Source organism: Clostridium septicum (assembly GCF_003606265.1).
GTDB lineage: Bacteria > Bacillota > Clostridia > Clostridiales > Clostridiaceae > Clostridium > Clostridium septicum.
The window spans coordinates 3,229,602-3,287,272 of record NZ_CP023671.1 but is presented as its reverse complement, the minus strand read 5'-3'; the positions used below and the strand labels follow the sequence as shown (position 1 = coordinate 3,287,272).

General features: G+C 27.0%; 64 protein-coding genes and 2 pseudogenes (2 of these 66 cut by a window edge). 5 read left to right on the top strand and 61 right to left on the bottom strand.

Annotated elements, in window-relative coordinates:
• The 9 genes from CP523_RS15190 to CP523_RS16095 all read right to left on the bottom strand — a co-directional run.
• A protein-coding gene (locus CP523_RS15190; RefSeq protein WP_083089640.1) for a D-alanyl-D-alanine carboxypeptidase family protein crosses the window boundary here: on the bottom strand, positions 1-255 show its start. The gene continues 999 nt to the left of window position 1, outside the view; only the first 255 of its 1,254 coding nucleotides appear in the window; its start codon is at positions 253-255; the stop codon falls past the left edge of the window.
• A 100-nt stretch (positions 256-355) separates the two neighbouring features.
• Positions 356-1,660, bottom strand: a complete 1,305-nt coding sequence (locus CP523_RS15185) for a pyrimidine-nucleoside phosphorylase (RefSeq protein WP_066679001.1) — start codon at positions 1,658-1,660, stop codon at positions 356-358.
• A gap of 44 nt (positions 1,661-1,704) precedes the next feature.
• Positions 1,705-2,871: a phosphopentomutase gene (locus CP523_RS15180; RefSeq protein ID WP_066679015.1), complete on the bottom strand. Its 1,167-nt coding sequence runs from the start codon at positions 2,869-2,871 to the stop codon at positions 1,705-1,707.
• A 46-nt stretch (positions 2,872-2,917) separates the two neighbouring features.
• The gene (locus CP523_RS15175) at positions 2,918-3,796 is read right to left on the bottom strand and encodes a tyrosine-type recombinase/integrase (RefSeq protein WP_066679003.1); all 879 of its coding nucleotides are present in this window, start codon (positions 3,794-3,796) and stop codon (positions 2,918-2,920) included.
• 69 nt (positions 3,797-3,865) lie between these two features.
• The gene (spoIIM, locus tag CP523_RS15170; RefSeq protein WP_066679005.1) at positions 3,866-4,501 is read right to left on the bottom strand and encodes a stage II sporulation protein M; all 636 of its coding nucleotides are present in this window, start codon (positions 4,499-4,501) and stop codon (positions 3,866-3,868) included.
• A gap of 157 nt (positions 4,502-4,658) precedes the next feature.
• Entirely contained in the window at positions 4,659-5,177 is a 519-nt protein-coding gene (locus CP523_RS15165) for an NUDIX domain-containing protein (protein WP_066679007.1), read from the bottom strand.
• Positions 5,178-5,188: 11 nt separating this feature from the next.
• Positions 5,189-5,626 (bottom strand): hypothetical protein, encoded by a 438-nt coding sequence (locus tag CP523_RS15160; RefSeq protein WP_066679009.1) that lies wholly within the window; start codon positions 5,624-5,626, stop codon positions 5,189-5,191.
• 802 nt (positions 5,627-6,428) lie between these two features.
• Positions 6,429-7,235 carry a sporulation transcription factor Spo0A gene (gene spo0A / locus CP523_RS15155; RefSeq protein WP_066679010.1) on the bottom strand — a complete coding sequence of 269 codons (807 nt, stop codon included), beginning with the start codon at positions 7,233-7,235 and terminating at the stop codon, positions 6,429-6,431.
• Between the two features lie 504 nt (positions 7,236-7,739).
• Positions 7,740-7,889: a hypothetical protein gene (locus tag CP523_RS16095; protein WP_162926005.1), complete on the bottom strand. Its 150-nt coding sequence runs from the start codon at positions 7,887-7,889 to the stop codon at positions 7,740-7,742.
• A 773-nt stretch (positions 7,890-8,662) separates the two neighbouring features.
• Between CP523_RS16095 and CP523_RS15150 the strand changes: the two are divergent.
• From CP523_RS15150 to CP523_RS15140, 3 genes and pseudogenes are all read left to right on the top strand, one after another.
• Positions 8,663-10,003 (top strand): annotated as a pseudogene (locus tag CP523_RS15150) (IS1182 family transposase); the annotation flags it as partial.
• Between the two features lie 263 nt (positions 10,004-10,266).
• On the top strand, positions 10,267-10,671 hold the full coding sequence (locus CP523_RS15145) for a hypothetical protein (protein WP_066676000.1): 405 nt from the start codon (positions 10,267-10,269) through the stop codon (positions 10,669-10,671).
• A 58-nt stretch (positions 10,672-10,729) separates the two neighbouring features.
• Positions 10,730-12,121 carry a DUF3502 domain-containing protein gene (locus CP523_RS15140; RefSeq protein WP_066676002.1) on the top strand — a complete coding sequence of 464 codons (1,392 nt, stop codon included), beginning with the start codon at positions 10,730-10,732 and terminating at the stop codon, positions 12,119-12,121.
• 290 nt (positions 12,122-12,411) lie between these two features.
• On the opposite strand, the gene spoIVB is transcribed toward CP523_RS15140, so the two are convergent.
• The 32 genes from spoIVB to CP523_RS14980 all read right to left on the bottom strand — a co-directional run bounded on the left by spoIVB (position 12,412) and on the right by CP523_RS14980 (position 37,007).
• On the bottom strand, positions 12,412-13,602 hold the full coding sequence (gene spoIVB, locus CP523_RS15135; RefSeq protein WP_066676004.1) for a SpoIVB peptidase: 1,191 nt from the start codon (positions 13,600-13,602) through the stop codon (positions 12,412-12,414).
• Between the two features lie 175 nt (positions 13,603-13,777).
• A complete protein-coding gene (gene recN, locus CP523_RS15130; RefSeq protein WP_066676005.1) occupies positions 13,778-15,478 on the bottom strand; it encodes a DNA repair protein RecN in 1,701 nt (566 codons plus the stop codon).
• A gap of 21 nt (positions 15,479-15,499) precedes the next feature.
• Positions 15,500-15,949: an arginine repressor gene (locus CP523_RS15125; RefSeq protein ID WP_066676006.1), complete on the bottom strand. Its 450-nt coding sequence runs from the start codon at positions 15,947-15,949 to the stop codon at positions 15,500-15,502.
• A 1-nt stretch (position 15,950) separates the two neighbouring features.
• The gene (locus CP523_RS15120) at positions 15,951-16,802 is read right to left on the bottom strand and encodes an NAD(+)/NADH kinase (RefSeq protein WP_066676010.1); all 852 of its coding nucleotides are present in this window, start codon (positions 16,800-16,802) and stop codon (positions 15,951-15,953) included.
• Between the two features lie 136 nt (positions 16,803-16,938).
• Positions 16,939-17,748: a TlyA family RNA methyltransferase gene (locus CP523_RS15115; RefSeq protein ID WP_066676012.1), complete on the bottom strand. Its 810-nt coding sequence runs from the start codon at positions 17,746-17,748 to the stop codon at positions 16,939-16,941.
• A 16-nt stretch (positions 17,749-17,764) separates the two neighbouring features.
• Complete coding sequence (gene dxs, locus CP523_RS15110; RefSeq protein WP_066676014.1) at positions 17,765-19,618, bottom strand: 1-deoxy-D-xylulose-5-phosphate synthase; 1,854 nt, start codon at positions 19,616-19,618, stop codon at positions 17,765-17,767.
• A gap of 21 nt (positions 19,619-19,639) precedes the next feature.
• Positions 19,640-20,509, bottom strand: coding sequence for a polyprenyl synthetase family protein (locus CP523_RS15105; protein ID WP_066676150.1), 870 nt, complete (start codon positions 20,507-20,509; stop codon positions 19,640-19,642).
• Positions 20,499-20,720, bottom strand: coding sequence for an exodeoxyribonuclease VII small subunit (gene xseB, locus CP523_RS15100; protein ID WP_066676015.1), 222 nt, complete (start codon positions 20,718-20,720; stop codon positions 20,499-20,501). Before xseB ends, CP523_RS15105 begins: the two co-directional genes overlap by 11 nt.
• A gap of 13 nt (positions 20,721-20,733) precedes the next feature.
• Entirely contained in the window at positions 20,734-21,933 is a 1,200-nt protein-coding gene (gene xseA / locus CP523_RS15095; protein WP_066676017.1) for an exodeoxyribonuclease VII large subunit, read from the bottom strand.
• On the bottom strand, positions 21,923-22,771 hold the full coding sequence (locus CP523_RS15090; protein WP_066676019.1) for a bifunctional methylenetetrahydrofolate dehydrogenase/methenyltetrahydrofolate cyclohydrolase: 849 nt from the start codon (positions 22,769-22,771) through the stop codon (positions 21,923-21,925). The genes xseA and CP523_RS15090 overlap by 11 nt, the downstream gene beginning before the upstream one ends.
• A gap of 30 nt (positions 22,772-22,801) precedes the next feature.
• Positions 22,802-23,206 carry a transcription antitermination factor NusB gene (gene nusB / locus CP523_RS15085; RefSeq protein WP_066676021.1) on the bottom strand — a complete coding sequence of 135 codons (405 nt, stop codon included), beginning with the start codon at positions 23,204-23,206 and terminating at the stop codon, positions 22,802-22,804.
• Between the two features lie 124 nt (positions 23,207-23,330).
• Positions 23,331-23,717: an Asp23/Gls24 family envelope stress response protein gene (locus CP523_RS15080; protein ID WP_066676023.1), complete on the bottom strand. Its 387-nt coding sequence runs from the start codon at positions 23,715-23,717 to the stop codon at positions 23,331-23,333.
• A gap of 89 nt (positions 23,718-23,806) precedes the next feature.
• Positions 23,807-24,370 carry a SpoIIIAH-like family protein gene (locus tag CP523_RS15075; RefSeq protein ID WP_066676025.1) on the bottom strand — a complete coding sequence of 188 codons (564 nt, stop codon included), beginning with the start codon at positions 24,368-24,370 and terminating at the stop codon, positions 23,807-23,809.
• Between the two features lie 38 nt (positions 24,371-24,408).
• The gene (gene spoIIIAG, locus CP523_RS15070; protein WP_066676027.1) at positions 24,409-25,017 is read right to left on the bottom strand and encodes a stage III sporulation protein AG; all 609 of its coding nucleotides are present in this window, start codon (positions 25,015-25,017) and stop codon (positions 24,409-24,411) included.
• Positions 25,018-25,027: 10 nt separating this feature from the next.
• Entirely contained in the window at positions 25,028-25,609 is a 582-nt protein-coding gene (gene spoIIIAF, locus CP523_RS15065; protein ID WP_066676028.1) for a stage III sporulation protein AF, read from the bottom strand.
• A 3-nt stretch (positions 25,610-25,612) separates the two neighbouring features.
• Positions 25,613-26,857 (bottom strand): stage III sporulation protein AE, encoded by a 1,245-nt coding sequence (spoIIIAE, locus tag CP523_RS15060; RefSeq protein ID WP_066676030.1) that lies wholly within the window; start codon positions 26,855-26,857, stop codon positions 25,613-25,615.
• 9 nt (positions 26,858-26,866) lie between these two features.
• A complete protein-coding gene (spoIIIAD, locus tag CP523_RS15055; protein WP_066676034.1) occupies positions 26,867-27,250 on the bottom strand; it encodes a stage III sporulation protein AD in 384 nt (127 codons plus the stop codon).
• A gap of 9 nt (positions 27,251-27,259) precedes the next feature.
• A complete protein-coding gene (gene spoIIIAC, locus CP523_RS15050) occupies positions 27,260-27,457 on the bottom strand; it encodes a stage III sporulation protein AC (RefSeq protein WP_066676036.1) in 198 nt (65 codons plus the stop codon).
• A 16-nt stretch (positions 27,458-27,473) separates the two neighbouring features.
• A complete protein-coding gene (gene spoIIIAB, locus CP523_RS15045) occupies positions 27,474-27,992 on the bottom strand; it encodes a stage III sporulation protein SpoIIIAB (RefSeq protein WP_066676038.1) in 519 nt (172 codons plus the stop codon).
• The gene (gene spoIIIAA, locus CP523_RS15040) at positions 27,980-28,903 is read right to left on the bottom strand and encodes a stage III sporulation protein AA (RefSeq protein ID WP_066676040.1); all 924 of its coding nucleotides are present in this window, start codon (positions 28,901-28,903) and stop codon (positions 27,980-27,982) included. Before spoIIIAA ends, spoIIIAB begins: the two co-directional genes overlap by 13 nt.
• Before the next feature lie 156 nt (positions 28,904-29,059).
• Entirely contained in the window at positions 29,060-29,422 is a 363-nt protein-coding gene (locus tag CP523_RS15035) for a CD1247 N-terminal domain-containing protein (RefSeq protein WP_066676042.1), read from the bottom strand.
• A 124-nt stretch (positions 29,423-29,546) separates the two neighbouring features.
• On the bottom strand, positions 29,547-30,104 hold the full coding sequence (efp, locus tag CP523_RS15030; RefSeq protein ID WP_021875815.1) for an elongation factor P: 558 nt from the start codon (positions 30,102-30,104) through the stop codon (positions 29,547-29,549).
• 163 nt (positions 30,105-30,267) lie between these two features.
• Positions 30,268-30,618 carry a hypothetical protein gene (locus CP523_RS15025; RefSeq protein WP_066676044.1) on the bottom strand — a complete coding sequence of 117 codons (351 nt, stop codon included), beginning with the start codon at positions 30,616-30,618 and terminating at the stop codon, positions 30,268-30,270.
• A 10-nt stretch (positions 30,619-30,628) separates the two neighbouring features.
• Complete coding sequence (locus CP523_RS15020; protein WP_066676046.1) at positions 30,629-31,021, bottom strand: hypothetical protein; 393 nt, start codon at positions 31,019-31,021, stop codon at positions 30,629-30,631.
• On the bottom strand, positions 30,972-31,646 hold the full coding sequence (locus tag CP523_RS15015) for a hypothetical protein (protein ID WP_066676048.1): 675 nt from the start codon (positions 31,644-31,646) through the stop codon (positions 30,972-30,974). The genes CP523_RS15020 and CP523_RS15015 overlap by 50 nt, the downstream gene beginning before the upstream one ends.
• 22 nt (positions 31,647-31,668) lie before the next feature.
• Positions 31,669-32,145, bottom strand: coding sequence for a hypothetical protein (locus CP523_RS15010; RefSeq protein ID WP_066676050.1), 477 nt, complete (start codon positions 32,143-32,145; stop codon positions 31,669-31,671).
• The gene (locus CP523_RS15005; RefSeq protein WP_066676052.1) at positions 32,136-32,639 is read right to left on the bottom strand and encodes a type II secretion system protein; all 504 of its coding nucleotides are present in this window, start codon (positions 32,637-32,639) and stop codon (positions 32,136-32,138) included. Before CP523_RS15005 ends, CP523_RS15010 begins: the two co-directional genes overlap by 10 nt.
• On the bottom strand, positions 32,596-33,048 hold the full coding sequence (locus CP523_RS15000; RefSeq protein ID WP_066676054.1) for a hypothetical protein: 453 nt from the start codon (positions 33,046-33,048) through the stop codon (positions 32,596-32,598). Before CP523_RS15000 ends, CP523_RS15005 begins: the two co-directional genes overlap by 44 nt.
• A gap of 11 nt (positions 33,049-33,059) precedes the next feature.
• On the bottom strand, positions 33,060-33,506 hold the full coding sequence (locus tag CP523_RS14995; RefSeq protein WP_066676056.1) for a type II secretion system protein: 447 nt from the start codon (positions 33,504-33,506) through the stop codon (positions 33,060-33,062).
• Complete coding sequence (locus CP523_RS14990) at positions 33,503-34,558, bottom strand: type II secretion system F family protein (RefSeq protein ID WP_066676058.1); 1,056 nt, start codon at positions 34,556-34,558, stop codon at positions 33,503-33,505. Before CP523_RS14990 ends, CP523_RS14995 begins: the two co-directional genes overlap by 4 nt.
• Entirely contained in the window at positions 34,527-35,918 is a 1,392-nt protein-coding gene (locus CP523_RS14985; protein WP_409334525.1) for a GspE/PulE family protein, read from the bottom strand. Before CP523_RS14985 ends, CP523_RS14990 begins: the two co-directional genes overlap by 32 nt.
• Before the next feature lie 105 nt (positions 35,919-36,023).
• Entirely contained in the window at positions 36,024-37,007 is a 984-nt protein-coding gene (locus CP523_RS14980) for a hypothetical protein (RefSeq protein WP_120141005.1), read from the bottom strand.
• A gap of 252 nt (positions 37,008-37,259) precedes the next feature.
• Between CP523_RS14980 and CP523_RS14975 the strand changes: the two genes are divergently transcribed.
• Positions 37,260-39,011 (top strand): Rqc2 family fibronectin-binding protein, encoded by a 1,752-nt coding sequence (locus tag CP523_RS14975; RefSeq protein ID WP_120141004.1) that lies wholly within the window; start codon positions 37,260-37,262, stop codon positions 39,009-39,011.
• 55 nt (positions 39,012-39,066) lie between these two features.
• Here the strand turns inward: CP523_RS14975 and CP523_RS14970 are convergent, their stop codons facing one another.
• From CP523_RS14970 to mraZ, 20 genes are all read right to left on the bottom strand, one after another.
• Positions 39,067-40,224 (bottom strand): THUMP domain-containing class I SAM-dependent RNA methyltransferase, encoded by a 1,158-nt coding sequence (locus CP523_RS14970; RefSeq protein WP_066676064.1) that lies wholly within the window; start codon positions 40,222-40,224, stop codon positions 39,067-39,069.
• Between the two features lie 23 nt (positions 40,225-40,247).
• Positions 40,248-40,787: a bifunctional pyr operon transcriptional regulator/uracil phosphoribosyltransferase PyrR gene (gene pyrR / locus CP523_RS14965; RefSeq protein WP_066676066.1), complete on the bottom strand. Its 540-nt coding sequence runs from the start codon at positions 40,785-40,787 to the stop codon at positions 40,248-40,250.
• Positions 40,788-40,800: 13 nt separating this feature from the next.
• Positions 40,801-41,712: an RluA family pseudouridine synthase gene (locus tag CP523_RS14960; RefSeq protein ID WP_066676067.1), complete on the bottom strand. Its 912-nt coding sequence runs from the start codon at positions 41,710-41,712 to the stop codon at positions 40,801-40,803.
• 128 nt (positions 41,713-41,840) lie between these two features.
• Positions 41,841-42,437: a DivIVA domain-containing protein gene (locus CP523_RS14955; protein ID WP_066676070.1), complete on the bottom strand. Its 597-nt coding sequence runs from the start codon at positions 42,435-42,437 to the stop codon at positions 41,841-41,843.
• A gap of 19 nt (positions 42,438-42,456) precedes the next feature.
• On the bottom strand, positions 42,457-43,227 hold the full coding sequence (locus CP523_RS14950) for a YlmH/Sll1252 family protein (protein ID WP_120141003.1): 771 nt from the start codon (positions 43,225-43,227) through the stop codon (positions 42,457-42,459).
• Positions 43,224-43,472, bottom strand: coding sequence for a YggT family protein (locus CP523_RS14945; RefSeq protein WP_227909607.1), 249 nt, complete (start codon positions 43,470-43,472; stop codon positions 43,224-43,226). Before CP523_RS14945 ends, CP523_RS14950 begins: the two co-directional genes overlap by 4 nt.
• A gap of 30 nt (positions 43,473-43,502) precedes the next feature.
• Entirely contained in the window at positions 43,503-43,949 is a 447-nt protein-coding gene (locus CP523_RS14940) for a cell division protein SepF (RefSeq protein WP_066676074.1), read from the bottom strand.
• Positions 43,950-43,960: 11 nt separating this feature from the next.
• A complete protein-coding gene (locus CP523_RS14935) occupies positions 43,961-44,587 on the bottom strand; it encodes a YggS family pyridoxal phosphate-dependent enzyme (protein ID WP_391489222.1) in 627 nt (208 codons plus the stop codon).
• A 109-nt stretch (positions 44,588-44,696) separates the two neighbouring features.
• The gene (locus CP523_RS14930; protein WP_066676078.1) at positions 44,697-45,428 is read right to left on the bottom strand and encodes a DUF881 domain-containing protein; all 732 of its coding nucleotides are present in this window, start codon (positions 45,426-45,428) and stop codon (positions 44,697-44,699) included.
• The gene (locus tag CP523_RS14925) at positions 45,425-45,778 is read right to left on the bottom strand and encodes a small basic family protein (RefSeq protein ID WP_066676083.1); all 354 of its coding nucleotides are present in this window, start codon (positions 45,776-45,778) and stop codon (positions 45,425-45,427) included. The genes CP523_RS14930 and CP523_RS14925 overlap by 4 nt, the downstream gene beginning before the upstream one ends.
• Positions 45,779-45,790: 12 nt before the next feature.
• Positions 45,791-46,510, bottom strand: a complete 720-nt coding sequence (locus CP523_RS14920; RefSeq protein WP_066676085.1) for a DUF881 domain-containing protein — start codon at positions 46,508-46,510, stop codon at positions 45,791-45,793.
• A 13-nt stretch (positions 46,511-46,523) separates the two neighbouring features.
• On the bottom strand, positions 46,524-47,273 hold the full coding sequence (locus tag CP523_RS14915; RefSeq protein ID WP_066676087.1) for a cell division protein FtsQ/DivIB: 750 nt from the start codon (positions 47,271-47,273) through the stop codon (positions 46,524-46,526).
• Positions 47,274-47,394: 121 nt separating this feature from the next.
• Complete coding sequence (spoVE, locus tag CP523_RS14910; protein ID WP_066676088.1) at positions 47,395-48,525, bottom strand: stage V sporulation protein E; 1,131 nt, start codon at positions 48,523-48,525, stop codon at positions 47,395-47,397.
• Positions 48,526-48,549: 24 nt separating this feature from the next.
• Positions 48,550-49,524 (bottom strand): phospho-N-acetylmuramoyl-pentapeptide-transferase, encoded by a 975-nt coding sequence (mraY, locus tag CP523_RS14905; protein ID WP_120141002.1) that lies wholly within the window; start codon positions 49,522-49,524, stop codon positions 48,550-48,552.
• A gap of 35 nt (positions 49,525-49,559) precedes the next feature.
• The gene (locus CP523_RS14900) at positions 49,560-50,924 is read right to left on the bottom strand and encodes a UDP-N-acetylmuramoyl-tripeptide--D-alanyl-D-alanine ligase (protein ID WP_066676091.1); all 1,365 of its coding nucleotides are present in this window, start codon (positions 50,922-50,924) and stop codon (positions 49,560-49,562) included.
• Between the two features lie 15 nt (positions 50,925-50,939).
• Positions 50,940-52,382: a UDP-N-acetylmuramoyl-L-alanyl-D-glutamate--2,6-diaminopimelate ligase gene (locus CP523_RS14895; RefSeq protein WP_120141001.1), complete on the bottom strand. Its 1,443-nt coding sequence runs from the start codon at positions 52,380-52,382 to the stop codon at positions 50,940-50,942.
• A gap of 106 nt (positions 52,383-52,488) precedes the next feature.
• On the bottom strand, positions 52,489-54,684 hold the full coding sequence (locus CP523_RS14890) for a stage V sporulation protein D (RefSeq protein ID WP_066676094.1): 2,196 nt from the start codon (positions 54,682-54,684) through the stop codon (positions 52,489-52,491).
• Positions 54,685-54,724: 40 nt separating this feature from the next.
• Positions 54,725-55,225 (bottom strand): hypothetical protein, encoded by a 501-nt coding sequence (locus CP523_RS14885; RefSeq protein WP_066676095.1) that lies wholly within the window; start codon positions 55,223-55,225, stop codon positions 54,725-54,727.
• Positions 55,226-55,259: 34 nt separating this feature from the next.
• Positions 55,260-56,192 carry a 16S rRNA (cytosine(1402)-N(4))-methyltransferase RsmH gene (rsmH, locus tag CP523_RS14880; protein ID WP_066676097.1) on the bottom strand — a complete coding sequence of 311 codons (933 nt, stop codon included), beginning with the start codon at positions 56,190-56,192 and terminating at the stop codon, positions 55,260-55,262.
• 11 nt (positions 56,193-56,203) lie between these two features.
• Positions 56,204-56,632 carry a division/cell wall cluster transcriptional repressor MraZ gene (gene mraZ, locus CP523_RS14875; protein ID WP_066676098.1) on the bottom strand — a complete coding sequence of 143 codons (429 nt, stop codon included), beginning with the start codon at positions 56,630-56,632 and terminating at the stop codon, positions 56,204-56,206.
• Between the two features lie 350 nt (positions 56,633-56,982).
• Here mraZ and CP523_RS14870 point away from each other — a divergent pair.
• Positions 56,983-57,671 (top strand): annotated as a pseudogene (locus tag CP523_RS14870) (IS1182 family transposase); its annotated part runs 652 nt beyond the window's last position; the annotation flags it as partial.

Here is a 57,671-nt window from a genome sequence, read left to right as displayed (position 1 = left end):
TATATTCTTTTCATAAATTATCTTTCCTGTTGTTGGTTCAATAAGTAAAGCTGATTTTGCTTCTACATTAATACCCTCATCATTAAAAACTTCCGTATCCCATTCCTTATACGTTTCCTCAACACCATCATCCATATTCTCTTGTTTTTCTTCAACATCATTATAATTTTTTTCATTTGCTTTTGTTGGTAAACTTGTTAAACAAAATAAACTTAAAGCAATAATAGAAATTCTTTTTATAAAAATTTTTTTCATTTTATATAGCCTCCCTTCAAGTTTATTGTTACCAAAAAAAATAAAAATATGATAAAAAGAAATAAATTTCTTTTTATCATATTTTTTTGATGTGAAAAAACTATTTTACTATATCGTAAATTAGTGGAATATTATTTTCAAATTTTTCTGTAATAACAAAGTTTTCTTTGATTTTCTTAGATGTTTTAGCTATGTTGTTTTCATCATTACTGTGAATATAAGCTAATACATCACCCTTATTAACTTTGTCTCCTCTTTTCTTGTTTAATACTATACCAACTGCTAAGTCTATTTCACTTTCCTTAGTTGCTCTACCAGCTCCAAGTTCCATAGCTATTAAACCAAATTCTTCAGCATGTATCTTTGATACAAATCCTTCTTCTTCACTCTTAACTTCTACTACGTATTTAGCTTTTGGAAGCTTTTCTACATCATCAACGTATGATGCATCTCCCCCTTGAGCTGCAACGAATTCTTTTAATTTAGCTAAACCTTTACCATTTTCAATGTTTTGCATAAGAAGTTTCTTACCTTCTTCAAAATCTTTAGCTATCTTACCACATACTAACATGTTACTTCCTAATGTTAATACTAATTCTAATAAATCTTTAGGACCGTTTCCTTTTAATAATTCTATAGCTTCTTTTACTTCTAGAGCATTACCAATAGCAAATCCTAAAGGTTGATCCATATCTGAAATTACACCGATTGTTTCTCTTCCACAGTGTGTTCCAATATCAACCATTGCTTGTGCAAGTGCCTTAGCATCTTCTGGAGTCTTCATAAAAGCTCCTTCTCCAACTTTAACATCTAAAACTATAGCATTTGATCCTGAAGCTATTTTTTTACTCATAATACTTGCAGCTATTAATGAACGATTATCAACTGTTGCAGTAACATCTCTTAAAGCATATATTTTTTTATCTGCTGGTGTTATGTTTCCAGTTTGACCCATAATAGCTATTCCAATATCATTTGAGTTATTTATAAATTGTTCTTCTGTTAATTCTACTGTAAATCCTGGGAATGATTCTAATTTATCTATAGTTCCACCAGTGTGTCCAAGACCTCTACCTGACATTTTTGAAACTGGAGCTCCTAAAGATGCAACTAATGGAGTTAAACATATACTTGTTTTATCTCCAACACCACCTGTTGAATGTTTGTCAACCTTAACTCCTTTAATTGAACTTAAATCTATTTCATCACCTGATCTAACCATTGCCATTGTTAAATCAGCAGTTTCTCTTTTATTCATTTTATTAAAGAAAATTGCCATTAATAAAGCTGAAGCTTGATAATCTGGAATTTCACCCTTTGTATATCCATTTACAAAGAATTCTATTTCTTCTTTAGTTAATTCTTCTCCCATTCTTTTCTTTAAAATAACGTCGTACATTCTCATTTTATTGTCCTCCTAAATTTATCCCCTAAATAATTTTTTTTATTTTATAAAATTTCTTTTAAAAAACTACTTCCATCTATATCGTTTTCTATATTAAAATAATCTAATATCGTTTTACCAATATCAGTAAATCCAGTTTTAGTTCCTAAATTTACTGGTTTTATATTTTTTCCATATATTAAAACTGGAATATATTCTCTTGAGTGATCTGTGCTTGAAGTTGTTGGGTCACAACCATGGTCTGCTGTTAGTATTAAAATATCTTCATCTGTCATCTTTGAATATATTTCATTTAATCTTCCATCTAAATCTTCAATTGCTTTACCATAACCCTTTGGATCATTTCTATGTCCATATAACATATCAAAATCTACTAAGTTAGTAAATATTAATCCTTCTTTTACAGTATCCATATATTTAAGTGTTACATCTACACCATCCATGTTATTTTTTGTATGAATAGCATCTGTAACTCCCTTTTGATTGTATATATCTTCAATTTTACCTACTGCTGCTACTTCTTTTCCATTTTCTTTTAAATATTCTAACATAGTCTTTGAGAATGGATCTAAAGCATAGTCTCTTCTATTTGGAGTTCTTTTATATTCCCCTGATTTCCCTACAAATGGTCTTGCTATAACTCTACCAACCGCATGTTCTCCAACAAGCATTTCTCTTGCTATTTGGCACATTTTATAAAGTTCTTCTAATGGAATAACATCTTCATGTGCTGCAATTTGAAAAACTGAATCAGCTGAAGTATAAATTATTGGATAACCTGTTTTAACATGTTCATCTCCTAATTCTTCAATTATTGCTGTACCTGATGCAACACAGTTTCCTAGAATTCCTTTTTTGTTTACTTTAGCTAAGAATTCATTAATTATTTCATCTGAGAATCCATTTGGATAAGTATTTAAAGGTTTCTCTAAAATAACTCCTCCAATTTCCCAGTGACCTGTAACTGTATCCTTTCCCTTTGATCTCTCCATTAGTCTTCCGTAAGCACCAGTTGTCTTATCTACTTTTTTAAGTTCTGTAACGCCTTCGATGTTACCAAAGCCTAGATTTTCAAGATTAGGTATATTTAATCCCCCACAAGCTTTATAAACATGGTCTAAAGTATGACTTCCTGCGTCTCCGTAAAGGTCTGCATCTGGTAATGCGCCAACACCTAAACTATCCATAACTACTAAAATTGCTCTTTTCATTAAACTAACTCCTTTCATTTTATAAAGCCCCTAAATTATATATTTATTATGCTCTAGGATGGGAATTTTTATAAACTAAGTTTATTTTATCGTTGTTTATTATTTCATAGTAAGTATCCATATAAGTAAGAACTTGATTTCCTAACAGTTTTTGAACAGCTCTAACATTTGCCCCATTTTGAAGTAAATGCACAGCAAAAGAATGTCTAAAAGTATTTAAATTAACTTCTTTTTTTATTCCTGCTTTATGAGAATATTCTTTAACTATTCTCCATACTCCTTGCCTTGTTAGCTGATTCCCATTTAAATTAACAAAAAGATTGTCCACTCCAGCTGAAGCAATTTGATCTCTAATTTTAAAGTAATCTTTTAAAGCTTCTAGTGCACTTCTTCCAATAGGAATTAATCTTTCGTAATTTTTATTATCATGACATTTAACAAATGATAAATCTAAATTAACATCCCATACTTTTAACCCAATTATTTCAGAAACTTTCATTCCAGTAGCATACATTAATTCAAGTAATGCATTATCTCTTGTTCCTTTATTGCAATCCTTATCAACAATCTTTATGATTCTGTCAATTTCCTCTACAGTAAGAATTTCTGGCAACTTCTTTGCTGTAGCTGTACTTTTATAATAGATTTTAGGAATTTCCTTAACTACTTTTTGATCTTTTAAATAATTATAAAAACTTCTTAAGCTTATAACTATTCTATTAATTGATCTTTCTGATTTTCCTTGGCTTAGTAAGTACTGAATATAACCTAAAACTGATACATTATCAGTTTCATTTATGTCTATATTTTTATTGTTTAAATACTTAACATATAGATTAACATCTGTTACATAGGCATAAACTGTATTCTCGCTCTTATGACTTTTTAATAAAGATTCCCTATACTCATTTACTATCTCTTTCATAACTCTCCCCTATCCTAATTATTATTATTCGACAAAAAAATTTAATTCCCTTTTTTTATTTTCATTTGTTTATACAATTTTATAAACTTTTGCAACTATTATTTTAATTAAACTTGGAGAAATGTATGTTTCAACAATAGCTCCAATTACAAAGATGCTAATAAAAATGCTAAGTTTCATTAATAATTGGTTTGTTACTATTCTATTAACTTTATTTCCATTAAAGAAGTGTTCTTTTAATTTTCTTGAAGAAATTTCTAATGAAATTATACTTATACCTATAAAAAATGGTATATATAAAATATTTTGTGGCAAAGTAGATGCTAATGCTATCCATATTCCTTTACCCTCAAAAGTAGTTAACAAAAAACTAAAAGTATACCCTAAAGTAAATCCTTTTATTAAATCAATTATTAATATAAATGGTGTTCCAAACACAGTAAAACCAAGAGCTAATATTATTATTATTAACAACAAATTTTTCTTTAAGATATCAAAAATCAATGTAGCTTTATCTATTGGTTTTTCTCCTAAACTTGTTATAAAGCTTGTAAAATAACTTGATAAATCTTTTGCATCGCCTCCACTCATATACCTGACTACATAAGATCCTAGGATAATACCAACAAAGAAAAATATTAGTACTAATATGTATAGCACTTTATTTTCTTTTAAATTTGAATTTAATCTGCTTATTATATTCATTCTATATCCTCCTCAATAGTTGCTATAAAACATATTATGATTTTAAAATCCGTATTATTCATAATTGAATATATGTAACATCTATTTTTTCTTTTATCATAAAATTTCAAATAAAAAAGGCATGTAATTTAGCTTTTAAAATTACATACCTTTTATCTTATAAATATGCTAAAACACTTATAGTTTTAGTATCTATAATTTCTCCTGATTTAATTTTCTCCTTAACTTCTTCTAAAGACATAACAACTAATTCTGTAAATTCATCTTCGTCACAATTTTTCTTACCTTTAATTAACCCAGTAGCTTTATACAAATAAATTATTTCATCACAAAAACCTGGAGCTGTTGCAATCTTTCCTAAATAACTAATTTCCTTAGCAATATAACCTGTTTCCTCTTCTAATTCTCTAATAGCACACTTCTTGGGTTCTTCTCCTTTATCAAGTTTACCTGCTGGTATTTCTATTAAAGTTTTTTCTAATGGCTTTCTAAATTGTTTTACTAATATAACTTTTTCATCATCTAAAAATGGTAATATAGCACATGCTCCTGGATGTTTTAATATATCCCTATTTCCTAATTTTCCGTTAGGTAATTCGACATCAACATTAACAAAAGTCATAAAGTTGCCTTTATGTATTATTCTTTCTTTTAAAGTTTTCTCATTTAAATTCATAAAATATCCCCTTAATTTATATTTTCTATCTTTCCTATAATATTTTCTACCATATATTTTGCACCCTCAATTTCAACTTTATTATCTAAAATTCTAATTATTAAATCCAATTTAATCATAGTAGCTACAAAATCCATCTTTATTTTTATTATCTTTTCAGAATTAACTTCAAATTTTAATTTATTTCTTTTCAAAATTTTTATCAGGGTATTTTCATCAATTTTAAAAGGTATTGTAGCTATAACTTTCTTATTACTTAAATTCCATAGTTGTCCATAAATAATTGAAAAGAACACTATATAAATCCAACTCATAACCTGCTTTTTAAATAAAAAAATTGAAACTAAATTTAATATTATAAGCATTGTTAATATTAAAGTACAGTTCATAAAAATTGTTTTAATCCCATTTTCAACCTTAGTATATTTTGCATCAACACTATATCTCATAAAAACTCCTCCTGTCTAAATATAATTTTACACTAATTTTCTTAACTCTTCTATATTATATAATTATTAAATTAAAATAAAAAATAACATATAAAAACACCCATTTTTATGTGTTATTTTTAAGTTTATTATTAAGATTTATTATTTGAAAAACTTACTTGATTTATCTTTATATTCCTTAGTTACATCTAAGATTCCATATCATATTTAAAAGCTACATAAATAAACTATTTTATACTGTAAAAAATATCCTGTTGTCAATAATATTTTTTCAGAGTATAATTAAATTACGAAGTTAACTATTCTCCAAGTGGGATGATTGTTGATAACGGTTTATAAAACATATTAAGTTTTGTGTAGTGCCTACTGGTCATAGGTGCTATTTTTTTTATTGCAATTTTACTTAGCAATAATAAAAAAGTCAAGAAAAGATGTAATTAGTAAAGATCAAGTTTGTGTATCCACAACGATTCATGAAAAAGGTAATTTAATAATATTAATTAAGTCTTTTCTTTATAAATATATGTATCTAATTTTTAAATTAGATTTATAATCTTTTTATAGTTTTAGACGCTAATCCTTTCAAACTACAGAATCTTGTAGTATACCTTGTATAAACTTTGACTTTTCGGTAATTCTTATCATAAAAAAACATCTTCTATTTATCGATTTTTTAATCAATAAATAAAAGATGTTAATTGTAAATTTAAAAATATATTTATAGATATAAATTAAAAATTCTATAGCTATTTTCATGATATTTATAGCCATCTATTTCCTAACTTTGGCTCTATTACTAGCTTTAAGATACTTTATTCTTAAGTCTTAGCTTATCTGCTATAATTGCTATGAATTCTGAATTTGTAGGCTTACCTTTGTCATTGTGGATAGTATATCCAAATAGTTTATTTATAGCTTCTATTTGTCCTCTACCCCAAGCCACTTCTATAGCGTGTCTTATAGCTCTTTCTACTCTTGATGCAGTTGTATTATACTTCTTTGCTATTGATGGATATAACTCCTTAGTAACAGCTGAAAGTAATTCCATATCATTTACAACCATTGTTATTGCTTCTCTTAAATACATATACCCTTTAATGTGTGCTGGAACTCCAATTTCATGAATTATGTTTGTAATCTCTGTTTCTAAATCAACAGGACCTTTAGCTTGCATAGGTGCTTCTGTTTCTACAACTGTTGTAGCCCTTCTAACTGCTTCTGTAGGAACACCATTAAACATTTCTCTAATTCTCTTAGTAAACACATCCATATCAAATGGCTTTACCACATAATAATCAGCTCCTAAAGTAATAGCTCTTTGTGTAATTTTATCTTGACCTACAGCTGATAATACTATTATTCTTGGCATTTTTTCTAAATTCATTGTGTTTAACTTTTCTAATACTCCAAGTCCATCTAAATGAGGCATTATTATATCTAAAACCACTAAATCTGGTTTCTTTTCCTCTATTAATGCTAAAGCTTCCCTTCCATCTTTAGCAACGCCTGTTACTACAATATCTCTTTGATTTAATAGATAATCATTTAAGATACTACAGAATTCTTTGTTATCATCAGCAATTAATACTGATATTTTTGTTCCATTCATGTTCTTCTCCCCTTATTCCCATTTTATTCCAATCTTATATATTTATTATTCTACTAAAGTTGAAATTTTCCTTCTATCTTTTAAATTTTTTTGTGAATTCGAGTAAAAACTTTAGCGACTTTTAAGAATTATTCTAAATATCGTATAAAAAGAATAATTTAACAACATTATATCATAACTCTCTAATGATTGATAGTTTTTTTACAATTTCTTGAAGGAAATATTATGAAACTTATTAATAAAATAAGTTTTATTGTGTTTTTTGGTAGTTATAATAATTATATGTAAGTTTTTAAAAATTTATTTCATCTAATTAATATTCAACTTTAATAATATTTATTAATATAGAAATAAAACACCAATGTTATATTATTAAAAATTAAGGTGTACCATTTATCAATAACATTAAAAGTAACCTTTTGTTGCTCTAACTTTAAAACTTTCTCCAATTTTGAAAGTATTTTTTATTACCATTTAAAATCAATTGATCAAACATTACTATAACTAGAAAAAAGTAAATGTACTATCTGTATCCCTATTATTACTATTAAGCATAGATAAATTATTATCTATTTGTTTTAAAGTATATTTTTTAATTCTCACTTCTTTAAGTTTAGTCATAGCTTTTCCACTTTGAATACGTTCTATACTCATAGATTTTTCAAATTCTTAAAAATCTAATAAATTAGTTATGGTTAATTTCCCCATTGGAGTATTTTCTATTAATCTCATATTTAATATATGTATTTTCACACTCCTTACAGGAAAATATCTATATATTGTAATCTTTCCTTTGTTGTTCTTTAAATTCTATCTAGTTTAATAACAAATAAAATATAATTTTTTCTAATATGCTTAAAACTTCATTAAACACAATTTTTCTTAGTTCTTAAAACTATGGTTTAGTTCTATTTAAACATACACATTTCTAATAAAATTTCTTAACGTTGGTTTTGTGGTAAATATTACCACTACTCTTAATAGTGTTCCTATCAACATTAGTTATTTTATGAATCTCCTTTAGAATGAATTATCTCTAACATTATATAGAATAATATTTTGTCTTTCTATAAATGTAATCATATTATACAAATATTCGCTCCTAAATAGTATGTGTATAAATATTATATAGAATTCTAGATGTAAGAATTTATAATTATTTTATTGTATACTTATAGTCTGTGTTAAACACCCTTATTATCCTAATGAGGCTATATATACTTATTCTATATAATTACTCCCTCAATAGTATAAATTATACTATTGAAAATTATCTTCTCATATTGAACTATAAAAAGAAAATGCTATTATCTTATTTTAAGATAATAGCATTTCAGACTGCTGACAAAGTGTCAGCAGTCTTTAATTTTATACAAATATGTAATATAATTTAAAATATATTAATTTATTACATAGAGGTTTTGGTGATGATAAACGAAAGAAGACAAGCGCAAAATGAAATGGAAGTGGTTATGCTAGAACAATTAGTTCCGAAAGACCATTTATTAAGAAAAATTGATAAATACATAGATTTTTCATTTATTAGAGAGTTAACTAATGATTTGTATTGCCATACAAATGGTCGACCAGCTGTTGATCCAGTAGTACTATTTAAAATGTTATTTATAGGATATCTTTATGGCATCCGCTCCGAAAGGCAACTAGTTAAAGACATAGAAGTAAACTTAGCATATAGATGGTTTTTAGGTTATTCAATTACTGAAAAAATTCCAGATTCATCTACAATAAGTCAAAATAGAATTAGAAGATTTAAAGGTACTGATATTCCACAAAAAATATTTGATAATATAGTTCTTCAAGCTATGGAAAAAGGATTAGTTGGTGGTAAGATTCTTTACTCTGATTCAACACATATAAAAGCTAATGCTAATAAGCGTAAGTTTGAAAAAATTGAAGTACAAGTAACACCTAAAGAGTATATAGAACAACTAGATATTGATGTGAATTTAGATAGAGAAAATCATAATAAAAAACCTTTAAAACCAAGAAAAGAAAAAGAAGAAACAAAGCAAATTAAGAAAAGTACTACAGATCCTGATAGTGGATATATGATGAGAGATAATAAACCAGAAGGATTCTTTTATTTAGATCATAGAACTGTAGATAGTAAAAATAATATTATTATGGATGTACATGTTACCCCTGGTAATGTCAGCGATAGCGAGCCAATACTAAATAGAATAGATAGAATTAAAGAAGTATTTAGTATAAAGCCAAAATATCTTGGTTTAGATGCAGGATATTCAAGTAATCCTATTTTCAAGGGGATTGTAGATAGAGATATAACACCAGTAGTTGCATATAGACGTTCTCCTCATAAAAAAGGAATGTATACTAAGAATAAATATATTTATGACTATGATAAAGATATCTATATTTGCCCCAATAATGTTGCGTTAATATATAAAACTACGACTCGCGAAGGCTATAGAGAATATAGATGTTTTGAAGAAATTTGTATGTATTGCCCTCATAAAGATAAGTGTCTTGGAGAAAAAGCTAAATATAAAACAATTAGACGACATGTTTGGGAAAATCATAAAGATGATAATAAGAACTTTCTTAAAACTGAAAAAGGAAAGGGAATTTACAATAGAAGAAAAGAAACAGTTGAGCGAAGCTTCGCAGATTCAAAAAATTTGCATGGGCTTCGCTATGCTCGCTTCCGCGGACGCGAAAAAGTATCCGAGCAATGCCTACTAACTGCAGCAGTGCAGAATATGAAAAAGATAGCAACAAGACTATCTTTGCTACTTTTAGATTTTATTCGTATTATTTTGGATGATATTTTAAATATAAGTTTTATTCATAATTAATAATAGAAAAACCCTCTGTTTTTTAACAGAGGTTTTTCAACAAACTGAAATGCTATTATCTTATTTTAAGATAATAGCATTTAATATATCAAAATAATTACAACATATTATCAATTTACATAGTCTAAAATAAGTAAACATACTTTTGATTATCCCTCCTATATATGTTATTATTTAGTTGAAAATGAAATATTTTGAAATTAGGAGGGTATGGAAATTATAAAAAAAACAAATTTAAGTTAATTGGAGCAGTAGCTAGTACCTTTATCTTACTATCTAATGCGTCACCTACATTTGCCTCATCATATGAATATGATTTTATTGAGGGTTATCAAATACTAGGTACCACAACAAGAGGAAAATCAGGATCTGATTACTATGGTGGAGCAAGAACAACAGTCTCTACAAACTCAATTCTAACCAAAACATCAGTTGGAGCACAATTTGGTGATGGATATAAATCAAATTATTCAGACTATTATTATGGTTCGTCTTACATTCAAGTAACTTCTAGACGTGGTCTTCCCAGTAGTGTAAAAGGCACTCACTGGGCTAAAGGATTTAATAAAACTGTGAACTTTATTTCAAACATCAATTAATTTTTATTTATAAAAGAGCAAGATAATATTAACTTGCTCTTTTATGAATGGAGGAAAAATGAGGAAAAAAATTTTTTTAAGTTGTATAATTATATGTTGTATAAGTTTTTGTTTTAGTTGTACTTCTAATACAAATACCTTAACAGATGAATCTAAAGAAAAAATTACAGAAATAGTAATTGCACGTTTTACTAATATTGCTAATGATGATTCAATAAATAAATTCAATAAAATTTTAAAAGATAATAATATACCTTATAGTTTAAAGTTTATTCAATATGCAAAGACAAATGAAGATGGGACTATAACTAATTATAAACCTGGTACTTATATGGAAAGTGTAGAAAAAGATAAAAATAAAATAGACCTTTTTGTTACTAATAATGCTTTTGAAACTGACTTTGATTACCTAGATATGATAAAAAGAGATTTAGCAGAACCATTGGATAATTTTCTTAAAAATGATGGTATAGCTATATATAATAGTATTCCAGAAGAAAGTTGGAATAGTATTAGAATAAATAATAATTTATATTCACTTCCAATGTATATTGGCATTGATTTACATAAAAAAGGCGATATATATTATGGAATAAAGAGGATATATGCTGATAAATATGGCATAGATATATCAACATGGGGATCTGATTTTTGGAATCATAAAGATGAATTGGATAAAATTATTCAAGGTGAGAAAGAAAATAAGTCATTTTCTTTATTTAGTCCTTCATTAATATCTTATATTGTTGAATATTATCCTGGATATACCCCAGTTGTATCAGTAAAATCAGATATCCATCCATATGTATATGATGAAAAAAATAAAGAGATTATAAATATATATGAATCAGAACCAATTTTGAAAATAAACACTTACTTTAGAGAATTTTATAATAATAATAATGATATAACTTATGCATATAATGATTCTGAAAATGAGAATGTATTTACATTAATAAATACAAATGATAGTTATTACATCAAAAAAGCCGAAAGTTATTTACAAAAAGATTCTATTTATGATATTGCTATATGTAAAGCAAGTGAAAAGAAGAATGAAGTATATGATTTTTTAAATATTATATATACAGATAAAAATATAATACAGGCAATAGAAGATTGCTTTGGAACAAATGGTATAGTCATAGGAAATGGATTTTATGATAAGTATTCATTTAATAACTCCGATATCAATGATATTAAAAATGGATATTCTGAACTAAATAAATCTGATATTTATGGGTTTGTTTTTGATCCTGTTAACGTTAGCAAGGAGATGAGTGATATTGCATGTTATCTATATGAAAAGTATAGACTTTCTACAATTCCTTCTATTAAAAATATTAACTTAGATGAAGATAATAAAGTTTTGCATCAACTTGGCATTGATAAGGTTTTAGATGAGATGAATAGACAAATAAATGAATTTAAAAATAACATTAATAACTAAAAGTGAAAATATTTACTTTGATAAAAAAATAATATATATAACAATTATAAGTTCTTTTATCCTTTTAAGTTTTATTAGTTGTGCAAAAAAAATTATATATCTGATGAAGCAATATCTACAAAAATTTAATGGTATTCTCCTTTAACATCTAAAGATGATTTCCTCAAAGAATTTAACAACAACTACTATAATTTATAGTAGTAGAAATAAAAGTACCCTATAAGATAGTTTTTTTATATTGTCTATCTTATAGAGTATTTTTTATTATTTTAAAATCTATGGATGCTTTTTTATTTCAGTATTCCTGCATCTTGTAACATCCATTCTATATATATGCCATATCCTACATCTGGTTTATTTATTAAAACATGTGTTACTGCACCTATAATTTTATTATTCTGTATAATAGGACTTCCACTCATTCCTTGAACTATTCCACCAGTTTTTTCTAAAAGTTCTTCATCTGTAACTTTTATTACCATACTCTTAGGACCTGCTTCATCTTGTGATAATAGTTTTACAATTTCTATATCATATTCTTTAGGTCCATTTTCATCTAAAGTAGTTATAATTTTAGCTGGTCCTTCTTTAATTTCATTTCTAAAGCCAACTTTTAATGGCTTGCTATACAAAGGATTCACAAAAGGTTCTATAGTAGTCCCAAAAATTCCTGATTGAGTATTTTTCTCTATACTTCCTATATTATCTTTATTACTTGTAAATAAACCTTTTAATTCTCCCGGAGAACCTTTTTCTCCTTTTCTTACACTTATAACTGAAGCTGGAAGTAATTCTCCTTTTTTAATAGTAAATGGCTTATTAGTATCACCATCTGTAATAGGATGACCCAAAGCTCCAAAAGTAGATGATTCTTTGTCAAAAAACGTTAAAGTTCCTATTCCTGCTGTTGAATCTCTTACCCATAAACCTAATTTAAATTCTTCACCTTCTTTTAATAACTGTACTTCTTTTGATTCTGCTTCATTATTTCTTATTAATTCTACATTTATAACTGGTTCCGTATTCTCTTTTATTTTTCTTGCTAAATCTTTAGAGCTTTCAATAGTTTCTCCATTGACTTTTGTTAATATGTCACCTAGCTCTATGCCTGAATTCTTTGCTGGACTTTCAGCCCTACCTTCTGAGGTTTCTATTTCTGAATGTCCTACAACTAGAACTCCTTTAGTAGATAATCTTACTCCTACACTAGTTCCTCCAGGATATACTTCTAAATCATTTACCTTAAATACAGGTATTGTTTTTAGAGGTATTATTCCTAAAAACTCAACTTTTAAATCATCCTGACTATATTTTAGTGTGTTTAGGACACTTGTCTTTGGTATTGAAATATTATCCACGCTTACTTCTTCATTTACATATATTTTTTCTGGCATTTTTTTAATACTAAAGAAAGTAACTAAACCCAGAATCAAGATTGGAGTAATTATAATGCTTAAATATTTTATTTTTTTCCCTGTCATTTTATCTCCTCCTTTGCTTCTGTTTTTAATTTTCCCTTATAAAGTTTTTATATGCTGTAGGAACTTTGTAATAAGAGTTAAATATTTTAAAGTACTTGATTATTAAGATAAAAAAATAAAATCATGGTAAAATACCATGATTTTAGTGTGTACATTTTTTTATATTGTTATGTATTTATTTATATACATTTTTGATTTCATTTTTCTTTATTTCTGCAAGTTTAACCATTTCATCTGCATTTCTTAACGTTACATCTGTTAACTCATCTCCTGATGTCATTTTGGCTATTTCTTTTACTTTATCTTCTTTATTTAAAGTTTTTATTTGTGTAAAAGTTTTTTCATTTTCAACTTTTTTTGAAACAAAATAATGACAATCAGAAAGAGCTGAAATCTGAGGTAAATGAGTAATACATAAAACTTGATGTTTAGTAGATACCTGATACATCTTTTCTCCAACTCTTTTAGCAATTGTGCCACTTATTCCAGTATCTATTTCATCAAATATTAATGTTGGAATCTTGTCCTTATCTACAAAAACACATTTAAGAGCTAGCATTATTCTAGATAATTCTCCACCTGATAATACTTTTTCTAATGATTTTAACGGTTCTCCAGGATTAGTTGAAATTAAAAAAGTTACTTCATCATATCCTCTTGAATTAAAAATTTCTTTAAGAACTACATCAATTTTTATTCTTGATTTCTCTAAGCCCACATAAGCTAATTCTGATTTTATTTTTTCTTCAAGTATTAAAGCTTTTTCACATCTAATTTTGTGCATTTTCTCGCCTAAAATTTTCATTTGTGATAAAACTTTTTCTGATTTTTCTTTTAATTTTAAAATAAGCTCTTCTGAATTTGTTAGTTCATCTTCTTCTACTCTAAGATTATTTAGATATTCTAAAATCTTTTCAACTGATTCCCCATATTTCTTTTTATATAAGCTTATTTCATATATTCTTCCATTAATTATTTCTAGCTCTGCTTCATCATAATGAACTTCTCCCATTAAATCCCTGATTTCCCTTGAAGCCTCTTCCAATATATATAAAGCACCTTCTATTTGCTCTCTTTTCTCTCTTATTTTATCAAAATGTGTTTCAACTGTAGACAATTCATTTACAACTTTTGAAAGCCCATCTATAACAGAAATCCCTTGCATTTGTGCATCTAGTATTTCATAAGATTTGCTAAGGGACATAGATATTTTTTCTGCATTTGATAAAAGATTGAATTCCTCTTTTAAATCTTCCTCTTCTCCTATTTTTAATTTTCCTTTTTCTATATCATCTATTTGAAACTTTATATAATCAATAAGCTTCTCTCTATCATCATTTCCTTTTAAACTAGATATCTTTTCATTGATACTAATATACTCGTCTTTTAAAATAGTATATTTTTCTATTAAAGGATCTATTTCTTCATTACAAAAACTATCTAAGTAATTTATATGACTTGCTCTGTTTAATAAATTTTGATTTTGATGTTGTCCATGAATATCTAATAGTTTTTCTCTAATCTTCTTTAGATATGCAAGAACTATAGATTTACCATTTACTTTTATTATACTTTTTCCTGAAATAGTAGTCTCTCTTGATATTATTAAAACCTCATCTATTTCTATTTCTAGTTCTTTTAATATTTCAAATAAATCCTCATTTTCTATTGAAAATACAGCCTCTACAAAAGTTTTACTTTCTCCATATCTAATTAGATCCTTAGAAAATTTTCCTCCTAAAACATAATCTATTGTATCTATTAATATTGATTTTCCTGCCCCAGTTTCACCTGATAGTATGTTAAAACCTTCTCCAAACTCTACAGAAATATCCTGAATTAGAGCAAAGTTTTTTATATTTAATTGTAATAACATTCTATCCCACCTTTTAACGTATTATAAAATCATTTTTCTTACTCTTGTTACTAATTCTTCTGCCTTTTCTATATTTCTTACCAAAATAAATATAGTATTATCTCCGGCTATAGTACCTGCTACATCAGTATCAAATAATGTATCAATAGCTTCTGCTACAGCATTTGCTGAACCTGTTAAAGTCTTAACTACAACAAATTTATCTACATTTTCTACTGAAACTGCTGCATTAGAAAGAATACTTGCAAGTTTATCATTTATATCTTTTTGTTCTTTTGATGATGCAACATATCTATACTTTCCTGATGCACTTTGCATTTTTATTAATTTTAATATTTTAATATCTCTAGAAACTGTAGCCTGAGTAACATCAAATCCAGCCATTTTCAGTTCTTCTGCTAACTCTTCTTGTGTTTCTATATCTTTACCATTTATTATTTCTAAAATCTTATTATGTCTTTTTGACTTCATGTTAATCACCTTCACATTCTTTTGAATTATTTATTATTTTTGTCCTAAGAACTTTAAAGTAATCATAATCATTAAATAATATTATTTTGGCATACTCTTTAGATTTTTTTACTTTTATAAGAGCTTCATGATTTGATCTTACAGCTTTTTGCCCATCAAAGGTTATATATATTTCCTCTTCTCCATTTTCTGCTTTTATTTCTATCTCACTATCACTATTTAATACTATTGTTTGCATTCCTTTAGTATGTGAACAAATTGGAGTTAATGTAATTACATCTAAATTGGGATAAACAAAAGGCCCTCCTGCTGAAAATGAATATGCAGTTGATCCTGTTGGCGTTCCTACAATTAAACCATCCCCCTTAAAAGTATAATAACGTTTACCGTCTATAAACACATGAAATTTTACCATTCGTGATAAAGTTCCCCTAGCAACTACTACATCATTTAAAGCCTTACATTTATCATTTGCTTCTTGAAGAGAAAACTCACACTCAAGCATTATTCTATTTTCAATCTTATAATTTCCTTCTTTTAAATTCCTAATAGCTTTGCTAATATCTGATATCTCTATACTGGAAATAAAACCCAAATTACCAATATTTATTCCTAGAAGCGGAATATCAGCCTTTCCATTTATTTGCCTAGCAACACCTAATATTGTTCCATCTCCACCTAATACAATGATAAAATCTATATGATTATTAAAATTATAATTTGCTATCTCATAACTATTTAAAACTACTATATTTACATTTTTAAATTCTTTTAAAACTTCTTTTTTTACTTTTTCAATAATTTCACCATTCTTATCCTTAGAAGGATTTATAGCAATTGCAATATTTTTCATACTCCATCCCCTTGTTAAACGAATAATGAACAATGGTATTTATTTCTATCTTTAATTTAAATATAGACGTAAAACTCCAAAACTTTATGTTCCGGAGCTTTTAGATACTTTTATTTTATAATATTACCATAATCTATTAAAGTATTTCATGAGATGCTTCAACAACTCTATCTATATCTTCCATTGTAAAATTACTTTCTTTTTCTTTATCTTTAGTAAAGTATACTAGATATTCAATATTTCCTTCTGGCCCTTTTATTGGTGAATAACTAACCCCTATAATATTGATATTTTCACTGATTAAAAATTCAACTATGTTAGTCACTACTTCTTTATGAACATTTATGTCTCTAACAACACCTTTTTTCCCAACTTTTTCTCTTCCAGCCTCAAATTGAGGTTTTATTAAAGCTACAACTTCGCCATTATCTTTTAATAAATTTAAAGTAGCTGGCATTATTTTTTTTAAAGAAATAAATGAAACATCTATAGAAGCAAAGTCTAACTTTTCTCCAATATCTTCTGGAGTAACATATCTTATATTTGTTCTCTCCATACAAACTACTCTATCATCTGTTCTAAGCTTCCAAGCAAATTGACCATATCCTACATCAACTGAAAATACTTTTCTAGCACCATTTTGTAGCATACAGTCAGTAAATCCTCCAGTGGAAGCTCCTATATCCATGCATACTCTTTCTTCTAAATTTATATCAAATTCCTTCATTGCCTTTTCAAGTTTTAATCCCCCTCTACTAACATAAGGAATCTCTTGACCTTTAAAAATTATATCTGCATCTATATTAACTTTTTCCCCAGCTTTGTCAACTCTATGACCATCTACAAATATTTTTCCAGCCATTATATTAGTTTTTGCTCTTTCTCTTGATGTAAATATTCCTTTATTAACTAAAAGTATATCTAACCTTTCCTTCTTTGCTGACATTTTTCTCTCCTTTATCTTAAAGTTTCAAAATAGATTCTGCAATCCCCTCTGAATCTAGCTTTTCTTCTCTATATAATATTTCTACATTTCCATGAGGAACAAAGTCATCTTTAAATCCTAATGCCTTAAATTTATTATTAAAACCTAAACCATTTATATATGATAAAACATAGCTTCCAAATCCGCCATTAACTAAATTATCTTCTACTGTCACTATGTTATATTTTTTTTCTACAAGTTTACTTAGCATATCTATATCTAATGGTTTTACAAAAGTTGCTGAAATTATTAAAGGATTAATTCCTTTTTCAATAAGTATTTCTCTAGCTTTCATAACATGTTGTGTCATTTTACCAACTGCTATTATAGCTATATTTTCACCACTTGTAATTTCTTCCCATTTGCAATATTTAATTTCTTTTATAGGATTTAATCCTTGGTATGAATCTCCACCTCTAGGGTATCTAATTGCCACAGGCTTATTACTATTTATAGCCCATTCCAACATAATCTCTAAATCATCTAGCTGCTTAGGAGCTAAAACATTCATATTAGGAATTTGACTTAAGTATGATAAATCAAAAATACCTTGATGAGTTTCTCCATCCTCTCCCACTATACCTGCTCTATCTATAGCAAATACAACTGGCAGGTTTTGTATACATACATCATGGATTATTTGATCATATGCCCTTTGTAAAAATGTTGAATAAACTGCAAATACCGGTCTTAAACCTTCACTAGCCATACCTGCTGCTAATGTTGTTGCATGTTCTTCTGCAATTCCTACATCAAAAAATCTATTTGGAAACTCTTTAGAAAATTCCTTTAATCCTGTGCCGTCTGGCATAGCAGCTGTTATAGCAACTACTCTATTATCTTTCTTTGCAAGTTTTATCATTGAATCTCCAAATACTTTTGAATAGTTTCTTGACTTATGAGTATATGCTTCTCCGCTTTCCAAATCAAATGGAGATACTCCATGAAATTTATTTGGATTTTGCTCTGCAAAATCATATCCTTTTCCCTTATTAGTCATAACATGAATAATTACAGGCTCATCAATTTGCTTTGCCTTTTTTAAAACTTCACTCATAAGCTTAAGATTATGACCATCTATTGGTCCTATATACTTTAATCCCATATCTTCAAATAACATTGATGGAACTACAAATTGCTTAACACTATCTTTAAATCTTGATATATAATGTGCTACTTTTTTTCCAGTATCAGAAGCATTTAAAGTAGAATTTATATCTGATTTTAATTTGTTGTATCTTGGTTCCATTCTAAGATTATTTAGGTGTTGTGATAATCCGCCTACATTATGCGCAATTGACATTTGATTATCGTTTAAAATAACAATCATCTTTGTTTTATTAAATCCAACATCATTTAAAGCTTCTAATGCCATCCCTCCTGTTAAGGCTCCATCTCCTATAACTGCTACAATATTATTTTTATTCCCCTTAATATCTCTAGCTCTTGCCATACCTAATGCTGAAGATATAGAAGTACTACTATGACCTGTTTGGAACACATCATATTTACTTTCACATCTCTTAGGAAATCCACTTAAACCTTTAAATTGTCTTAAAGTTTTAAATTCTTCTTTTCTTCCTGTTAATATTTTATGTACATAACTTTGATGTCCAACATCCCAAACAATTTTATCCTCACTTAAATCTAAGTTCCTAAATAAACTAAGGGTAAGCTCTACAACTCCAAGATTTGAAGCTAAATGCCCCCCTGTCTTTGATACACTATCAATTAAAAATTCTCTTATTTCTCCAGCTAAAACTTCTAATTCAACTATAGATAACTTTTTTACATCCTCTGGAGACTTTATCATTTCTAATAATCTTCCCATGTTTAAAACCTTTCCCTCTATTTAATTTTCCCTATTTAATAACTCAAGGGTTAGTTCCTTTACTATTTTTGCATTTACAGAAAGACTATCTAATAAGGAGATACATTCATCAGTTAAAGATTTACACTTGTTTTTACAATAATCTATTCCAAAAATTGAAAGAAAATTAGACTTATCATTATTTTTATCACTTTTGGTATTTTTTCCAAGTTTTTTTACATCTCCAACTTCATCTAATATATCATCTTTTATTTGAAAAGCTAATCCCAACTTTTTCCCAAATTCATTTAATATATCTATATCTTTCTTTGGTGCCTCAGCTAAAATTGCTCCTGAAACTAAAGAAACCCTTATTAATTCTCCTGTTTTCTTTAAATGCATATATTCAAGTTCTTCTTTTGATATTTCTTTCCCTTCATTAATTATATCAACAACCTGACCGCCTATCATGCCTTCTGCACCTGCTGCCTCTGCTATTTCTTTAGCTGCTATTAATGCTCTTTCCCCATTATTTAATGAATAATTCATCATTAAAATCATAGCCTCATTTAAAAGGGTATCTCCTGCTAATACAGCTATATCTTCACCAAATTTTTTATGGTTTGTAGGCATTCCTCTTCTTAAATCGTCATTATCCATACAAGGCAAATCATCGTGTATTAATGAATAAGTATGAATCATCTCTAATGCCGCAGCCATTTCTATTACATCTTTATAACTACCATTATATAACCCATATGTAAGTAATAGCAATATTGGTCTTATTCTTTTTCCACCAACATTTAAACTATAACTAGCTGAATCATATATTATTTTATTATAGCTACCTTTATTATTAAAATAACTACTTAAATATTCATTTATTTCTTTTCTACATTCACTAATCCTCATTTCCAATTGTTGTTTCCACCTCTATATTATCTTTTATTGTTATTAGCTTTCCTTCTAATGAGTTTAAAGTTTTATATAATTTATTTATAAGCTTAACTCCAGCCTCGTATTCTTTCATTGACTCTTCTAAATTCAGTTCATTTTCCTCTAAATTTTTCAAAACATCCTGAAGTTTTTCTAGCATCTCATTATAAGTTTCTTTTTTAGCCATTATATACAACTCCTTATTTTATAGGTGCAAATATCCCTGTTACTGAACCATTTTTAAATAACATACTTATTTCTTTTTCTTCCATTAAATCATCTTTAGATGACAAAATGTTTCCTTCATTGTCTTCAACTATTGAATACCCCTTTTGTAAAACATTAATTGGATTATGAGCTTTAAGTATATTATTTAAAGACTCTATTCTTATTTTCTCATTATTAATTTTATTTACAATACTTTGGTTTAATCTATTTTTTAGAGTATCTACCTCTAAATAACTATTTGCAACCCTAGATATTGGACTATTTAAATTTAATATTTTACTTAGATTTTTCATTCTATTCTTTTCTTGTAAAATATTAATTTCTATTAACTCATCCAACCTATTTTTTATATTGTTTAAACTATTTTTTATCTCACTTTCAATTGGAACTACTATCTCGGCAGCTTGAGATGGTGTTGCAGCTCTTAAATCACTTACAAAATCTGATATTGTATAATCTACCTCATGGCCTACTGCTGAAACTACTGGTATATTTGACTTAAATATTTCAATAGCTAATTCCTCTTCATTAAAATTCCAAAGTTCTTCTAAAGATCCTCCACCTCTTCCCAATATTATAACATCAACATTTTTTTTATTGTTAAAAAATTTTAAACCTTTTATTATACTTTTGTAAGCATCAATTCCTTGAACATTAGCTGGAAATAAAACTATATCAATCATTTTATTTCTTCTTCTTGTAACATTTATTATATCTTTAATAACAGCGCCTGTTTCAGAGGTTATAACTCCTACCCTTAGTGGCATAGAAGGCATTGGCTTTTTATATTCTTCATCAAAATATCCTTCTTTTAATAATTTTTCTTTTAACTTTTCAAACTTTATATATAATTCTCCAACTCCGTCTTTTTCAATATCCTCTATATAAAGTTGTAGTGAACCATTACCTGGATAAATAGAGCATCTACATTTAACAGTAACTTCCATACCCTCTTCTAATTCAAAATGTAAATCTATAGCTCTATTTCTAAACATTATACAATTTAGTTTACCATTAGAATCCTTTAATGAAAAATATATATGTCCACTTGTATGGTATTTTAAATTAGAAATTTCTCCTTTTACAGAAAGATTATTTAAAATAAAATCATTATCTAAAGTTTTCTTTATATAATTATTTACTTCTGAAACTGACAATGTCTTAATTTTCATTGTTTTCCATAGCCTCACATGCATTTTTTATTAATAATGTAGTTGTTAATGCTCCAACCCCACCTGGAACTGGTGTAACAAATGATGCTAAATCAATAACATCTTCAAAATCAACATCTCCTGTTATTTTCCCTTCAAATGATGAAGTTCCAACATCTATTACAATAGCACCTTCTTTTATGTATTTCTTATTTATAAATTTAGGTTTACCTATTGCTACTATAAGTATGTCTGCCCTTTTACATACACTTTTTAAATCTTTAGTTTTTGAGTGACAAATTGTAACTGTTGTATTTTTATTTAATAATAATTGTGCAACTGGTTTTCCAACTATATTACTTCTTCCAAGAACAACTACTTCTAACCCTTGCAAATCTATATTTAAACTTTCTAATAGAGTTACTACTGAATTAGGTGTACACGGTAAAAATCCTTTTTCACCCATATATAGTTTACCTTGACTTTCGTATGTTAAACAATCTATATCCTTTTTAGGTGATATAGATGCTATTACTTTTTTCTCATTGAAATTTTTAGGTAAAGGTAACTGAAGAATTATACCTTGAATACTTTTATCTTTATTTAACTTTTCTATAATATTTATAAGATTATTTTCTGCTATAGTATCTTCTAAAATTATCTTTTCAAAATCACAGTTTAATGAATTAGCAACCTTCTCTTGATTATTCATATAATAAATTGAACCACCATCATTACCAACTAATATAGATGCTATCTTAGGTCTTTTCAATCCTTTATTTTCTCTCTCATTTATATACTCTTTAATATTTTCTTTTACTTTTAAAGCAATTTCTTTACCATTTATTATTTGTCCCATAAACAAGACCCCCTTACACCTAAATATTAATTATATACTTTTTAAAGCTTTATCTAGTACTCCATTTATAAACGCAACACTTTTTTCATCTGAATATTTTTTTGTTACTTCTATAGCTTCATTTATAGCTACTTTATTTGGAACATCTTCTAAAAACATCATTTCTGCTATAGCTATTCTTAAAATAGTTAGGTTAACTTTTGAGATTCTTTCTATTTTCCAATTTGTTAAAGATTTTTCTATTTTTTCATCTATTACTTCTAAGTTTTTTTCTACCTTTTCTAATATACCTTTTATGTACTCTAAATCTATGGTTTTTAATTTCATTTCATAATCTTCTTTGAAAGTTTCTATAGTTTCTTCTAGAGTATTTTTACTTAACGTCATTCCAAAAAGTAACTCCATTGCTATTTCTCTTGATCTCTTTCTATTCATTTTATCCTCCTATGTATTTACATACTTATATTATTGACTTATAAAAAATGTGTTAATCATGTATATACTACAATAAATTTCTTTAAAGCACAAGGAAACACCCTCTGAAAGTCAGAGGGTGAAATTAGTCTTCCTTACATTCTTCTTTTTCTTTTTTAGGTAAGTAAATGCTTTGAACACTTATGTTTACAGAATCTACTTTTAATCCCGTCATTGCTTCTACAGTTTTCTTTACATTTTCTTGTACAGCCTTAACCACTTCTGGTATTTTAATTCCATACTCTACAGCAACATTTAAATCTATTACAGCGCTGTCTTCACCTAACGTAACTTTAACATTTCTTCCTACAGCTTTCTTACCTTTTAATAAATGTGATATGTTATTAGAAACGGCTTGCTGCCCTTCAACTATACCTTCTATTTCACTAGCAGCAATCCCAGCTATTACACTTACTACTTCATCTGAAATTTTCACAATTCCAAGGTTTGTGTCATTGTTCATACTTTCCATTCACTTTACCCTCCTTGAGGTTTTGCATTTAGCAAAACTCATTTTTCTTATGTTTATTATATCAAACCAATTGTTAGATTACAACGGAATTATTTCTTTTCAATTATTACATCACTTATTGATGAAATATCTTCAACAATTTCTTGAATAACTGCGTTATCAGCATCTGAAACCTCATTTGCTTTAACTATTACTCTAACATTGTTTCCTTGTATAAAGCATAGTGCATCTTCAAATCCTTTGTTTTTAATACTTAACTCAATTCTTCCTTCTTTATCTTCTAACATTGTCTTTTCTGTTAATTCGTTAGTTGCTACATCTTTTTGTTGTTGTGAAGTATTTGCATCAGCGATTATAGCATTTAATTGTTGCTTAGTTGCTGCTGCTTGCTGTTCTTTTTCACTTCTTATGTTATAAAAACTATCTTGAGTACTTAAAGTTTGTTCATCTTTTTTATCATTCTTTTCTTCTTTTTTGCTTTCATCCTTCTTATTTCCATCATCTTTCTTATCTGCAACTGTATCCCCTGATAATACTTGACTAAAGTCTGTTGGATCAGTTAACCCGTTTTTATTTAGTTTTGCTGATAATACTCCTACACATACTATAAGAGCCATTAGTGTGAAAATAATTCCAAATTGTTTTTTTGTCATAATGATTTCCCCCCATCTACTTTCTTTTAAATTATATGCTAATTTTTCATAGGATATACATTAACTTTATCCAATGAAATTCCATATAAGCTTGAAATTGCTGTTTGTATATCATATTTAATTTTACTATTGTCAGCACCTTCAGCTACTATTACAATACCTGTTATTTTAGGTTTATATGTTTTTAAAATGAATGGCTCATTTTCTGATCCATTTCCACTCATAACCACCTGACTGCCATCATTTTTTTGAGTATTTACTCTTTTCCCGCCATCTTTGTCTGATTCTTCTGTTTTAGATACTTGCGTATTTTCATTAATAGCTGGAACCTTTACTTCGCTACTTTCAAAGTACATCATTACATCAACTACTCCAACTCCATCCATTTTAGTTAATATTTCTTTAAGTTCCTTCTTTTGTACTTCTTCATAATCTAAAATTTCCTTAGGTGTATTTGATGTATCTTTATTATTTGCTTCTGATATACTTGGACCATCAGTTGCTTTAGCTTCTTTTTTTCTATTAGTAGATAAAAAGCTAATTGCAAGTAAAACAAAGGCAATAACTAAAGCTATACTTACGATATTTAGAAATTTAGGATTACTTAAGATACTGGTTAATTCCTTTTTAAAATTATCTTTCCCCATTCTCTCCCTCCTATCTATCAATACTATATATCTCTATCTTATCTTCATGTACATTTAAGACTTCTTTTAAGTATTTTTTTATTACTTCTTCATCTTCTACTTCATTATCAGAAGCCAAAGCTTCACTTGATTCATCTTTTGTATTTATTTCAATCTTTTGTACATTTTTTATAGAATCATCCTTTACTCCTATTGATACTTTATCTATTGAGCACGTCATATTCTCTAAATCCATTTTACAAACAACTTCACTTTTAAAATCTTTATTCTTAAACTTATCCTTTAAAATCTTTTCACAATTTTTTTCAATATTTTTAGTAAAGGCTTTTTCTCTTGAATCATTTTTATACTTATCTATTTTTTCTCCTGTATTAGAATATTCTTCTCCATACTTTGCTATGGTATTTGTTATTTGTTTTTCTCCTTTGGATATTAGAGATATAATCGGTGTAAGCATTACTGATATTAGTATTAAACCTAAAACAAATTTTAAATATTTTTTCATACTGTTATCTGGTGTTATTAGCTCTATGGCTGTCATTAGTATAAGCATTGTTACTAACGTTATTATAAAGTTTTTTAACGTATCCATACTCTATCCCCCTATAACAAACTTTCCTGCTGATGCCATTATTGCAATTAATATAAAAAACATTATGCTAACAGATATTACAGTTGACATTATGAGTATTAACGCATCTCCTGCAGCTGCTATTGAATCAGTTATTCTTTTTTCACCTATTGGTTCTACTAAAGCTGCTGTTAATTTATAAACTAAAGAAATTAATGCTAATTTAATTATTGGATATATCATTAGTAATACTATTATAATTAACCCTATAGAACTAACTGCATTTTTTATTATTAATGAATATCCTGCAACTGTTGCTATAGCGTCTGAAAAAGCTTTACCTACTATTGGAATAAAATTATCAACTGCAAATTTGGCTGTTTTTAAAGTTACTGCATCTATAGTTGATGAAGTTATACCTCTTATTGTTAATAGTGCAATAAACACTGTTAATATAAAACCTTGAAGCACTATTATTGTTTGTTTCATTAATTTGCATAGGTTATCTATTTTATATTCTGTTGATATATTATTTGCAAACTGAAGTACAAATGTCATTAATATCAAAGGGATTATTATATTTAAGTATATTCTTGGAATTATAAATGTAGCACCAAGAATTATAGGATCCATAGTTACTGCTTGCGTAAAACCTCCTGCTGTTCCAAGCATCATAACTAAAATTGGTAGTAATGCTGCCATAAAATCTGATATTTTGATTATTACATCCTTTGCTAATTCTATAGAAATAAGAAAACTTTTAGATAATATAACTATTAATAATGCATAGCACGCAAAAAAGGCTATGTTTGAAATATTTTCATTTGAAAAAGACCTTTGTAAATTTTTTAATAATGAACAAATAATAGAAATAACTATAATACTTAATGTTAAAGATAAAACTACTTTTACTTCTTTGAAAAGAAAGCTTGTTACTGCTTGGGCTATTTTTTTTAATGATAAATTCCCATCACCTGATTTAATATAATTTTTTATATATTCAACTGGATCTAGTTCATTTATTAATTCAACATCTGATTTCATATTGTTTATATAACTATATAATCCACTAAGCTTTTCTTCTACTTCTTTATCTTTTAGAAGTTCTTCTCCTTGACTATTTTCATCATATTGTTTATTTATTGTATCTTCATTTAAATTAGCTTCACTTTGAGCATATACTGTTTTAAAAGAAGGCACACTACTTAAGAATAAACCTAGTAAAATTATAATTATAATTTTTCCTGTTAACTTTTTTATCTTCTCCATATTAAACACCTATAATATCTGTAATATTGATTCTAATACTGCCATTAGAATCGGTATTGCCAAAGCTAAAATTAATATCTTACCTGAAAATTCTACTTTAGAAGCTATACTGCTTGCGCCTGCATCCTTGCATATTTCACTACAAAAAGATGTTAAGTAAGCTATTGCTAAAATTTTAAGAACTATCCCTATATAAATCATATCTATATTTGCCTTTTCAGCAATATCATTTACAAAGTATATAACATTACTAAGTTGACCAGCTATAAATAAAAATATAGTTACTCCAACTGCCACAGATATTAAAACTGCAACATCACTTCTTCTATCTTTAAAAATCATAAATAGAAATAATCCTATAAATGCAAATGATACTATTTTTATAATTTCCATATTAATCACCTATAGCATAAACATAGTCTTTATTGTGTTAAATAAGTTATCTATAAGTCCAACTAACGTAATTAGAATTATCACAATTCCTGCTATATTAGTTATTACTGCAACATCATCTTTCCCACTACTTTTTAAAACTTTATCAAGGACCACTAACAATATTCCCATGGCACCTATTTTAAATATGATTCCTACATCTAGCATTAATAAATTCCCCCTTTTATATTAAGAATAGGCTAAGCATTGCGCCAATACAAACTCCTAAAACTCTATACATTTTTGTGTTTTTACTTGCTATAAGCTCTGAAACTTTACAATTGACCTTTATATTTTCTATTGCCAAATTAAAAATTTTATCTTGTCCATATACCCCAGATTCTCCAAGTGATTTTAAAAAATCCGATATTACACGCTTATCTTCATCAATTATTTTAAAATTATGTTTTTCTTTCTTATACTCTTCATTAAAAGCTTCATAAACACTTTTACTTTCACCTTTTACTAAATTCTCTGATACTTTTAAAAGTAAATTTCTTAAAGGATAATCTACTTTAAGTGCAACATATCTAATAGCTTCTGGTAAAGGCGTGTTAGTATACATAACTTCATTATTTAAAAGAAGTATACCTTTTAATATTTCATTTAGTTGGCTATTTCTCTTTTTAAAATTCTCTCCGTAATAAAATCCTATGTAGGTACATGCTAAAAATATTATTAAAATTGATATTATTTTAAGCATTTTAAGTTCCCCTCCATTCCTACTTCATATATATTCTCTAATGTGCCAACACCTTTTCGGTTACTTAATATAATTATTCTATCTAAAATAGAACATTCTAACATTTCTTTAAATACTTTTCTTCTGTAAATATCCTCTATACAATATCCATGTAAAGTAACAACTACATTTACTCCTGAATTAAAGGCCATCTGTAATGCTTCTATATCTCCTTTAGTTCCTATTTCATCACAAATTAACACTTCTGGAGATAAACTTCTAATTGCCATTATCATACCTTCTCTTTTTAAGCAATTATCAAGAACATCACTTCTTATCCCTACATCCATTTGAGGAACCCCATTAAAACTTCCTGCAATTTCACTTCTTTCATCTATTATGCATACCTTTTTTCCTTTTAAATCCCTAATATACATTCCTGATGATATATTTCTTGCTATATCTCTTAATATGGTTGTCTTACCACATTTAGGTGGTGAAACTATTAAGGTATTAAATACTCTATCTTTTTCTGTTATATATCTCATAACTTCATTAGAGCACCCTTTAACTTCTCTACAGATTCTAAAATTTAAAGAAGAAATATTTTTAATAGTCCTTATTGTTCCAGAAACAAATACACATTCACCTGCAATACCTATTCTATGCCCACCTCTTATAGTTATATAACCTTGTTTTATTTCTTCTTCATATGCATATAAAGAATAATTCGAAATTTTTACAAGTGTTTGTTTTATATCTTCTGTAGTAGCTACATAACTTAATACTTCTTCTCCTTTAAATGTATAAACTATTACTGGTTTACCAATTTTAATTCTTATCTCTTGAATTGAATTTTTTAAAGTACTATCTCTTAATATATTTCCGATTTTTAATGGTAAAACTTTAAAAACCTCTTCTTCTCCAGTCACATTTATCACTTCCTTTTCTAATGTTCTTTTATAAATCTTTATTGCTCACTATCAAATAATATTCATACTTATAATTAAATATGTAAAATATTTATAAAAAAAATTAAGCCCATATGTTTATTTGTTATAAAAAATAAACATATGGGCTTATTTATATTATTTAATATTCTTCTTACAAAAAGGACAAGGAACTGTTTTGTTTTTTTCTAAAATTTCTTTTTCTATAAACATAGGTTTATTACAATTAACACAATTAATTTCAATATATTCATCTTCAAAATCATCTAATTCATCAAAAGAAACTTCTTCAAAAAGCTCTTCTTGTAAATCAGTCAAGTCTTCATCCATATATTGAACATTCTCTTCTAAATACTCCTGTTTTACTAAAACTTCTTCTACTTTATCTGAAAGAGCATCTAATATGGATGATATGTTATTAAATAAATCCTTATATTCTTTATCTTGTACTAAATTTAACTTTCCTTTAAACAATTGAATATCACTTTTTATTTGTTGCATTTTCACACATCCTTAATTTAAAATACTACATTATATTATAATTATAACCTATATCTTACTATAAATATCAAATTATTTTTAAAAAAAATGCTAAGTTACTTAAAACTTAGCATTTTCTATAGGATTATACTCTTTCCATATATTCCCCAGTTCTAGTATCTACTCTTATAGTATCTCCTTCATTAACGAACATAGGAACGTTAACAACCGCACCTGTTTCTAAAGTTGCTGGTTTCATTGCATTTGTAGCTGTATTTCCTTTTATTCCTGGATCAGCTTGTGTTATTAATAATTCAACAAAGTTTGGTGCTTCTACTGAGAAAGCTTCACCTTTGTAAAATTTAATTATTGCAAACATATTTTCTTTTAAAAATTTTATAGCATCTTCAACTTTTTCATAGTTTAAAGGTATTTGTTCAAAAGTTTCTTGATCCATGAAGTAATATAATTCTCCATCTGAATAAAGATATTGCATTTCTTTTCTTTCAATTACTGCTTCTTGTAATTTTGCAGTTGGATTAAATGTAGTATCTGTAACTCCACCTGAGATAACATTTCTTAACTTTGTTCTAACAAAGGCAGCACCTTTACCAGGTTTAACATGTAAAAAATCAATTACTGTGTAAACTTGTCCTTCGTGTTCGAAAGTTGTACCTTTTCTTAAATCTCCTGCTGATATCATATAATATCCCTCCAAAAATAACTTTTATTCATTATTTATTATAACCTATAGGTTAATTAACTAATCATTTTTATTATACCTTTGTGACATAACAAAAATATTTTATCAAAATTAAGAAATAAATGCAATTATTTAATCTAACTTTAATGCTATAATAGTGAATTTATTTACTTTTTAGAGTTAAATTTAACATAGCATTATAATTTTCATAATAAAAATCATAGTTTTTTATGTAAAATTTATTTAGATTATTTAAATTATATAATATATTCTCTATGCCACTTAATTTTAACGTTATAATCCATCCATCTTTTTCCTTAAAATATTCCTCTATAGAATAATTTTTAAGTCGTTCTAAGTTACTTTCTATCTCTTTAATAGATTTAACTTCTTTAACTTCTTTAAATACTTCTATATCTTCCTCTTGTGCTTTAAAAGTATGTACCCACAAATATCCTACTTGCATTATTGTAATTAAAACAATAATATTCGTTAAATAAAATCTCTTTTTCATATTTTTTAATCTATCCCCTTATTGAAACTAAAAATTCATTATTCTCTAATTTCTTTATATTTTCTATTATAAAGCTTTCTGTTGATTCTATACTGTATAGTTTTTCTTTTCCATTTACAAGTATTTCTCCAGATCCATTTTTTATTTTCAAATGTTTTATGTCTTTATCAATTTCACTTATTATATTTTTAATTTTTTCGCTAGAAAATTCTTCTTCTATATTGCTTTCTTCTATAATTAAATCTTCTTTTACAAAAAAATTATTTATAGTTAATGGAAATACAATAATATTTAATATTATTAGCAATAACAACCCTTTACTTCTATCTCTTTTTAATCTTAACTCTTTTTCTTTAAAATAACTTTTTGGTATAAAATTTTTGTTTTCTACATAACTTTTCATTTATTATATCTCCCACATTCAAATATTTTACATATTTTTCTTTTATATAACTATCTATTTTTTCTAGCTCTATATTTTTATCTAATATAATCAAATTATCATTCTTAATACCACTTTCAATTACCTCATTTAAATTATTAATTTTATCCCATATATAACATTTTACTATTATATTGTTATGTATATTTAAAACATAATATTTACCTCTAAATTCTGTAATTGATATAAAATTTCTAAACTTTTTTATTTTTTTATTTATAAAATCCTTTATTATAAATTGCATTGGATGTACTTTTAATTTATTTACTTTAGTTCCTAATTTTCTTACTAAGTTTCCTTGTTTTATTGAGTATATATATACTATATTTTCACTCTTAACATATTCGTAATGAAAAAGCATATTTTCATTAACCAAAAATTCTTTTTCTATAGTTTCATTTATAAATTCCTCAATATCTCTTTCACTAGTATTAACCTTAAATTTTTTTATAAGTAATGCTTCATCTATTATAATTATTTTTAAATTTTTACCTACATCTTTTAAAAGATCTCTTTCATTGCTTTTACTATATTTATTACCTTTATATGTATATATATCATCTTCTATTTCTAATATATTTTTCATAAAAACCTCATTTCTTTTATTATCAAAAAAACTTTGTTTCATAATATTTAGGAGTAAGCATTATAAATTCAATTTCATTACTTTCTTTTAATTTTGTCTCTATACCTATGCGCCTTTTATTGCTACTTTTTACTTCCTCTATATAAGTTTTATCTCTAGTTAACACTAAAGATAAATTCTTATTTTGCGAGTATTTAATTATAAATTTAAAATCTTCTCCTTGTATATTATTATTTTCATTTAATATTTTCTCTTTAATTTTGATTTTTACTTCATCTTCTTTATTAACAAAAATAATAGCTTCCATTAATAATTTTTCTTCATTTAATGTTAAAGTTTTAATATCTTCTGCAATATAATAAACATTAGATTTTTTAATGTTATTTATAATTATTTTATTTAATATTAATGAAAAAAATAAAACTATAAGTAAAACTCCTAAAGACTCAATAATTACAAAACCTTTCTTCTTAGCTTTTATCTTTTCTATTATATGCATTGAATTCTTGTATCTCCCGTAGCATGTTTTATTAATACATAAAAAATATTTATCTTTTTTATCACTTTAAACTCTTCTACATTCTTTAATATAAAATTTAATCCTGTATCATTTCTACTTTCTAATATAAGCTCCTTTTTATTATTTAACCTTATTATTTTTTCTTTCTTTAATTTATCATTGTTCACATCTTGAAAATAAATTATTTTTATACTAGAATTTCTTCCATTAATATCTTCATTGAAAATTATTTTATCTATCATAAATTCATTTGATAAACGTGCTATAGTTAATGATGCATCATCTACAAAGTTCATTTTCATACTTATATTTTCTAACTTTTTATATTTATCATATAAAGATATAACTAATTTAAGTGTCATAGTTGTTATTAAAGTTGAAATAAATAATACTACCATTATTTCTATCAGTGTATATCCTTTTTCTTTTTTATGATTCCATCCAAAAGCTTTTGTAAAATTCTCTATTTTCATTCACTTCAAATCCTCCTACATCCACAGTTATATTTACTCTGTATTTATATAAGAAACTAACATCTTTATTTATATTATCCTCTTTATTATCATTAACCCTAGTAATTTCAATTTCATCTCCTATTTCCATATCAATTAAATTAATCTTTAATAAATCTAGCATAAAATTTTCATAATACTTAAGTTTAAAAGATCCTTTATCTAAAATTTCATTTATTTCTTCTAAGGTATAATTATATTTAATTTCATTCATAATATTATAAGACACTCTACTTAATTCTTCTTTAACCTTCCTTATCTTTAATGACTTTTCTGCCGATATAACTGAACTTAATACTATACTGCCACTTATAATTAGAAACATCATTGCTACTAAAGTTTCTATTATTAAACTTCCTTTTTTCCTCATAAAACTCCATCCTATTTAATATTTATTATATCGTTTCCAGCAGATATAGTTATTGTGGATATTACCTTCTTTTTATATCTAATTTCTATTTTTCCAGCACTAGTTATATATCCACTTTCAGATACTTTTATTCTATTTCCACCACTGAAATTGCTAACTAATATAACATCCTTTGGCATATAAACCTCTTTAAGTTTTGTGTTATATATAGATGGTGTAAACTCTATAGATTTATTTTTTTCATTTATTCTAACGTATCCTATCTCTGAATTCTTTCTACAATATCCTTTAGCATAACTAAATACATCTATTATTTCATAAATAGAGTTGTTTATTCCTTCTTTTTCCTTAATTATTTGAAATGATTTTATTAATTTTAACCCGCACCCCATAATAATCACTATAATAAGCATGGAAACCATAAGTTCTAATATCATAAAAGCCGGTTTTTTCTTCATTTTACTCCACCTAACAAGGCATCAAATAAAGGAATTATAAAAATTATTATAAATATCAATACAAGTCCAGCCATTAATAATATAGCAATAGGTTGAATTAGAGTCATCCATTTCTTAATATTAGAATTAACTTTATTCTCTAAATATGATGATAATGATCTTAATCTTTCATCCATTCCTCCACTAATTTCTCCAAGTTTTATCATAGAAACTGTATATTTAGAGTATCCATTTATATCCTCTAAACTTTCTCCTAAAGACTTTCCTTCCAATATTTTATCATTTATTATTACAAAGCTATTTTTAACATTCTTTCCTTTAAAACTTCTAGCACAATAATCTAATCCTTTAGATAAATTTATTCCACTGCTGGTTATAATGGATAATAATGAAATAAATATATATTCATTAAACGTATTTACTATATGTATTTTATTTAAAAAATTTTCTATATAATTCTTATATAAAATTCTAAATAATATAATTGGTAATACCATTCCCCATGAAATTATATATAAACTAGCTATTAATCTATTATCTTTAAAAAACTCAGCAAATTTGTACATTACTAAACAACTTGTAGGAACCTCCATACCAGAAGACAAATAAATATCATAAAAGCTTGGTATTACAAATAAAACTAGAAAAATTGCTAGAACTAACATGGATATTATAACAATAAAAGGATAACTTAAAGCATTTATTATAGTCTTTTTTATTAGCCCAATTTTCTTATAATACGCCTCTAAACACTTTAATACATTACTTAACTTTCCACTCTTTTCTCCTACTTCTACCATTGAAATAAAAAATTCAGGATATATATTTTTATGGTGTTTTAATGAATTTCCTAAGGATTCTCCATTTGTAATTAAATTCTTAATATCTTTTATACTTTCTATATATCTTTTAGGTAGAGGAACTTCTAAGAGCAAATCCATTATTAATAAAATATCTATTCCGTCATCGTAAAGTTTATAAATATTTTCAGCTATTATAGATAATGCTATATCACTTTTTCTATTTAAAATACCTTCTATATTTGCTTTCATTAAGCCCCTCCATCATTATGAAATTTTTAAAATCTACTTTAGTTATATCTCCTAATTTTAATAATTCTTCTAGTGAATCTAACATTTCGTCGTTATTTAAATAATTTATTTCCTGGAAAATATTTGAATATACTCTTTTTATATCATCATCTATAATACAAATTGATGCCACCATTTTTCTCCCTTTATACCCTGTATTATTACACTCAATACAACCACAACTTTCATATAAATTTATTTCTTCATTATTTACAATTTTCTTTTCACTAATAACCTTACATTTATTACATAATATCCTTATAAGCCTCTGAGATATTATTCCTACTAATGAATCCCTTATAAGATATGATTTCACTCCCATATCTTCAAGCCTTAAATAAACTTCTCTAGGAGTTTTACTATGAATAGTTGAATAAACTTTATGACCTGTTAATGCTGCACTTATGGCAATTTCAGCAGTTTCTTCATCTCTTATTTCTCCTACCATAATTGTATCTGGATCTTGTCTTAACACATTTCTAAGACCATTTGCAAAATTTATATTTGCTTTTCTATTTAAATTCATCTGATTTATACCCGGAATGATAGTTTCTATTGGATCTTCAAGAGTTGTTATGTTTATTTCATCATTATTAATATATTGAAGCATGGCATATAATGTTGTAGATTTCCCACTTCCAGTTGGTCCTGTTGCTATAAATAAGCCATTTTTTAAAGACATTATTTTTTTTAACTTTTCTAATTGCTTTATATTTAAATTTAAGCTGTCCATACTATAATTAAGCACTTTCCCATATAATATTCTTATAACTAATTTTTCACCATAAATAATAGGAATAGTTGATATTCTTAAACTATATTCTTTTTCATTTAAAGTTATAGAATATTTTCCATCTTGTGGCCTTCTCTTTTCTGTTATATCTACATTAGCTTTAATTTTTATCTTAGAAAGTAATATGTTATATTCATTATTTTTTATTTTTCTCTCCATAAATAAAATACCATCTACCCTAAATCGTATTACTACCTCTGAACCCCTAGGTTCCATATGAATATCTGATGCACTTAAATCTATTGCTTTTTTTAATATATCTAATTCTAAATCATCATTTTCCCCACTAAATGTTTTTTCTATAATAGAGTATATAATTTTTTCTTCTATCAATATAAATTTTATTTCACTATTGAATATGAAATTTAATTCTCTTTTTATTTCTTCACTTTCTTTTTTAGCTAAAGCTACTATTAGATTTTCTTCCCTATAAAGCGGTATAACTTTATTTTCCAATGCAAATTGTTTATTTATTTTTCTTGAAATATTTAAGTTAAGTTTATTTATAAACATATTATTTTCTTTCACATTCATCACCATTAAGATTTTTTACATTTATTGTAATTAGTATTCAAGTTAATTTATTAACTTTTTTTTAACAAAATAGAACCTATGACTTATTAGTCATAGGTTCTATTTTATATCAATAAAGTGATATTTACTTTCTTCTGTTGTTAAACTTGATACAGCTCCATCTATACATGTATAAACTTTTTCTTTAGAAAAATTTTCTGTACTTCCTATAAATAATATATTTCCTTCTGAATCACTAGAAAGTCCTTTTTCTAAATGTATTATATTAGGGAAATCAAATACTAGCCTTTTTACATTATTATCTTCTACTTTATATATAGAGTAATTATTATCTTTCATTTTTCCTAATATAAATATCCCTTTTTCCGTTTTTAAAATATCATTTACTTCTAAAATCTTATCAGTTAATTCATCTACATTTTTATTTAAATCTACTATCTTTAATATTCTCTTATTATTAACTGTTTGTTGAACAAAGATCACACCACCTGTAGTAGCTCTTAAAAACTGTATATACCCATTATCAAGTTTATATAAAATTTCTTCTTTTTCTTCTTTTATGTTATAGATAAAAATACCATTGTTTTTCTTATCATCTATCCCATAATAAACCAATTTATCGTCATCTACCCAGTCTATTAAAGTTCCAGAAATAGTAACATTACTATTAACTTCTATTTCTTTATTTGTTTTTATATCCTTAACTACTAATTCTAGATAAGTATCATCTTTAAAATACGAAAAATAACTACCATCTTTTGATAATTTAAGCCCCTTAGGATTAGCATAATCTATCGAAATATCTTTATCTTTTGCCACTATTCCATTTTTTCCTTGAGAATTATAAATATAATTCCCGGTCTCTAAGTCATAAGAAAGTATAACCTTTTCAGTTTCTATTTTAGAATATCCTTTTGGATCAAATTTATAATTATAATAGTTTCCATTTTCTTCTTTAACTATTGATCCTTTAGATACATCCAAACTTTCTATTGAATCATCTTTACTGTTACAACCAGTCAATATTAACCCCATAGATGTTAACCCAAATATTAAAAGGATGTATTTTTTGTTGATTTTCATTCTTTTACCTCTTCCATATAATGCTAATACTAATATAACCTTCTTATTATTTTATACTACACATATACATTTCTTCCTCTATATACTATTCTCCTTCAATATTATACTCTTGATTTTTATCTATAACAATAGCATATGACACATGAAATTATAATTTTAATAAAAACTCTTAATCTGCCTTAACCATTGATATAATACACAAATAAATGTTATACTGTTTTTAGTCTTATAACTAAAGAAAGGGTGAAAATAATGGCTTTAGATGGCATATACTTATATAATTTAGTTCAGAATTTAAATACCTTAATTTTAGATTCTAAAATTGATAAAATAAATCAACCTGAAAAAGATGAAATAATTTTAACATTAAGAAAAGATAGAAGAAATATAAAACTTTTAATTTCTGCTTCTTCTAAATTTCCAAGAATGCATTTAACAAATATAGTTAAAATAAATCCTCTTAAAGCACCTATGTTTACAATGGTTTTAAGAAAATATTTAATAGGTGGCAGAATAATTAATATACATCAAATAGATGGTGATAGAATTGTTAAGTTAGAAATTCAAGCAACTGATGAACTTGGATTTGATAGTAAATACTTTTTAATTATTGAAATTATGGGAAGACACAGTAATATCTCTCTTGTTAGAGAAAGAGATAATAAAGTTATGGAGTGTATAAAACATATTACCCCTGATATAAATACATTTAGAGTTCTATATCCTGGTGTAAATTATGTATATCCTCCTAAATCAAATAAAATAAATCCTTTTAACTTTACACTAGATGAATTAGACAGATTTATCAAAGAAAATAATATTAATATTTCAATTAATAAACTAATATTTACTGAAATTTTTACAGGTGTTAGCAAGCCTCTATCTATTTCTCTTTATAATTCTTTTATTGAAACTTATAAAAATTTTACGTCTATAAACATTTATGAATTTATAAGCAAATTTATATTTAATTTAGATAAAAATATATCTTATAAAATATACAAAAATAATAATATTTATAAAGACTTTTACTGCTTTTCTCTATCTAATTATGAAAAATCTATGTCTTCAATAGATTTTTCAAGTCCACATGAACTATTAGATGAATTCTTTGCTACAAAGGATAAGCAAGAAAGAATAAATAACAGATCAATAGATCTTCAAAGACTTATCCATACTAATATAGATAGGTGTACTAAAAAAGAAAAAAAATTAAATAATATTTTAAAGGAATGTGAAGAAAAAGAAGTATTTAGAATTAAAGCTGATTTACTTACTTCATATATATATACTATAAAAAAGGGTGATAAAGAAGTATCTTTATTAAATTTTTATAATGAAAATGAAGAGTATATTACTATATCTATAGATGAATATAAAACTCCTTCTGAAAATATTCAATGGTATTATAAGAAATATAATAAACTAAAGAAATCAGAGGAATCAGCTTTAGAACAACTTGAAAAAAATAAAGATGAATTGACTTATCTTAACTCTGTACTTACAAATATTTTAAATTGTGAAAATTATATTGAAATTGAAGATATAAAAAAAGAGCTTATTGAAACTGGCTATTTAAGATTCAGAAATAGAAATAAATCTTCTAAAAAGGATAAAACTTCTAAACCACTACACTTTATATCTTCTGAAGGTATAGATATTTATATAGGTAAAAATAATATTCAAAATGATTATTTAAGTTTAAAATTTGCAAATAAAAACTTTATGTGGTTTCATACTAAAAATATTCCAGGATCACATGTAATTGTTTGTACAGATGAAATAAAAGATAAAACTTTCGAAGAAGCCTCTATATTAGCTGCTTATTATAGTAAAGCTAAGGATTCTACAAAGGTTCCTGTAGATTATACAAAAGTTAGAAATTTAAAAAAACCAAATGGTTCAAAACCTGGAATGGTAATTTATCATACTAATTTTACAATATATGCTGAACCTTTAGACTTTAAATCACTTGTAATAGAAAATGGTAAAATAATAAAGTAAAAAAATAAACTATATTTAATTTGTTTTAAAACAAATTGAATATAGTTATTTTTATTTATATATGGTTAACCACCATATCTCCATTATTCTTAATTAAATTATTATCAAAATATTGATAATAATAACATTTTATTTTACCATTATATAGTTTTCTATTTTTGGATGATTTTCTACCAAAAGGTTTTTCAAATCCCTCAAATGAAGTTAAAATATTGTAATCCCATTCTGAAAATCTTCTTTTGTACATACCAAATGTCTCATAAAGTTTTTCAACTTCTTCTTTTTCTCCTAATCTTTCACCATAAGGAGGATTTGTTATTATAAATCCATTCTTATTACTATTTGAGAATTCATTAAAATCTCTTTTTTGGAATTCTATATAATCATAAACTCCAGCTTTCTGAGCATTACTTTTAGCAACCTTTAATATTCTTCCATCTATATCATATCCAATTAGTTTTATATCTTTATGCTTTATAGCTCTTTCCGCACCTTCTCTAACTTGTTCAAATATATCTTCATCCATAGTTGGCCAAGTCTCACAAGTAAAACTTCTACACATTCCTGGTGCTATATTTTGCATTATCATAGCTGCTTCAATTAAAATTGTTCCAGATCCACAAAAAGGATCTACTAAAAGAAAATCTTCTTTCCATCTTGATATAAGTACCATAGCTGCTGCTAAAGTCTCCTTTAGTGGAGCTGCTCCTGCTTCTTCTCTATATCCTCTTTTATGTAATCCTGGTCCTGATGTATCTATTGTTAATGTTACCTTATCTTTTAATATAGATACTTCTATTTTATATAAAGGACCTGACTCTTCAAAATGAGATATTCCATAAGATTCACTCATGCTATCTACAATAGACTTTTTAACTATTGATTGACAGTCTGGAACTGAGTGCAATGTTGATTTTACTGATTTTCCATTAACATGCATTATTCCATCTTTAGGTATCAACTCACTCCACTTAATCTTTTTAGTACCTTGAAACAATTCTTCAAAAGTCTTAGCTTCAAATTCTCCCATATTAATAAGAATTCTATCTGCAGTTCTTAAGTGAATATTTGCAATTGCTATATCCATTTCATCACCTGAAAAATATACTTTTCCATTCTCTGTTCTTAAATCTTCATATCCTAATGCTTTAAGTTCCTTTGCCGTTATACCTTCTAATCCAAAAGTAGTTGTTGCAATTAAATTATATTCCATTTTATTTGCTCCTTTTATAGCTTTTAATTCTCATAAATTTTTACAGAATCAACTCCATCAATTTCTTCTATTTCTACCGCAATAATTTCATTTTTTGAAGTTGGAATATTTTTCCCAACAAAATCCGCCCTTATAGGTAATTCTTTATGTCCTCTATCTATTAATACAGCCAATTGAATTTGATTTGGTCTTCCCTCATCTATTATAGCATCAATAGCAGCTCTTACTGTTCTACAAGTATACAGTACATCATCAATTAGTATTACTTTTTTTCCTTTTACCTGTATTCCACCAATATCTTTATTTTTAACCTTTGGCATATCCTTTATCTCTGTAACATCGTCTCTATATAAAGTTATATCTACGTATCCTACAGGAATATTTACTCCTTCAATATTTTCTATATTTTTTGCAATTCTTTTTGCTAATGGATATCCTCTTCTTTTAATACCAACTAAAACTACATCCTCTACACCTTTATTTCTTTCTATAATTTCATGTGATATTCTTATAAGACTTCTTTTAATTGCTTTATCATCTAATAAATTAGCCTTTAAATTCATTAAATTCTCCTCCCTATTTTCTTAATTCTTTTAATAATTTATTATAGTATTCTGGAAGTTCTGAGTTAAATTCAATATATGTACTAAATCTTGGATGTATAAATCCCAAAGTTTTAGCATGCAAAGCCTGCCCAATAAGATTAAATTTTTGCTTTTTTAATCCATATAAAGCATCTCCTATTAACGGATGCCCAATAGATGCCATATGCACCCTTATCTGATGAGTTCTTCCAGTTTCTAAAGTACACTTAACTAATGAAATATTTGTATTATACTGCTCTAATACTTCATAATGAGTTACTGCTCTCTTACCATCTTCAACAATTGCAATCTTTAGCCTATCTTTCTTATTTCTACCTAAAGGTTTATCTATTGTACCTCTAGTATTTACAAACTTACCATTAACTAATGCATAATACTCCCTTTTTATACTATGTTCCTTAAACTGAGCTGCTAAGTTATTATGTGCTTCATCATTTTTGGCAACTACTAATATTCCTGATGTATCCTTATCAATTCTATGAACTATACCAGGTCGTATTACTCCATTTATTCCAGATAAATCTTTACAGTGATATAATAATGCATTTACTAATGTACCTGTATAATTACCTGGTGCTGGATGAACCACCATTCCTTGAGGCTTATTTACAACAATAATATCCTCATCTTCATATATTATATCTAACGGAATATCCTCAGGATCAACCTCTAATATTGTTGCCTCTGGTATCTTCACTATAACTTCATCATCTATTTTAAGTTTATAGTTACTTTTTACAATCTTTCCATTAACTGAAACTCCTTTATCATCAATTATTCCTTGTATAAAAGATCTTGATTTTCCATCTATAACTTCTGAAAGGTATTTGTCTATTCTACTATTTTTATATTTTTCTTCTATCTTAAAAATAAATTCATTCATAAATAGAATTCTCCGTTTCTATATGTAATTCCTAAAACATTATAATATATTAATAAATCTTACTCAATACATAAAAGATTAATTAATTTTCTTTATAAAGAAAAAAATCCGTAAAAACGGATTTTTAATTATTTTTTAGCAAAAAAACTTTTTATTTCTTCCATATCTTCTGTACAAGCTTCTTCAGAAACTATTTCTATGGCTGCTTCAGATAATTGAATATTTTTTTCTTCAACTGCTTCCTCAACAGGCTCTGCAACACTGTAGTTTTTAGTAAGATCTCTTTCTAACTCATCAAATGTTTCAGTTTGAGTATTCATAAAATTCCTAAATTTCGCCCTAAACTTTATAAACTCTTGTCTTACTTTTTCATACTCATCATTTATGCTAATTACATCAGTATGAGCTTTATCTACTATTTTTTGAGCTGTTTCATTGGCATTTTTTATTATTATTTCTGCTTCTTTTTGAGAATTTTCTCTTGCTTGTTCTGCTGCATTTTGAGCTAAGAGAAGAGTATTTTGAATAGTATTTTCTATTTTTGAATAATGTTCTAGCTGATCATTTGATCTTGCTAGACTTTCTTTTAATCTTGAATTTTCTTTATATACTTCCTCATAATTTTCAACTATTTCATCTAAAAATTCATCAACTTCTTCTTGACTATATCCTCTTAGTACTTTCTTAAACTCCTTATTGTTTATATCCATTGGAGTAAGCTTCATATTCAATCACCTCTAAAATCTATGTATATTTTTTTATAATCACTCTCTGTTTACCACTTTTAGTTTCACCAATAATATCACCTACAATAAATTTTCCAATTCCTCTAATTGTTATTCTAAAATCTGTTTGTACTTCTTGATTTTTGTTTACTACTTTCGAGTAGTTAAGAAAAACCATTCCAGAATCAATTAATTGAAGTGACTTTCCTCTAGAAATTTTTGCAATCTTCGAAACAAAACTATCTATTCTAAGCGATGATACAATTAAAACTTCTTCATTAAAACAACTTTCTGGCACTTCCTCAAAGTTATCTACTATTTTCACTTCAACTGATGCCTTACCTATATTAGATAAGTTTATATATATATAATTCCCTATTTCCTCTATAACTGGTACAAAAGCTCTATTTTCATGGACTTTTATATCACCAAGTTTTTCCCTTTCAATTCCTAATGAAAGAATAGCCCCTAAATAATCTCTATGAGTTAAATTAACAAATTTAGATTTATTTATAATTTCTAATACTATAAAAGGATATTGTAAATCATAATGATTATTGAATGATATTATTCTTCTTTCACTTTCAGAAAAGAAACCTGAAGTTTCCACCTTTAAAATTTTAGAATTATAGTTTTCAACAAAAAAACTCCATATATTAGGAGGATAAAAAGAACTTGTAAATACAGTAAAGTCCTTTTCTGAAGCTAATTTAAGCTTCTCATAAACCTTAATAGCATCAAAGCTCTCTTCTTTAGAAAAGGACTTTAAAATATATTCTTTATTAATCATAATGGAAGTACCGTAAAGATAATACTTCTCAATATATTAATAAATATTAACGCAAACATAGGCGAAAAATCTATCATGCTATTTGAAAAAATATTTTGTTGAATTCTTCTAAAAGGTTCTATAATAGGATTATTGAAAGTTACTATCAATTCATATATTTTATTTTCTCTCATTCCTGGAATCCAGGATAATAGAACCTCTGCTAAAATTGTAAATTCTAATAATCTTACTAATAGATTTACAATAATAATAATAATGCCTATGTCAATCCCCTCCTACTTAGTCCAATTAAACAACGCCTTTGAACTTAATTCATTTTTTAATTCATTAGTTACTTCAACATTGGAAGGTGATAATAAATATACCCTTTGCTCTATTTCCTGTAAAGTAGCTCCTAATACATAACATGAGCCACTTATAAAGTCTACCAATCTTTGAGCAATTTTCGTTTCTAATCCTGTTGCATTTACTAATACTATTTTCCTAGCCTTTATTGCATCTGCAATTTCTCTAGCATCATCATAACCAACTGGTTTAGTTACCATAACCTTTGCTGTTGCTGCTGAATGGATATTAACTACTTTAGATCCTTTTTGTTTTGAAATTATAGGTTCTATATCTTCTTCTTCTTCTTCGATGTCATCATCTTCGAATTCATCGAATTCGTCTTCATAATCCCCCATTCCTATTAAATCTTTAAATTTTCCAAACATGTTGCCCATATTTAATCCCCCTATATGTTTCTTTTTCCAAATATGCCTGATCCAATCCTTACTAGGTTAGATCCTTCCTCAATAGCAATTTCATAATCATTTGTCATTCCCATTGAAAGTATTTCCATAGATATATTTTTATATTTATTTTGTTTTATACTATTGAAAATCTTTTTTGTTTCTTTAAAGTAAATTCTGTTACTTTTATCGTTTCCTTTTGGAATAATTACCATTATTCCTTTAACTTTAACAAAGTTACACTTTTCTACAGCCTCTATCATATTATCTAGCTCTTCTATTAAAACTCCACCCTTGCTTTCTTCTCTTCCAATATTTATTTGTATTAATGTATTTGCCACTAGATTCTTTTTTGAAAATTCATTCTCTATTTTTTCAAGTAATTTTAAACTTGAAAGAGAATGTATAAGAGTAACTTTTCCTACTAGATATTTAACCTTATTTACTTGTAAATTACCTATAAAATGCCATCTTACATCTTTATGAAAAACCTCTTCCTTTGCTATTAGCTCTTGAACTTTATTTTCTCCAAAATCTCTTATGCCACTTTTATAAGCTTTTTCTAAATCTTCTAGTGGTTTGGTTTTTGAGACTGCCAAAAGCAAAACATCTCTTGAAATATTTTTCATTATACTCTTAACCTTATCTTCAATCTCCAAAATGTCCCTCCCCTACGTAGATTTATTATAATTTAATATTCTACAAAAATTTGATATTTCCTCTATTTTTAAGTAAATTTTAATTTCCTTCATATCTCTTCATATATTTTGTTTCTAAATTTTGTATTGCTCCTGGAATTACTATTTCATCTCTTACTTCAATTTCTACTTTCAACTCTCTTAAAATTAACTTTTTAATATGGCTATCCTCCGATAAAAGCGCTGTCTTTATCTGTTCTGGCTCTCCAATTATATATATATAAAATGGAGCTTGCTCCAATGAATCATCATTAAAACCTATAAAAGCCCAATTACATATTACCCCAGTTAATGGCAATACTCTATGTTTATTTACTGCCATAGCTTCTCCACCGGCTTTTCTAGCCTCATTTAAAACTAAAGCCATATCACTATCATGCAAAATTTTTCTCCACGTTTCAAATTGCGTGTCTTGTTTAAGATCAATATTGCCATCTGTTATTTTAAGTACTACACCTGGCCCCTTAACTTCACTAACCCCTACTAACCTACCATAATCTTTAACTTGATTTTTCATATCCTCAAAAATTTTTTCTTGTCTTTCATCATCATGACTATAGTTATTTATTTTCTCCTGGTTTTTAATATTTTCTTCCTTTAATGCTTCAACTTCTTTATATAGTTGATTCTTTTCATCTATAGCCTTTTTATACTCAACTGCATTTAACTGTATCATACTTTGCTTATTATTAAGATCCATGCTATTAACTATAAAAAAGCCAAGAACTATTGATCCTAAAAATATAAGTGCCTTTCCAGTTAACCTCTTCATTTCATCCCTCTCTTATATGCCTTTGCCTTTTCAATAGCTAATCTTCTTATAGTAGCGAAATTATCAAATATTCTGCTACCAAATACTATTACCGCTGCTATATATACAGGAATTCCAAGTTTATCTCCAAGGTATGCAAGTCCTGCTGCTAACGCTGCATTTCCAAAGAAACCCGATATAAATATATCAGCTTTAAATGTTTTAGACATTGAAGCTCTAACAGCTCCAAATACTGAATCTAAGCAAGCAAGTATTGCTACCGACATATAAGGTGAAAAAGTATCTGGTATATTTACATCTAATAAAAGTCCTAAAAGTACCCCCAAAAGTAAACCAATAAATGCTATCATTTCTTTTCCTCCTTAATTCGTTGGTTTTATAAACTCTGATTTAAGAGATTGTGTTGTCTTATTTATGATAATATCATCACTATTTTTAACTTCTGTATTATAGTTTTGAAGTGCACCATAATCAAGTGAACCTGGGAAAGTCATACCTACATTTAATTTTTCTTTTTCTCCTATAGCCTTAATTACAATTTTATCCTTAGGATCTACTTTTCCAGCTGAACCAATCCAAATATAATTACCTGAGTTTTTTATACCAGTTTGGGGAGTTATTCTAAAATCATTTATTGATATAGCCTCCGCTCTTGAATACCATAGTAAATTTACAATATGGACTAATTCTTCTTCACTAATATCCCTTTTAGTTTCATTTGCATTTGAGCCAAAAATATTGGTCTTAGGTGTTATTGTTATAACAATTCCTGGTCCCTTAACATCTACTAATCCTAAATGCATTCTAGTATTATCCAATTGTTTCTTAATTTCTCCTTCAACTTCTCCTTTTTTAGCTGCTGCTTCTTCTAAAGTTTTTAATTGCTCTGATAATGTACTATTTGATTTTACTAATTCTTCTTTTTCTTTCTTTAAACTATCAATTTCTGCCACTATATTTGAATTCTTAACATTTGAATTTATTTGATCTTTTTTAATTAAAAGTTTAAATTGATGTGCAAGTAGAAATCCTAATAATGCACATACTATTGCTACTACTATTTGTGAATTAGCTTTCCTCATATTCTACCCCCTTTTAACTTTCTTGTTTTATTACTGGCGGTCCATCAAAACTTAAATCTATATATCCTTTAGTAATGACTCCTTGATCAATTGCATTGAGCACTAAATTCATCTTCTCTACTAATTTATCTGTATTACCTAAAAATACCTTAACATCTTTTATATTAATTTTTATATTTGTTATGTCCTCTACATTTAAACTTTCTATTTTATGTTCAGGAGGCATATTTTCTATTATTGGATAAAAATCACTTAATATCTTATTTAAATGCTTATTCTCAACTATAGTTTCTCCAATATCTTTTCCATTATCTTTAACTCCTATTAGTTTGACTAAATTCCTTCCTTCTACACTAGAAACCTTCTCAACTAAAGTTAAATTATTATTTACTATCTTTTTAGTATCTCCTTCTTCAATGTAAAAGGCTATCTTATTTTCTTTTATAATTATATTTAAAGCATTAATCCCCTTCTTCTTAACTACAACATCACTCACATAAGGATTCTTCTTAACTTCATCTTTAATTTCATTATAGTTTACAGTAAAAATATTTTTCCCCTTAAAAGTACTTAAGCTCTCTTCAAGTTCATCTTTATTTAATGTTACTATTCCTTCAACGCTAATACTCTTTATATTAAATATAGATGACTTGTAAGCAAAAATTATCATAGCAACTATAATTATAAATATTGCTAGGGCAAATCTTTTAACTGCCTTTCTCTTCTTTTTTTTTCTTATAAATTCTTGTGCCTTTTTATTCATATCTCTCTCTCTTCTATAAATATAATTTATTATAATAATACCACTTTTTTTACATTTTTTCATTACTATTTTGTTAAGTTTTTATCGTAACCATAAAAAAAATAACACCCTAAATAAGGTGTTATTTTAAAAACTTTTCTTCTTTTCCTTGTGTCTGCCTAGATATGTTTAAAAGTATTCCCATGGCCATCATATTAATTACTAAGGAAGTTCCTCCATAACTTATAAATGGCATTGGTACACCTGTTACTGGCATTGATCCAGTAACAACAGCTATATTTATTATAGCTTGAACTGCAATTATTGATGTTATTCCTACGGCTAATAAAGTTCCATAAGTATCTCTTGCCTTCATTGAAACGCTTATTCCTCTCCAAATAAAGAATAGAAATAATCCCATAATACATAAGCATCCTATAAGACCTAATTCTTCTCCTATAATTGAAAATATAAAATCATTATGTGGTTCTGGCATATATAATGTTTTTTGCCTTGATTGACCTAAACCTAATCCAGTAATTCCACCAGCTCCCAATGCATAAAAAGATTGTATTAACTGATAACCATCTCCAGCTGCATCTTGCCATGGATTAGTAAAATTCATAAGTCTTGCCATTCTATAAGGCTCTAGCACTATAAAAGCACCAACAGCTGCCAACAGAGCTGGAGCTAACTTACCAAATAAATCCTTTATCCTTCCTCCGCCTACAAATAACATTATAAATGTAACTATCATTATTATTGAAGCTATACTTAAATTCTTTTGAGCAAGTACTAAAGCAGCAAATCCTCCTGATACCGCTAGATAGGGAATTATACCTGTTGAAAACTTTTTAATGCCATCACCCTTCATATCTATACTTTTAGCTAAAAATATTACAACAACATATTTAGCAAGCTCTGATGGTTGAAATGATGCAGGTCCTAATTGTATCCATCTCTTAGCTCCATTTACAGCTGGAAAAAGATGAACTGCTAAAAGCAATGGTACTGTAATTATCATTAAAAACTTTGTATAACCTCTTAATTTATGATAATCTATGGTCATCATAAACACCATTGATAGTAATCCTAATGTTGCCCATACTATTTGTCTTTTAAGATAGAACATGCTATCTCCTTCTTTAAACATTGCATAATATGAACTTGCAGAATATACCATAACCACTCCAATTGCCAAAAGAATTAAAATAGCATAAAAAATTCCATAGTCTATTTCACCCATTTTTCTTTTGAACCTAGTTTTCTTCATGAAAAACTCCTCCAAATCAATTGATTAAAGAGCTATAAAGCCAATAAAACATAAAAGCACTGTTATAACAGCAAACACTGTAACGATTTTTGTTTCATTCCATCCCACTTGTTCAAAGTGATGATGAATCGGTGCCATTTTGAATAATCTTTTTCCTCTTAGCTTGTATGATCCAACTTGTAGTATAACAGATATTGTTTCTATAACATATATTCCACCTACTATGAATAAAATTATTGGTAATTCTAAAACTAATGCTATAGTTGCTATTGCACCTCCAATAGCAAGTGATCCAGTATCACCCATAAATACTTTAGCAGGATAAGCGTTATATTTTAAAAACCCTAATAATCCACCTGTTAAAGCTATAGAAAATATAGCAATTGATTCTTGCTTCATAGTAAAGGCTACTACTGTAAAAAATGTAAGTACTAAAACTGTTACTGTAGAAGCCAATCCATCCAATCCATCTGTAAGATTTACAGCATTTGTCGCTCCTGCATAATATACTATAACAAAAGGTATATATAGAATACCTAAGGGAATTTCAGTTCCTATAAATGGTATTTTAAGATTTGTTCCTAAATTATAATATCCATAAATAGCAATTGCACTAGAGAAAATCAAAAGTAAAAGCATCTTTTGCCACGCCTTTAACCCTTCACTTTCTTTTTTCACTATTTTTAACATGTCATCTAAGAACCCTATAAACCCAAATGCTATAAATGAATATAATGCAATCATTGCTTCATCTGTTGGATTAAAATGCATTATTATCATAGTGATAGTTGTAGATAAAATAAATATTACTCCTCCCATTGTTGGAGTTCCAGCTTTTTTTAAATGACTTTGTGGCCCTTCTTTTCTTATATTTTGACCAAACTTTAATCTTCTAAGTATTGGTATTGTAATCGGCCCTAGCACTAAGGATATTAAAAGTCCAACTATTAATGCTATAGACAAATTTGATGTTAATATATCTATTAATTTATCCCCCATGTTCCGCTGCTATTTTTAGCAGCTCACCTCCTTCGTTATATTGAGATTTCCTCTAAAGAATTAACAATGTCCTCAAACTTCATTCCTCTTGAAGCTTTAACTAAAATTATATCATTTTCTTTAATTATTGATTGTACATTGTTTAAAAACTCTTCCTTTGTATCATAAATCTCAATTGTCTCTCCTTTAAATCCATTCTTAAAGGATTGACTATAAGAACCTATTGCTATTAATAAATCTACTTTATCTATTGCATATTCTCCTACATTTTTATGAGCTGTTTCTGACTCTTCTCCTAACTCATTCATTGTTCCTAATATAGCTACTCTTCTAGAATTATTATACATATTTAGTACATCTAAGGACGATTTCATTGAATCAGGACTAGCATTATAGCAATCGTTTATTATTGTTATTTTATCTTTTTTTATAACTTGTAATCTCATTGAAGTGGATTCTATATTAGCTATCCCCTTATACATATCTTCTAAAGAAACCTCTAATTCCTTAGCTACTCTTATTGCAAGCATAGCATTTAGTACATTATGCTTTCCAGGCATTTCTAAAATAAAAGTATGAGATTCACCATGTATATGAGCATCAAATGATGTTTGATTCTCCTCTAGTATAATATTAGTAGCATATACATCATATTCATGATTATAGCCAATTTTTGAAACTTTAAAACTTCTATTTGAAAGATTTTGTAACCTCTCATCCTCTCCATTAACTATAAGCAAATTATTTTTATTGAAAAAATCAGTTACTTCTAGTTTAGCTTTCATAATATTATCTTGAGTTTTTAAATTTTCTATATGTGATAGTCCTATATTAGTAATTACTGCTATATCTGGTTTTGCTGTTTCTGCCAAAAGGTGTATTTCACCTAAATCACTCATACCCATTTCTAAAACAGCCACATCAATAGTTGAATCTAATTCTAAAATCATAAGTGGTAATCCAATTTGATTATTAAAATTTCCTTTTGTTTTAAAAACCTTGTATTTATAACTTAAAAAACCTGCTATAAGATCCTTAGTTGATGTTTTACCGCAAGAACCCGTTACAGCTACAACCTTAACTCCTAATTTTTTTCTATAAAAACTAGCAAGCTTTAATAACGACTCTAAAGTATCTTCTACTTTAATAACCGTTATTTTACCATCTAAAGATTTAATATCAAAATGTATTTCATCAACTATTGCAATTGAAGCTCCTTTTTCCATAGCTTCTTCCACATATTTATTTCCATTAAAGTTTTCACCTTTTATAGCTAAAAATATATTATCTTTTTCTATTTTTCTAGTATCTGTTGAAAGCTTATTAAAACTTTTTTCTTTTTTTTCTACAAGCAATTCACCCTCTACAGCATCTAAAAGTTCTAAAAAATTTAGTTCCACTTGAATCACCTCAGATTATTTCCTTAAAATTTCGTCCACTATTTCTCTTTCATCAAAATGTATATAACCTTCATTAGTTATTTGATAACTTTCATGACCTTTACCTGCAAGAACTATTACATCGCCTTCTTCAGCCATACTTATAGCAAGTTTTATAGCTTCAATTCTATTTTCTATTGCTAAATAATTAGTTTTATTAATACCACATACTATATCTCTAATAATAGCCATAGGATCTTCATTTCTTGGATTATCTGATGTAATTATTGCAAGATCTGCAATTTCTGTTCCAATTCTACCTAATTCAGCTCTTTTTACCTTATCTCTATCTCCACCGCATCCATATACAGCAATTAGCCTGTTTTTAGTAAAATTTCTTAAAGTTTCCAATATGTTTTTTAATCCATCTGGAGTATGGGCAAAATCTATAATAATTTCATATGGAATATTATATTTATAACCTACTCTTTCACATCTTCCTGGAACTACAACATCCATTAATCCTTCTTTTATATATTTATCATCTATTCCTTCAGCTTTCATAGCACCTATTACGCCTAATGCATTATATATATTATATTCACCTGGTAATACTGAATTAAATTCAATACCATTTACCTTAAAATGAATGTCCCCCTCTTTCAATTTAATATCACTAGCTTTTATGTCACTATCATTTTCTATTGAATAAGTTATTATATTTTTGTCATTTAATTCTTTTACATCATTTAAAACTCTATATCCATAATTATCATCTACATTTATAACTACACTCTTACTATTTTCAAATAATTTAAATTTCGCATTATAGTAATTATCAAATGATTTATGAAAATCTAAATGATCTCTTGTTAAATTTGTAAATATACCAACTTCATAATGACAACCATAAACTCTATTTAACTCTAATGAATGTGATGATGTTTCCATTACACAATATTCACATCCTGCTTCAACCATATCCTTAAATAATTTTTGAAGTTCTAATGACTCTGGAGTAGTTCTTTCTGACTTCAATTTTTTATCTCCAATATAATTAGCAACTGTTCCAACTAAGCCAACTTTTTTACCTGCTTTTTCTAAAATAGATTTTAATAAATATACTGAAGTAGTTTTTCCATTTGTACCAGTTACTCCTATAAGCTTAAGTTTTTTTGAAGGATTATCATAATAATTCGCTGACATAATAGATAATGCCTTTCTACCCTCTTTAACTTTTATCACTGTTACATCATCTTTATTTACTTCTATATCCCTTTCACAAATTATAACTTTTGCACCAAGTTCTATAGCTTTATTTGCATAATTATGCCCATCTACTTCAAAACCTTTTAGACAAACGAATATATCATCTTCAACTATTTTTCTACTATCATACTGAAGATGACTTATTTTCTTATCTAAAGTTCCTTTTAATAATTCATATTTAACTCCATTTAATAATTCTATTAGTTTCATCTAACCATCTCCTTATTATTATACGAAAGGATATCCACCAATGGTATTTGTATAAAAATTTAGCATGTGATATTCCCACATGCTAAATAAAATGGAAATCCTTAATCTAATCGCCATACTCTGCATTAAGTACTAATTTAACTTCTGTTCCCTTATTTATAAGCTCGCCTTTAGGAATACTTTGCTTTAGAACAAGTCCTTCACCTTCAGTAGTAAAGACTATTCCTAAATCATTTAAAATTTTAGTGGCAGACTCTAAAGAATATCCTCTTAAATCAGGCATAACAACATTTTTATTATAATTCGCTGTATTTCCTGTGTAAAGATTAATTTTTGTTCCTTCCTTAACTGTATATCCTGGGTATGGTTTTATATCTGTTATTATAGTACCATTCCCTTCAATATTATACTCTAATTTATTTTCTTCTAATACTTTTTTTGCATCATTTACATTTAATCCTCTAATTTCCGGAATAATAGCATCTTTAACTATACTATCTATATTATCTTTTGAGAATTCAGATTCCATATAATTAAATATATCTGTAAATAATATGTTTGCAAGTGGTGCAACAATTTGTCCTGCATAGTATGCTCCTGCACTTGGTTCATCAATTGAAATAAATACAGCAATTTTAGGTTCATCTACTGGTGCAAATGCTGCTAAAGAAGAAATATATTTACCAGCTTCATATCCTCCACCATTTGGATTTACCTTTTGAGCTGTACCAGTTTTACCTCCAATATGATATCCTTCAACATATGACTTACTAGTTCCCCCTTGAGTAACTGTTCTTTCAAGATAATCTCTTAAAATAGCCGTATTTTCCTCACTTAAGACCTCTTTAACTTCAGGTGTAAAAGTTTCATCAATTACTCTAGCCCCATTTTCATCAATATGAGAAATTTCTTTCATTATATGAGGTTGTATAAGCTTTCCTCCATTAGCTATTGAATTGAATGCGGCCATATATTGCACCGCATTTACAGTATTGGTTTGCCCAAATGATATAGTTGCAAGATCTGCTTCTGTTATATCTTCTGTATTTTTTACTATACCCTTTGCTTCTCCTGGTAAATCTATACCACTTACTTTACCAAAACCAAGCTTTTTTATATATTCATTTAACTTTTCCGCACCAATTCTCTTTCCTATTTCCATAAACCCAACATTACATGAATTTTGTAAAATTTCAGGCAATGTTTCCACACCATGTCCTGATGTTTTCCAACACTTTATTCTATGTGGCCCTATTTGAAGACCTCCATTACATACAAAAGTATCAGATTCTTTTACTAAACCTTCTTCCATATTAGCTATCATAGTAACAACCTTAAATATTGAACCTGGTTCGAAAGTATCATTTACTAAGTGATTTCTCCACATCTTTTGGAGTTTATCTCCGGATGTTTCACCTTCAAACTTATCTGCACCTTCATAAGGTTCATTAGGATTAAAGTCAGGCTTATTTGCCATAGCAAGTATTTCTCCTGTATTAGGATCCATTATCATTATAGATACTTGTTTTGCTTTATTGTCTATATATCCTTTTTCAGCAGTTTTCTCAGCAAAAGCTTGTAAATTTTCATCTATTGTTAAAGTGACATCTTTTCCATCTATAGGAGGTGTAAGTTTTGAAATTGTATATGGTAACTCATCATTATACTTATCTAACTCAGATATTCTAAGACCTGTAACCCCTGATAAATATTCATTATATTGAAGCTCTACACCTGTAAGCCCCTGTCCATCAATATTAGTACTTCCTAATACATGAGCTAAGAAATTTCCATTTGGATAATATCTCTTTGTATCAGGAGATACCATTACCCCGTGTATACCTAAAGCTTTTACTTTATCTGCAGCTTCTTTTTCAATTCTTCTTACTAAAGTTGCAGACCCTGCATCTGCTCCACTTGGTAACTTTGTATTTAACTTATCAAGTACTTTTTCATTCTCCATTTCAAGAGCTTCTGCTATTAATGGTGATATGTCTTCAGCTTTTTTCTCCTCTTTTTTCAAATATGACCTTATAGAGTTCAAATCAAAATCTACTCTATAAACATTGGCTGATACAGCAAGTTCCTGTCCACTTCTAGATAATATTCTTCCTCGTCTAGCATCAATTTTAACTTCACTTGTCCACTGCTCTTCTGCTCTCGCTGCATAATCTGATCTTTTCACTATCATTATGTAGGATAGTCTAACCATTAACAAGGCAAATAAGCATGTTAATGCTATCAGGGCTAATGACATTCTCTTTCTCATTAGTGCTTTATCCCTATAATTCTTTTTATTCACCTTCATTCCCCCATTTTCCTAAAAAACATGTAGGATGCATCTAATTTAGTGCATCCATAAGTTTTGAAAAAATATTCTTATTTTCTTTTTTACTTTCAGTTTCTTCTGATATGTTTGGAAAATAATTTTTTGATATATCGATTGATATTGTAGAACTATTATCTGGAGCAATCATTCCTAATTTACCAGTTGCTACTTCCCTTATCTTCTCTAAGGAAGAATACTTTAATAAAGCAACTCTTGTAGCTTCTCCATTTGATATTTCTGTTTTTATTTCTGTCTTTAAGTTTGTAAGCTTATGTTGCATTTTGTAAATTTGTCCATACCTTGAAATAGTGGCAACTCCTAAGATAAATATTACAGCTGATAATTGTATAACGCCCCTTGTTCTTTTATTTTTTAATCTTTGAATATGTTTATTTTTTTGTCTTTGAATTTTCTGTTTTTCTTTAACTCTCTTATCTTTTGATGGATTCCCATATTCTCTTTTTGGATTTGTAGCTGTATTGCCTCTTATATAATCATATTCTTTCTCCACCATTTTATTACATCCCCCATACAATTCACTTAATTTTTTAAAGTTTTTCTATAACTCTAAGCTTTGCACTTCTACTTCTTGGATTTTCTTCCACTTCTTCTTTTGTAGGTTCTATTGCTTTTCTGCTAACAAGTTTAACTTTAGCCTTCCCCCCACACACGCATATTGGGAATTCCTTTGGACATGTACAACTTGTTGCTAACTCTTTAAATTTAACTTTAACTATCCTATCTTCTAATGAATGGAATGTTATTATGGCTAACCTTCCTCCCTTGTTTAACTTCATAACAGCATCTTCAATAGTTTTGTTTAGAATAGATAACTCACTGTTAACTTCTATTCTTATAGCTTGAAACGTCCTTTTAGCTGGATGTGGCCCTTCCCTTCTAGCTTTAGCTGGAATTGCATTCTTTATTATTTCAACTAATTCCAAAGTAGTTTCTATTTTCTTTTCTTCTCTTCTGTTAACTATGAATTGAGCAATTCTTCTAGCAAATTTTTCTTCACCATAATCTCTTATTATTCTGTAAAGTTCATCTTCGCTATAATCATTTACCACTTCATATGCTGAAAAAGAATTTTCTCTATTCATCCTCATATCTAAAGGCGCATCTTGCATATAGCTAAAACCTCTCTCTCCAGTATCAAGCTGATAGGATGAGACCCCAAGATCTAATAACATACCATCAATTTTTTCTATATTTAAATTATCTAATACGTTTTTTACATTATAAAAATTACTATGCACAAAAGTAACATTCTTATAATTTTGTAACCTTTTTCCTGCAGCTTTTAAAGCATCTTTATCTTGATCTATCCCAATTAATCTACCTTCATTTGAGAGATTTTTAATTATATGTGATGAATGTCCTGCTCCTCCTAAGGTACCATCTACATAAATACCATTAGATTTTATATTTAATCCCTCTATGCACTCATTTAAAAGTACAGAAACATGTTTAAATTCCATATCTTTACTCCTTATATTCCTAAATCACTCATTTTTTCAGCAATAGAGTCGAAATCTACATCTGACTCATTATATTCTTGCCACTTCTCTTTACTCCAAATTTCTACTCTACTCAATACTCCTATACTTACTATTTCCTTTTCTATTCCTGCATATTCCTTTAAATTTTGAGGAATTAAACCTCTACCTTGTTTATCTGTTTCTATTTCACAAGCCCCTGAGAAAAAAAATCTCACAAAAGATCTTGCATCCTTATTAGTTAGTGGTAGCGTTTTTAACTTCGCCTCTAGTATTTTCCATTCACTTTCTGGGTAAGCATATAGACATCCATCTAAACCTTTGGTAATAACAAATTTGCTTCCTAACCCTTCTCTTAACTTAGCTGGTACTATCATTCTGTTTTTGGTATCTAGAGCATGTTGATATTCACCTATAAACATATTTACCCCTACCTCACCTAGAAACTATTTCACACCACTTCTAACCACTTCTAACCACTTTATAATATATATTCTATAAAATTTAGAGTAATTCTTCAAGTAATATTTACTTTTTTTTGAAAATTATTTGTAATAAACCTTTGTTTACCTATTTAAAGAAAGGTCTTTCATATAACTACGTTAAAATTTTTAATATTCTTTACCTCTAATGGTATAGAGAAATCCCTAAAAAAAAGAATTGGTTAAAAACCAATTCTCAGACTGCTGACAAAGTGTCAGCAGTCTTTAATTTTATACAAATATGTAATATAATTTAAAATATATTAATTTATTACATAGAGGTTTTGGTGATGATAAACGAAAGAAGACAAACGCAAAATGAAATGGAAGTGGTTATGCTAGAACAATTAGTTCCGAAAGACCATTTATTAAGAAAAATTGATAAATACATAGATTTTTCATTTATTAGAGAGTTAACTAATGATTTGTATTGCCATACAAATGGTCGACCAGCTGTTGATCCAGTAGTACTATTTAAAATGTTATTTATAGGATATCTTTATGGCATCCGCTCCGAAAGGCAACTAGTTAAAGACATAGAAGTAAACTTAGCATATAGATGGTTTTTAGGTTATTCAATTACTGAAAAAATTCCAGATTCATCTACAATAAGTCAAAATAGAATTAGAAGATTTAAAGGTACTGATATTCCACAAAAAATATTTGATAATATAGTTCTTCAAGCTATGGAAAAAGGATTAGTTGGTGGTAAGATTCTTTACTCTGATTCAACACATATAAAAGCTAATGCTAATAAGCGTAAGTTTGAAAAAATTGAAGTACAAGTAACACCTAAAGAGTATATAGAACAACTAGATATTGATGTGAATTTAGATAGAGAAAATCATAATAAAAAACCTTTAAAACCAAGAAAAGAAAAAGAAGAAACAAAGCAAATTAAGAAAAGTACTACAGATCCTGATAGTGGATATATGATGAGAGATAATAAACCAGAAGGATTCTTTTATTTAGATCATAG

Coding starts and splice junctions, on each gene's coding strand:
- CP523_RS15185 (WP_066679001.1), bottom strand. CDS start 1,660: ATGAGAATGTACGACGTTATTTTAAAGAAAAGAATGGGAGAAGAATTA.
- CP523_RS15180 (WP_066679015.1), bottom strand. CDS start 2,871: ATGAAAAGAGCAATTTTAGTAGTTATGGATAGTTTAGGTGTTGGCGCA.
- CP523_RS15175 (WP_066679003.1), bottom strand. CDS start 3,796: ATGAAAGAGATAGTAAATGAGTATAGGGAATCTTTATTAAAAAGTCAT.
- spoIIM (WP_066679005.1), bottom strand. CDS start 4,501: ATGAATATAATAAGCAGATTAAATTCAAATTTAAAAGAAAATAAAGTG.
- CP523_RS15165 (WP_066679007.1), bottom strand. CDS start 5,177: ATGAATTTAAATGAGAAAACTTTAAAAGAAAGAATAATACATAAAGGC.
- CP523_RS15160 (WP_066679009.1), bottom strand. CDS start 5,626: ATGAGATATAGTGTTGATGCAAAATATACTAAGGTTGAAAATGGGATT.
- spo0A (WP_066679010.1), bottom strand. CDS start 7,235: ATGAATGGAACAAAAATATCAGTATTAATTGCTGATGATAACAAAGAA.
- CP523_RS16095 (WP_162926005.1), bottom strand. CDS start 7,889: ATGAGTATAGAACGTATTCAAAGTGGAAAAGCTATGACTAAACTTAAA.
- CP523_RS15140 (WP_066676002.1), top strand. CDS start 10,730: ATGAGGAAAAAAATTTTTTTAAGTTGTATAATTATATGTTGTATAAGT.
- spoIVB (WP_066676004.1), bottom strand. CDS start 13,602: ATGACAGGGAAAAAAATAAAATATTTAAGCATTATAATTACTCCAATC.
- recN (WP_066676005.1), bottom strand. CDS start 15,478: ATGTTATTACAATTAAATATAAAAAACTTTGCTCTAATTCAGGATATT.
- CP523_RS15125 (WP_066676006.1), bottom strand. CDS start 15,949: ATGAAGTCAAAAAGACATAATAAGATTTTAGAAATAATAAATGGTAAA.
- CP523_RS15120 (WP_066676010.1), bottom strand. CDS start 16,802: ATGAAAAATATTGCAATTGCTATAAATCCTTCTAAGGATAAGAATGGT.
- CP523_RS15115 (WP_066676012.1), bottom strand. CDS start 17,748: ATGTCAGCAAAGAAGGAAAGGTTAGATATACTTTTAGTTAATAAAGGA.
- dxs (WP_066676014.1), bottom strand. CDS start 19,618: ATGGGAAGATTATTAGAAATGATAAAGTCTCCAGAGGATGTAAAAAAG.
- CP523_RS15105 (WP_066676150.1), bottom strand. CDS start 20,509: ATGAGGATTAGTGAATGTAGAAAAGAAATAAATGAATATTTAAGTAGT.
- xseB (WP_066676015.1), bottom strand. CDS start 20,720: ATGGCTAAAAAAGAAACTTATAATGAGATGCTAGAAAAACTTCAGGAT.
- xseA (WP_066676017.1), bottom strand. CDS start 21,933: ATGAAAATTAAGACATTGTCAGTTTCAGAAGTAAATAATTATATAAAG.
- CP523_RS15090 (WP_066676019.1), bottom strand. CDS start 22,771: ATGGGACAAATAATAAATGGTAAAGAAATTGCTTTAAAAGTAAAAGAA.
- nusB (WP_066676021.1), bottom strand. CDS start 23,206: ATGAATAGAAAGAGATCAAGAGAAATAGCAATGGAGTTACTTTTTGGA.
- CP523_RS15080 (WP_066676023.1), bottom strand. CDS start 23,717: ATGGAAAGTATGAACAATGACACAAACCTTGGAATTGTGAAAATTTCA.
- CP523_RS15075 (WP_066676025.1), bottom strand. CDS start 24,370: ATGACAAAAAAACAATTTGGAATTATTTTCACACTAATGGCTCTTATA.
- spoIIIAG (WP_066676027.1), bottom strand. CDS start 25,017: ATGGGGAAAGATAATTTTAAAAAGGAATTAACCAGTATCTTAAGTAAT.
- spoIIIAF (WP_066676028.1), bottom strand. CDS start 25,609: ATGGATACGTTAAAAAACTTTATAATAACGTTAGTAACAATGCTTATA.
- spoIIIAE (WP_066676030.1), bottom strand. CDS start 26,857: ATGGAGAAGATAAAAAAGTTAACAGGAAAAATTATAATTATAATTTTA.
- spoIIIAD (WP_066676034.1), bottom strand. CDS start 27,250: ATGGAAATTATAAAAATAGTATCATTTGCATTTATAGGATTATTTCTA.
- spoIIIAC (WP_066676036.1), bottom strand. CDS start 27,457: ATGCTAGATGTAGGAATCATATTTAAAATAGGTGCCATGGGAATATTG.
- spoIIIAB (WP_066676038.1), bottom strand. CDS start 27,992: ATGCTTAAAATAATATCAATTTTAATAATATTTTTAGCATGTACCTAC.
- CP523_RS15035 (WP_066676042.1), bottom strand. CDS start 29,422: ATGCAACAAATAAAAAGTGATATTCAATTGTTTAAAGGAAAGTTAAAT.
- efp (WP_021875815.1), bottom strand. CDS start 30,104: ATGATATCAGCAGGAGATTTAAGAAAAGGTACAACTTTCGAACACGAA.
- CP523_RS15025 (WP_066676044.1), bottom strand. CDS start 30,618: ATGAAAAAGAGATTTTATTTAACGAATATTATTGTTTTAATTACAATA.
- CP523_RS15020 (WP_066676046.1), bottom strand. CDS start 31,021: ATGAAAAGTTATGTAGAAAACAAAAATTTTATACCAAAAAGTTATTTT.
- CP523_RS15015 (WP_066676048.1), bottom strand. CDS start 31,646: ATGAAAAATATATTAGAAATAGAAGATGATATATATACATATAAAGGT.
- CP523_RS15010 (WP_066676050.1), bottom strand. CDS start 32,145: ATGCATATAATAGAAAAGATAAAAGCTAAGAAGAAAGGTTTTGTAATT.
- CP523_RS15005 (WP_066676052.1), bottom strand. CDS start 32,639: ATGAAAATAGAGAATTTTACAAAAGCTTTTGGATGGAATCATAAAAAA.
- CP523_RS15000 (WP_066676054.1), bottom strand. CDS start 33,048: ATGAGGAAAAAAGGAAGTTTAATAATAGAAACTTTAGTAGCAATGATG.
- CP523_RS14995 (WP_066676056.1), bottom strand. CDS start 33,506: ATGAAGAAAAAACCGGCTTTTATGATATTAGAACTTATGGTTTCCATG.
- CP523_RS14990 (WP_066676058.1), bottom strand. CDS start 34,558: ATGAAAGCAAATATAGAAGGTATTTTAAATAGAAAAAGTGATATAGCA.
- CP523_RS14980 (WP_120141005.1), bottom strand. CDS start 37,007: ATGAAAATCAACAAAAAATACATCCTTTTAATATTTGGGTTAACATCT.
- CP523_RS14975 (WP_120141004.1), top strand. CDS start 37,260: ATGGCTTTAGATGGCATATACTTATATAATTTAGTTCAGAATTTAAAT.
- CP523_RS14970 (WP_066676064.1), bottom strand. CDS start 40,224: ATGGAATATAATTTAATTGCAACAACTACTTTTGGATTAGAAGGTATA.
- pyrR (WP_066676066.1), bottom strand. CDS start 40,787: ATGAATTTAAAGGCTAATTTATTAGATGATAAAGCAATTAAAAGAAGT.
- CP523_RS14960 (WP_066676067.1), bottom strand. CDS start 41,712: ATGAATGAATTTATTTTTAAGATAGAAGAAAAATATAAAAATAGTAGA.
- CP523_RS14955 (WP_066676070.1), bottom strand. CDS start 42,437: ATGAAGCTTACTCCAATGGATATAAACAATAAGGAGTTTAAGAAAGTA.
- CP523_RS14950 (WP_120141003.1), bottom strand. CDS start 43,227: ATGATTAATAAAGAATATATTTTAAAGTCCTTTTCTAAAGAAGAGAGC.
- CP523_RS14940 (WP_066676074.1), bottom strand. CDS start 43,949: ATGGGCAACATGTTTGGAAAATTTAAAGATTTAATAGGAATGGGGGAT.
- CP523_RS14935 (WP_391489222.1), bottom strand. CDS start 44,587: ATGAAAAATATTTCAAGAGATGTTTTGCTTTTGGCAGTCTCAAAAACC.
- CP523_RS14930 (WP_066676078.1), bottom strand. CDS start 45,428: ATGAAGAGGTTAACTGGAAAGGCACTTATATTTTTAGGATCAATAGTT.
- CP523_RS14925 (WP_066676083.1), bottom strand. CDS start 45,778: ATGATAGCATTTATTGGTTTACTTTTGGGGGTACTTTTAGGACTTTTA.
- CP523_RS14920 (WP_066676085.1), bottom strand. CDS start 46,510: ATGAGGAAAGCTAATTCACAAATAGTAGTAGCAATAGTATGTGCATTA.
- CP523_RS14915 (WP_066676087.1), bottom strand. CDS start 47,273: ATGAATAAAAAGGCACAAGAATTTATAAGAAAAAAAAAGAAGAGAAAG.
- spoVE (WP_066676088.1), bottom strand. CDS start 48,525: ATGAAGAAAACTAGGTTCAAAAGAAAAATGGGTGAAATAGACTATGGA.
- mraY (WP_120141002.1), bottom strand. CDS start 49,524: ATGGGGGATAAATTAATAGATATATTAACATCAAATTTGTCTATAGCA.
- CP523_RS14895 (WP_120141001.1), bottom strand. CDS start 52,382: ATGAAACTAATAGAATTATTAAATGGAGTTAAATATGAATTATTAAAA.
- CP523_RS14885 (WP_066676095.1), bottom strand. CDS start 55,225: ATGGTGGAGAAAGAATATGATTATATAAGAGGCAATACAGCTACAAAT.
- rsmH (WP_066676097.1), bottom strand. CDS start 56,192: ATGGAATTTAAACATGTTTCTGTACTTTTAAATGAGTGCATAGAGGGA.
- mraZ (WP_066676098.1), bottom strand. CDS start 56,632: ATGTTTATAGGTGAATATCAACATGCTCTAGATACCAAAAACAGAATG.